We start from the raw sequence: 57,273 nt of genomic DNA, 5'->3' as shown, positions 1-57,273 counted from the left end.
CGCGTCCACGCGGCCGAGATGGAGCGCGGCGTAGCCACGGCCGCCTCCGAGCGCGCCCAGACCGTCGACTACGGCCTGCGGATCGTGGCCCAGGAGCAAGTAGGCCTGGCGTACGCGGGCTGGGACCGCCTCCTGACCCGGGTCGCGCTGCCCGCCTGGCGCATGGGCCGCTGGCCCTCGCGCCTCGACGCCGGCGTAGTCTCCGCCCTCACCGAACTCTCGCGCCGCGACCGCCTGGCAGAGGGCTTCGCCTCCCGCCTGGGCGAGCGCCCGGCCTGCGACCTGCTCGAAGAGCCAGGCACCGTGGACGAGGCCGCCTCGCTCCTCGCGGCCCGCCTCTTCCACGGCGGCCCGGCCGAGCCGGGCCCGGACTGGTCGCCGGTGGACTGGGCCCAGTACCCGGAAGAGGTCGTGGACCGGAAGTGGCGCGCGGACGCCGCCCGCCTGCACCGAGTCCTGGACACCATGGCCGCACGCCGCTCCACGGCCCCCACCCTGACCCGGGTGATGGACCACCTGGCGACGTCAAATCCCACCCCTGAAGGGAACCAGAGCTCAGCGGCCGAGACACTCGCCGCCGCCATCGGGGCAGAGGTCGCCCGTGAGGAGTCCGCCGCTCCGGCGCCCGCGCCGCTAGGGCTCGGTGACGCTGACGGCGATCCCTGGGGACCACTCCCGCTCTTCCCGCTCCAGGCGCCGAGGACCGGCCGTGACCTGCTGGCCGACCATGTCACCGCGATGGTCTGCTGCGCCGCCGTCGACACCGCCGGCGCCGTACCGGGCCTGGACTGGCTCGACGGCCCGGCGCTCCTGATCGACGGCGAGCGCCGCACGGACCTCGGTTCCCACGTCCTGAGCCTCGTGGAGGACGGCGACGCGGCACCCTTGCGCTCCTGGCTGGCCACGGTGGGAGTACGCCCGGAGAAGACAGTCCGTCTGGTCTGAGCGGGACCGGGTGGCCCCCAGCTCCGCCTCGCGAGCCACGGTGCCAGGAGACGCCCCGGCGCGGCACCGGCCCCAGGGCCCCGCCAAAAGGCCCCGGCAAAGGCCCCCGCGCCCCATATCACGACCCCCACGATGCGGAGGCTTACGTTCCGTTCTCGCCAATTCGCGACGAACGGTGACGGAGTGCGTGCGTTATGTGATGTGCTGGGGACCAGTAGCTGACAAGTGGCGCATCACAGTTGTCTCGGGGGCTCGAGGGAGGGAAGCGGCATGGGGGACGAATTCATCCGGCGCTGGGAATCGGGCGCCCTCGCGCATGCCGTGTCGGACCCGTTCGGCCAGGGCCCGCTGCCCTGGCTGCGCGGCAGCGAGACCTACTTCGGCGACAGCGGCCAGGTCATCCCCTGGTACGCCGAGCCCACGGAGGGCGCGGACCACCGCGACCCGGTCACCGGAGCCAGGTTCCCGCGGCCCCGCTCCGCCTCCACCGGCAGCCCCCGCACCGCCGACGACGTACGCCAGCAGATCAAGGGCTTCGCGTCCCCCGGCGCGGCAGCCCCCGGCGAGGCGATCGACTTCCACATCACGGTAGACCCGCCCCAGCAGTTCTCCGTGGACATCTACCGGATCGGCCACTACGGCGGCGACGGCGCGGCGAAGATCACCACCAGCCCCCGCCTGCCCGGCATCGTCCAGCCGGCCCCGCTCACCGCCGACCGCACGGTCTCCTGCCACCACTGGTGGCTGTCCTGGCGCCTGCAGATCCCGGACTTCTGGAACATCGGGGCGTACGTCGCCGTGCTCACCACCGCCGACGGCTACCGCTCCCACATCCCCTTCACAGTCCGCGACAGCCACCCCGCCGACCTGCTCCTCCTCCTGCCGGACATCACCTGGCAGGCGTACAACCTCTACCCGGAGGACGGCCGCACCGGCGCCAGCCTCTACCACGCGTGGGACAGCATGGGCCGCCTCCTGGGCGAAGAAGAGGCAGCCACAACCGTCTCCTTCGACCGCCCGTACGCCGGCGCCGGCCTGCCCCTCCACGTGGGCCACGCCTACGACTTCATCCGCTGGGCCGAGCGCTACGGCTACGACCTCGCCTACGCCGACGCCCGCGACCTGCACGCGGGCCGCATCGACCCGACCCGCTACCGAGGCCTGGTCTTCCCGGGCCACGACGAGTACTGGTCGGCCCCCATGCGCCGCACCACAGAGCTCGCGCGCGAGGCAGGCACATCCCTGGTCTTCCTCTCCGCCAACACGATGTACTGGCAGGTGGAGCTCGCCCCGTCCCCCTCCGGCACGCCCGACCGCCTCCTCACCTGCCGAAAACGCCGAGCCCCCGGCAAGCCCGCCCTCTGGCGCGAGATCGACCGCCCCGAGCAGCAGCTGATGGGCATCCAGTACGCCGGACGGGTCCCGGAGCCGCGCCCCTTGGTCGTACGCAACGCGGACCACTGGCTGTGGGATTCGACCGGCGCGCACGAGAACGACGAGATCGAAGGCATGGTCGCGGGCGAGGCCGACCGCTATTTCCCCCGCACCCAGCTCCCCGAGCACCAGGACCGCATCCTGCTCGCCCACTCCCCGTACGAGGACGGCGAGGGCCACCGCCGCCACCAGGAGACATCCCTCTACCGGGCTCCCAGCGGCGCCCTGGTCTTCGCCTCCGGCACGTTCGCCTGGTCCCCGGCCCTGGACCGACCGGGCCATGTGGACCCCCGCATCCAACGAGCCACGGCCAACCTCCTGGACCGCATCTGCAAACGCGACTGAGGTCACAGGCGGCCCCGCCCCGACACTCAGGCCCCGCATACGGGAGAATCGGAAGCGCTCCTGGATCAACCTACGCGGAGGAACCGTGTCCGGATTCGTAGAAAAGCCCGAGCCGCTTCAGCTGCCGGGCCTGACCCACCTCCACACGGGCAAGGTGCGTGACCTCTACCAGAACGAGGCCGGCGACCTCGTCATGGTCGCCAGCGACCGCATCTCCGCGTACGACTGGGTGCTGCCCACGGAGATCCCCGACAAGGGCCGGGTCCTCACCCAGCTCTCGCTCTGGTGGTTCGACCAGCTCGCGGACCTCGTCCCGAACCACGTGATCTCCACCGACCTGCCCGCCGGCGCCCCGGCCGACTGGGAAGGCCGCACCCTCGTCTGCAAGTCGCTGCGGATGGTGCCGGTCGAGTGCGTGGCCCGCGGCTACCTCACGGGCTCGGGCCTCACCGAGTACAACGAATCCCGTACGGTCTGCGGCCTGGCCCTCCCCGAGGGCCTGACCGACGGCTCCGAACTCCCGGCCCCCATCTTCACGCCGGCGACAAAGGCGGCGGTCGGCGACCACGACGAGAACGTCAGCTACGAGGAAGTAGCCCGCCAGGTCGGCGCTGAGACAGCCGCCCAGCTGCGCCAGATGACCCTCGCCATCTACAGCCGGGCCCGCGACATCGCCCGCGACCGGGGCATCATCCTCGCCGACACGAAGTTCGAATTCGGCTTCGACGGCGACCAGCTGATCATCGCCGACGAGGTGCTGACCCCGGACTCCTCGCGCTTCTGGCCCGCCGCCATCTGGGAGCCGGGCCACGCCCAGCCGTCGTACGACAAGCAGTACGTCCGCGACTGGCTGACCTCGCCCGCCTCCGGCTGGGACCGCAAGGCGGAGCTTCCGCCGCCCCCGCTCCCGCAGGAGATCGTCGACGCGACCCGGGCGAAGTACCTGGAGGCGTACGAGCTCCTCACCGGCCTCAGCTGGTCCTAGCGAGACCCGCCTGAGCCCCACGGCAATTCGTCCGGGGGCCCAGCACGGGCCCCGACCCAGGACAACGCAGAAGGCCCCGGTCGCAATGACCGGGGCCTTCTGACTCTGAGCGGACGACCAGGTTCGAACTGGCGACCTCAACCTTGGCAAGGTTGCGCTCTACCAACTGAGCTACGTCCGCATGCGCTGTGTTGCGATGCCCACTATACCCAACCTCGCTCGCGTGCGAGCCGCACCGCCGTATGACGATTCTCCGCACCCAGTTTCGAGGCGGCCGAAGACAGATAGTTGCGCACCGTCCCCGGCGACAGTGCCGCCCGCTCCGCGATCTCCGCGACGGGCGCCCCGTCCGCCGCCAGCTCCAGCACTTCCGCCTCCCGTAAGGTCAGCGGCGAGTCCCCGGCGGAGATCGCGTCGGCCGCCAACTCCGGGTCCACGTACCGGTTTCCGTCCCGTACGCTCCGGATCAGCTCGGCCAGCTGCTGTGCGCTGACGGTCTTCGGTACGAACGCCCGCACCCCCGCCGCGAGCGCCCGTTTCAGGTGCCCGGGACGCCCGTGGCTGGTCACGATCATGCAGCGGCAGTCGGGCAGCTCGGCCCGCAGGGTTGTGGCCACACTCACACCGTCGGCGCCCGGCATCTGCAGATCCAGTACGGCGATGTCCGGCCGGTGCGCCCGGGCCATCGCGATCGCCTCGGGCCCCGTAGCCGCCTCGGCGACGACGACGAGGTCGTCCTCCAGCCCGAGCAGCGCGGCGAGCGCACCACGGATCAGATGCTCGTCGTCGGCGAGGAGAACCCGCACCGGCCCCTTCACCACCGAACCACTCACCGCAGCACCTCCTGAACCACTGGTTCCACCGGAACCACCTGCCCCATCGGCACCTCGGCAGTCAGCCGGAACGTGCCGTCCCCGCCCGGCCCCGCCCGCAGCGTCCCGCCCACCGCGCTCAGCCGCTCCCGGAGCCCGGCAAGCCCCGACCCTGGAGTGCCGTCGGCGGACACGTCCCCCGCCCCGTCGTTCTCCACGACCAGCACCGCCCTCCCGCCCTCCGCCGTCAGCCGTACCGTGCAGCTGCGCGGGTCCCCGTGCCGCAGCACATTGGTCGTCGCCTCCCGTACGACCCACCCGAGCGCCGACTGCACGCCCGGCGGAAGATCGTCGCCCAGCCGCCCCTGCTCCATCAGGCACTCGATGCCGGCCGCACTCAACACCCCGCGCGCCCCTTCCAGTTCGGTGGCCAGATCCGCCTCCCGATAGCCGCGTACGACCTCACGCACCTCACGCTGCGACTCCCGCGCGATCCGCTGCACCTCGGCCATCTGGTCGGCGGCCTCCGGCCTGCCGCGTCGCGCGAGCTGCACCGCCAGCTCGCTCTTCAGCGCGATGACGGCGAGATTGCGCCCCATGACGTCGTGCATGTCCCGCCCGAAACGCAGCCGCTCTTCGGCGACCGCGAGCCGCGCGGTGGCGTCGCGGTTCCGGTCCAGCTCCCAGATCACCGCCATGAACCAGGCCGAGGACCGCGTGGTCAGCAACGCGAACAGCCCCACGAAGAGCACGACCACCGCCCCGGCCACCGCCAGCCCCGCCTCCGCCCCGGTGGCGGCCAGCGCCCCCGCGACCAGCGCCGCTGCCACCACGGTCCCGAGCATCAGCCGCCGGAGGGTCGACAGCATGAACGTCGACATGGCAGTGGTGAGCAGGGCGTACGGCAGTATCGCCACCATCGCCCTCCCGTCACCGATCCCGCCGGTGGCCTGAAGGGCCACGATCGAACCCACCGAAATCCCGCCCAGCCCGATCGCGACGGCCGCCGAGCGCCACGGCGCCGGGGCCCTGTCGACGTAATGCGCGAGCCCGTGGTGAGTGGTGTGCATCGAGACCGCGCACTGAGCCACGGACAGGACGAGCAGCCCGCGCGCGAGCGCGACGGCGCCGGGTTCGCGGCTCACCTCCTGGGTGAGGGGCGTCAGAGCCCCGGTCGAGATCAGCCACGGCAGCAGATACAGCGTCACCCGCATGTACAGGTCAAGCTTCGCCGCCTGGCTCCGCTTCCGCCAGAAGCCCTTCATCCCCGTCGTCCCCCCGATTCCCCTACCGCTGATTCCCCTACCGCCGCGGCTCCCACCGGAACCACGGCCGCACAGCGAATACAGACAGTACGGTCCAGGCCACCGCCGTAGCGACGGCGCCCAGCGCCTCGTGCGCCCCCAACTGCCCGCTCCAGCCGCCCCGCACGAAGAGCTCGCCGCGCGCCACGGAGAAGGAAACGGACGCATATGACAAATGTCAGTGGCGAACAACAGAACAACGGACACAACGACGAAGGCCCCGGTCGCAATGACCGGGGCCTTCGTACTCATGGAGCGGACGACGAGATTCGAACTCGCGACCCTCACCTTGGCAAGGTGATGCTCTACCAACTGAGCCACGTCCGCATTTGGTGCCACCACTGTACCTGATCCACCGAAGTGGTTGGTAAGCGATGTAGAGCGGGTGACAGGAATTGCACACTGCGCCTTCCCCCTGGAAGGGGGATGTTCTACTACTGAACTACACCCGCACGCTGCTTGAGGTCCGGCCCTGCGGCCTTGCCCCTCGGCGTGTTCCAGACTCTAGCCGATCACCAGGGGTGCATTGCAAGTCGGCGGGCGCCCGGACTCTCAGCAGCTGTCCGCGAAGCCCTACGAGGCCTCGGCGAAGGCTTCGTAGACCTTCTTGGGGATGCGGCCCCGCGCCGGCACGTCCATCTGGTGCGAGCGTGCCCACGCACGCACGGCCGCCGGATCGGGTGCCACGGCGGTGTGGCGGTAGACCTTGCCCGACTTCGAGTGCTTTCGGCCCGCCTCGATGTACGGCTCCAGTGCCATGCGCAGTTTCTTTGCATTGGCGGGATTCAGGTCGATCTCGTACGACTTCCCGTCCAGGCCGAAGCTGACCGTTTCCGCTGCTTCCCCTCCGTCGATGTCGTCGGAGAGCGTGACCACTACGCGCTGAGCCACGGATATCGGTCCTTTCCTGCGGCACTACCGCGTCCGACATGACGCCTGACATGACGTCTGACATGCGGTGATGCCGGCCTTCCGGCTGATTTGGAGCAATGCTGTTTTTCTCGCTATTCCTTTGTACAGCGACAGCCATTGCATTGTGAAGCCCATTTAATTCCGTCCGCGTGTCCTTCCGCAATCGGAGGCGGCCATTTTCCCCGGATTTTCCGCCCGGTTGTCACCCCTGATACCGGAACGTGATCCGCGTAGACCCATATCTACCCGCGTAGAATTTCAAGCCGGGTACGCTGATGGAACCGCCTTCGCACCACACCACCACCGGGAGTGCCAGTGGCACGCGTCGTAGTCGACGTCATGCTCAAGCCCGAGATCCTCGACCCGCAGGGACAGGCGGTGCAGCGTGCACTGCCCCGTCTCGGCTTCGAGGGAATCGCGGACGTCCGTCAGGGAAAGCGTTTCGAGCTCGAGGTCGAGGGGCCGGTCGATGACGCCGCCCTCGCCCGCATCCACAAGATGGCCGAATCGTTCCTCGCCAACACCGTCATCGAGGACTTCACCGTGAAGGTGGAGGAGTCGAAGTGACCGCTCGCATCGGAGTCGTCACCTTTCCGGGAACGCTCGACGACCAGGACAGCCTCCGTGCTGTCCGTACCGCGGGCGCCGAGCCGGTCTCGCTGTGGCACCGCGACAAGGACCTCAAGCAGGTCGACGCGGTCGTGCTCGCGGGTGGCTTCTCGTACGGCGACTACCTGCGCGCCGGCGCGATCGCCCGCTTCTCGCCGGTGATGGAGACGATCATCGAGCAGGCGAAGGCCGGCCTGCCGGTCCTCGGTATCTGCAACGGTTTCCAGATCCTCACCGAGGCCCACCTCCTGCCCGGCGGGATGCTGCAGAACAACCACCTGCACTTCATCTGCCGCGAGCAGAAGCTGCGCGTGGAGACGAGCGAGACGGCCTGGACGGCGGACTACACCGCCGGTCAGGAGATCCAGATCCCGCTCAAGAACATGGACGGCCGTTACGTCGCCGAGGAGCGCGTGCTCGACGAGCTGGAGGCGGAGGGCCGCGTCGCCTTCCGCTACCTGGACGTCAACCCGAACGGCTCGCTCCGCGACATCGCCGGCATCAGCAACGCCGCCGGCAACGTCGTCGGCCTGATGCCGCACCCGGAGCACGCCGTGGAGCCGCTGGTCGGCACGGGACGTACCGACGGCCTCGGATTCTTCACCTCGATCCTGAAGAAGCTGGTCAACGCATGACTCTCGACACTGTCAAGCACGCGGGCGAGACCCCCGACGTCGAGCAGCCCTGGAAGGAGCTCGGCCTCAAGGAGGACGAGTACGCGCGTATCCGCGAAATCCTGGGGCGGCGCCCCACCGGCGCCGAGCTCGCCATGTACAGCGTCATGTGGTCCGAGCACTGCTCCTACAAGAGCAGCAAGGTCCACCTGAAGCAGTTCGGCGAGAAGGTCCCGGTCAACGACGCGATGCTCGTCGGCATCGGCGAGAACGCGGGCGTCGTCGACGTCGGCCAGGGTTACGCCGTGACCTTCAAGGTCGAGTCGCACAACCACCCCTCGTACATCGAGCCCTACCAGGGCGCGGCCACCGGCGTCGGCGGCATCGTCCGCGACATCCTCGCGATGGGCGCCCGCCCGGTCGCGGTCGTCGACCCGCTGCGCTTCGGCGCGGCCGACCATCCCGACACGCGCCGCGTCCTGCCGGGCGTCGTCGCGGGCATCGGCGGCTACGGCAACTGCCTGGGCCTGCCGAACATCGGCGGCGAGGTCGTCTTCGACGAGTGCTACCAGGGCAACCCGCTGGTCAACGCCGGATGCATCGGCGTGATGAAGCACGAGGACATCCACCTCGCGAAGGCGAGCGGTCCCGGAAACAAGGTCATCCTGTACGGCGCCCGTACGGGCGGCGACGGCATCGGCGGCGTATCGGTCCTCGCCTCCGAGACCTTCGAGTCGACCGGTCCCGCGAAGCGTCCGGCCGTCCAGGTCGGCGACCCCTTCCAGGAGAAGCTCCTCATCGAGTGCACCCTGGAGATCTTCCGCGAGGAGCTTGTCGCGGGCATCCAGGACCTGGGTGGCGCGGGCCTGTCCTGCGCGACGTCCGAGCTGGCTTCGGCGGGCTCCGGCGGCATGCGGGTCGAGCTGGACACCGTTCCCCTCCGTGACTCCTCCCTCTCGCCCGAGGAAATCCTCATGAGCGAGTCGCAGGAGCGCATGTGCGCGATCGTGGAGCCGGGGAAGGTCGACCGGTTCATGGAGATCTGCGAGAAGTGGGACGTCATCGCCACCGTCATCGGTGAGGTGACCGACGGCTCGCAGCTGGAGATCTTCTGGCACGGCGAGCAGATCGTCGACGTACCGCCGCGGACGGTTGCCCACGAGGGTCCCGTCTACAACCGGCCGTACGCCCGCCCTGCCTGGCAGGACGCGCTCCAGGCGGACGACGCGAACAAGCTGGCGCGGCCGGCGAACGCGGCGGAGCTGCGGGAGCAGGTGCTGCGGCTCGTCGCTTCCCCGAACCAGGCGTCGAAGTCGTGGATCACGGACCAGTACGACCGGTTCGTGCAGGGCAACACGGTGCTCGCCATGCCCGAGGACGCCGGCATGGTGCGGATCGACGAGAAGACGAACCTCGGTGTCGCGATGGCGACGGACGGCAATGGCCGGTACGCGAAGCTCGACCCGTACACGGGTGCGCAGCTCGCGCTGGCGGAGTCGTACCGCAACGTCGCGGCCTCGGGCGCGAAGCCGCTCGCGATCTCGGACTGCCTGAACTTCGGCTCGCCCGAGGACCCGGACGTCATGTGGCAGTTCGCGGAGGCCACGCGCGGGCTGGCGGACGGCTGCCTGCAGCTGGGCACCCCGGTGACCGGCGGCAACGTCTCGCTCTACAATCAGACCGGCGAGACCGCCATCCACCCGACGCCGGTCGTCGCGGTGCTCGGCGTGATCGACGACGTGACGCGGCGTACGCCGATCGCCTTCGCGGAAGAGGGCCAGCTCCTCTACCTGCTCGGTGACACGCACGAGGAGCTGGGCGGGTCGGCCTGGTCGCAGGTCATCCACGACCACCTGGGCGGCATGCCGCCGAAGGTGGACCTGGACCGCGAGAAGCTGCTGGGCGAGATCCTGATCTCGGCGTCGCGCGACGGCATGATCGACGCGGCGCACGACCTGAGCGACGGCGGCCTGATCCAGGCGGTCACCGAGTCCTGCCTTCGGGGTGGGAAGGGTGCGCGGCTGGTGGTGCCGGACGGGCTCGACGCGTTCGTCTTCCTCTTCTCGGAGTCGGCGGGCCGGGCGGTTGTTTCCGTGCCGCGCAGCGAGGAGCTTCGCTTCAACGACATGTGTGGGGCGCGGGGTCTGCCGGTGTCCCGGATCGGTGTCGTGGACGGCGACGAGATCGAGGTGCAGGGCGAGTTCAGCATCCCGCTGAGCGAGCTGCGTGCGGCGCACGAGGCGACGCTGCCGGCGCTTTTCGCCTGAGTCCCTGAAGCGACAACTTCGGCCCTGGCCAGCTGGTTGGCCAGGGCCGAGTTTTTTGTTCCCCTACCCGCCCCTTCCCGAAACTGGGGGCTGCCCAGGCCCGCTCCTCAAACGCCGGAGGGGCTGGAGGGGGCGGGGTGGCTCACCTCGACCCAGGGGCTGTGCCCCAGCTCGAGGTTGCCGCGTTCCGGGAGCGAGCTGTGCTCGGCGAACGCAGACGTGCCGCGCTTCGCGAAGGTGCCGCGCTCCACGAGCGTGCCGTGCTCTGGGGCTTTCGCTCAGCCGCACCCAGCCCGTCCGGCGTTTGAGGACACGCCCGCAGGCCTCCGGCGGTCTGGGGGCGGAGCTCCAGCCAACTCCCGGCCAATCCAGCCCGTCCGGCGTTTGAGGACCGGGGTCTGGTGCAGCGCCCCAGTTCGGGAAGGGGCGGGGTGGGGAAAGCTCCGCGCAGCGGTTCGGCCGCGCTAATCTCGGGCCATGTCATCCGCTGACCAGAAGCGCCCGCGCCCCCGCCCGCGCCGCTACGACGCCGGTAAGATCCGCGCCGCCGTCCTGGCCCAGTTCGGCAACGTGCAAGACGCCGTGCGCGACCTCACGCCCGCGCAGCTCGCGCTCCCCACCCACCTCGGGGACTGGACCGTCCGCGACCTGGCCGCGCACATCACCCTGGCCGTCGGCGCCGTCAGCCGCTGCCTCGAACAGCCTGCCCCGCCCAAGCAGGAAGTCCCCCTCCAGGAGTGGCCGTTCGCCACCGCCGCCCACGCCGCGCAGATCTCCGACGCCACGAAGTCGATCAGCGAGGCGGCCCCGGATCTCGACGCTCTGTACGCGCTGTACGAGCGGACCCGCACCCGCCTCGCCGAGCTCCTGCCCACCGCCCCCGACGACCGGCTCCTCGCGACCCGCGTCGGCGCCATGCGCCTCGACGACTACCTCGTCACCCGCACCGTCGAACTCATCGTCCACACCGACGACTTGAACCACGCCGCCGGACTCGCCGTCCCGTACGACCGCCAGGCCCTCGCCGCCTGCACCCGTCTCCTCGCCGACGCCCTCGCCGTCAAGGCGCCCGGCGGGTCGGTCGAGGTCCGCGTCCCGCCGTACGCCGTCGTCCAGTGCGTGGAAGGCCCCCGTCACACCCGCGGCACACCGCCGAACGTCGTAGAGACCGACCCGCTCACCTGGATCCGCCTCGCCACGGGGCGTACGGACTGGGACGCGGCCGTCGACGACGCGAAGGTCAGCGCCAGCGGCGAACGGGCCCATCTGGCAGGGCTGTTGCCGATCCTCGGCTAGCGATTAGTTGATCATGTAGTGTTGCCGTCGCCCACGCAGGCAGGCCGTACACACGCACCTAGGAGGTGAGCCCCATTACCGCTGTATCAGGTCGGGTGCTCTCATCTCGCGACCGCGCGGTCCACCAGGCATAGGTGACCGAAGGAGCGCCCATCGGCGTCCCGAAAGGTTTCCCATGCCTCTCTCCCCCTCGTTTTCCCCCTCCGTCATCGTCACCAGGCTTCGGGCCGCCGGCTGCGTATTCGCCGAGGACGAGGCGGACTTGCTCCTCTCCACCGCGCGGAATCCCGCCCACCTCTCCGCCATGGTGGACCGCCGGATCGACGGCCTGCCCCTCGAACACGTCCTCGGCTGGGCCGAGTTCTGCGGCCGTCGCTACACCGTGGACCCCGGGGTCTTCGTCCCCCGCCGCCGCACCGAGTTCCTGGTCCGGCAGGCCGTGGCCCTCGCGCCGTCGCAGGCCGTCGTGGTCGACCTGTGCTGCGGCACGGGAGCACTCGGCGCGGCGCTGGCCGCGTGCCTGGAGCGGGTCGAGTTGTACGCCGCCGACGTGGACCCCGCCGCCGTGCGATGTGCCCGGCGCAACATCACCGCCGTCGGCGGCCAGGTCTACCAGGGGGACCTCTACGCGCCGCTGCCCGCCGCCACGCTGCGCGGACGGGTCGACGTACTGCTGGCCAATGTGCCGTACGTACCGACCGAGGAGATAGACCTGTTGCCCCCGGAGGCCCGCATCCACGAGGCGCGGGTCGCGCTCGACGGCGGGGCTGACGGGCTCGACGTACTGCGGCGGGTGACGGCGGAGGCGGCGCGGTGGCTGGCGCCGGGCGGCCACCTGCTGTTCGAGACGAGCGAGCGCCAGGCGCCGCAGGCCGTCGAAACCGTGGCCCGCGACGGGCTGGTCCCGCGGGTCGTCACGTCCGACGAGCTGTACGCCACCGTCGTCATCGGGACCAGGGGCAGGGGCAGGGGATGAGCGGAGCCTGAGCGAGCCAGTGGAACCAGAAACCCCACTTGTTCCGTCCCATCGCCATGGATACGTCGCGCACCCGCATCTCCGCCCGCCGCCCCCTCACCGGCGCCGTCAGCGTCCTCGCCCTCCTCACCCTGGCCGCCTGCGGCACGGAGCCGGGCCCGGGCACCGGCGGCGACGGCACCGTAAAGCCGGACCTCCAGGTCAGCGGCATCGACTGGACCGTCGACAGCGTGACCGTCGACGGGAAGAAGATGCCGGCACCCGAGAAGGCCACGGTCCGCATCGACGACAAGGGCCGGGCCGAAGGCCACACCGGCTGCAATCGCTTCGGCGCCGATGTGAAGGTCGAGGGCGACACGATCACCGTGGGACCCGGCCAGACCACCGAGATCGGCTGTCCGAAGAACATCGCGAAGTTCGAGCAGCACCTTCAGCGCACCTTCACCGGTGAGCTGAAGGCCAAGGTCGCGGACGACAAGCTGACCCTGACCACGGCTGAGGGCGACACCATCGCCCTGTCCGAGACCAAGCCGGAGCCCGACGCGCAGCTCCTCGGTACCGAGTGGAAGGTGGAGTCGCTGCGTGACGGCGACACCGCGACCTCACTCCCGGGGGACGCGGCGGGCAAGGCGAAGCTGTTCTTCGGCGAGGACGGGACCGTAGGCGGACATCTCGGCTGCAACAACGTCTCGGGCAAGGCGAAGGTCTCCGGATCGACCATCACCTTCTCCAAGATCGCCACGACTCGGAAGATGTGCGCGCCGCCGGTGATGGACGCCGAGAAGGCCCTGCTCAAGGTCCTGGACGGCAAGGCGGCCTACGAGGTCCGCGAGCGCGTCCTGTCCCTCACCGCGGCGGGCGGCAAGGGACTGGAAGCGGTCGCGATCGCCAGGTAGACCGATCGGTCGCTTACGGGCGACGGCGGCGCAGCGTCGCGCATACGACCGCGCCGCCCAGCGCCAGCGCCCCCGCGACGGCCAGCGGCCGGGCGGCCGCGTCGCCGCCGGTCTCGGCCAGGCGCTGCTCGCCTCCCCCGGGGCGTACGCCGGACTCCGGAGCCGCAGGTGCCTCGGCCGCCCGGAGCGCCACGGTCTTGGCCGGTACGGCGGCGGCCGGGCCCCCGGGTGTCTTCGGCGTTTCGGGAGCGGCTGCGGGACCGGAAGCGGGAGGGGAAGCGGGGCCGGGCGCGGGAGCCGGCCCCGCCGCCCCGCCGGCCAGGCTGACGGCGACCGTCGCCTCCGTCTTGCCCGAGGCCACGACCTTCACCCCCACCTTGCGCGCGGTGTCGGTCAGTTCCGTCCCGGCCTTGACCGCGTCCGCGTCCGGCGCCTTGCCGTCACCCGGGGTCGGATCGATGAGCGCCGACCTCGTGTAGTCGTCGGCCAGGACGCGGTGGACGTGGACGCCCTCGATCGCGCCGTCGAGCGAACCCGCCTTCGCCCGCAGCTCGACGACGATCTTGTCCTTGCCGTCGAGTGGGATGCGCAGCGCGTGGACGCCACTGCCCTCGCCGTACAGCGGACGCAGTTTGTACGTACCGGACTCGGTCACGTCGGCGAGTTCGTCGCCCGCCAGCCACTTGTTGTGGATCAGCTCGGGCGACGTCAGCCCGGCCGCCGAACCGCCACCGCCCATGACCGACTTGTCACTCGTGCCGTCCTCCTTGCAGCCGGCGCCCAGGTCCCCGTCCGGGCAGCGCAGCCGCTTGTGGTGGTGGTAACCGAGATTGTGGCCGAACTCATGGACCAGCGCGTCGATCGAGAAGTGCTCGTCCGGCATCCAGGTTTTCCCTCCGCCGACCGTGCCCAGTCCGGCGTACTCGCACTTGGCCTTCTTGTTCGGGAAGACGATCGAGACGTGGTCGTACGCGCTCTCCCCGATGCCCTTCGCGACCAGCGCCTTCTGCGTCTCGTCCGCGATCCGGCCGCTGTCGCAGGCGGCGGCCATGGGGAGCGTGAGCGGCCCGCTCACCTGGTCCGTACCGGCCGGTCCGAAGGTGGTCCTGCCCCGGGTGATCTCGCTGTAGTACGAGGTCAGGGAACCGCTCTTGCCGTAGTAGGCGGACTCCAGGGCCGACTCCAGCTTCGCGGGGTCGCCGTGCGCGCTGTCGCTGAAGTTCACCATCACGATCTGCACGCCGCGCCGGCCGTCGGGCGCCACCTCGGCGGCGTACGCGGCGGGGGCCGCCGCCGAGGCGAGTACGACGCCGCAGGCGAGGGCCGACAGACGCCGTACTCGGGAGGTCGGCTGCATGTGGTGGTTCCTTCCGCCGCAAAACGAAACAGTGGGGGAAGGACATCGTGATCAAGCGCGGCACCCGTTAAACGCGAATACAGTGCGCTAAGTGCGCCTACGTGCAGCGACGTACAATGCGCATGCCAAGTCGCTGGATGGGCGGCGGAACGTAAGCGATTACGGGCCCCATGCACCCATAGCGCCCCGATTCGGAGCCGGCCCCGTCCCCAATTCGGACCAGTGGTCGATCTCGCCTACACTCGGTGGTGTGCCTCGTGGTGATGGACGACTCAACCACGACCTGCTCCCCGGTGAGAAAGGCCCCCAGGACGCTTGCGGCGTCTTCGGTGTCTGGGCTCCCGGCGAAGAGGTCGCCAAGCTCACCTATTTCGGACTGTATGCCCTGCAGCACCGTGGACAGGAGTCCGCGGGCATCGCAGTGAGCAACGGGTCCCAGATCCTCGTCTTCAAGGACATGGGACTGGTCTCGCAAGTCTTCGACGAAACTTCCCTCGGCTCCCTCCAGGGCCACATCGCGGTCGGTCATGCCCGCTACTCCACCACCGGAGCCTCGGTGTGGGAGAACGCACAGCCGACCTTCCGTGCCACCGCGCACGGATCGATCGCCCTGGGACACAACGGCAACCTGGTCAACACGGCGCAGCTCGCCGAGATGGTCGCCGCCCTGCCCAAGGAGAACGGCCGTGCGACCCAGGTCGCCGCGACCAACGACACCGACCTGGTCACAGCTCTGCTGGCCGGCCAGACCGACGACGACGGCAAGCCGCTCACGATCGAGGAAGCCGCCGCAAAGGTCCTCCCCGACGTCATGGGCGCCTTCTCCCTCGTCTTCATGGACGAGGGCACGCTCTACGCCGCCCGCGACCCGCAGGGCATCCGCCCGCTGGTCCTCGGCCGGCTCGAGCGCGGCTGGGTGGTGGCCTCCGAGTCCGCCGCCCTCGACATCTGCGGCGCCGCGTACGTCCGTGAGGTCGAGCCGGGCGAGATGCTCGCCATCGACGAGAACGGCCTGCGCACCTCCCGATTCGCGGAAGCGAAGCCCAAGGGCTGTGTCTTCGAGTACGTCTACCTGGCGCGCCCGGACACCGACATCGCCGGCCGCAATGTCTATCTCTCGCGTGTGGAGATGGGTCGCAAACTGGCCAAGGAAGCCCCGGCCGACGCCGACCTGGTGATAGCTACGCCCGAGTCCGGCACTCCCGCGGCCATCGGCTACGCGGAAGCCAGCGGAATTCCGTACGGCTCGGGCCTCGTCAAGAACGCGTACGTCGGCCGGACCTTCATCCAGCCGTCCCAGACGATCCGCCAGCTCGGCATCCGCCTGAAGCTCAACCCGCTCAAGGAAGTCATCCGCGGCAAGCGCCTGGTGGTCGTCGACGACTCGATCGTCCGCGGCAACACCCAGCGCGCCCTGGTCAAGATGCTCCGCGAGGCCGGCGCCGCCGAGATCCACATCCGGATCTCCTCCCCGCCGGTGAAGTGGCCCTGCTTCTTCGGCATCGACTTCGCGACCCGCGCGGAGCTCATCGCCAACGGCATGACGATCGACGAGATCGGCAAGTCACTGGGCGCCGACTCCCTCTCGTACATCTCCATCGACGGGATGATCGAGTCGACCACCATTCCCAAGGCGAACCTGTGCCGCGCCTGCTTCGACGGCGAGTACCCGATGGAGCTCCCGGACCCCGAGCTGCTCGGTAAGCAGCTCCTGGAGACCGAGTTCGCGGCCGGCCCGGCGAGCGCCGCGGCCGAGGCGCTCCGTCGCCCGTAACGCCCCCGTTCCACGACACGAAAGTTCCCAGCAATGTCTGAGACGACTGGTGCCAGCTACGCGTCCGCGGGCGTCGACATCGAAGCAGGCGACCGCGCCGTAGAGCTCATGAAGGAGTGGGTGAAGAAGACGCAGCGCCCCGAGGTCACAGGCCTCGGCGGCCTCGGCGGCTTCGCCGGCCTCTTCGACGCCTCCGCCCTCAAGCGCTACGAGCGTCCGGTCCTCGCCTCCGCCACCGACGGCGTCGGTACGAAGGTCGACCTCGCCCGCAAGATGGGCGTGTACGACACGATCGGCCACGACCTCGTCGGCATGGTCGTCGACGACCTGGTCGTCTGCGGCGCCGAGCCGCTCTTCATGACCGACTACATCTGTGTCGGCAAGGTGCATCCCGAGCGTGTCGCGGCCATCGTCAAGGGCATCGCCGAGGGCTGTGTCCTCGCGGGCTGCGCCCTCGTCGGCGGCGAGACGGCCGAGCACCCCGGTCTGCTGGGCGAGGACGACTTCGACGTCGCCGGCGCCGGTACGGGCGTGGTGGAGTACGACCGGCTGCTGGGCGCGGACCGTATCCGTAAGGGCGACGCGGTGATCGCCATGGCGTCCTCCGGTCTTCACTCGAACGGGTACTCACTCGTGCGCCACGTGGTCTTCGACCGTGCCGGCTGGTCGCTGGACCGCGAGGTCGAGGAGTTCGGCCGTACGCTCGGCGAGGAGCTCCTGGAGCCCACGAAGATCTACTCACTCGACTGCCTCGCCCTCACCCGCACCGCCGAGGTGCACGCTTTCAGCCACATCACGGGCGGCGGTCTTGCGAACAACCTGGCCCGTGTGATCCCGGACGGCCTGCACGCCACGGTCGACCGCTCCACCTGGACCCCCGGCGCGGTCTTCGATCTCGTCGGCAAGGCCGGGCAGGTCGAGCGCCTGGAACTCGAAAAGACCCTCAACATGGGTGTCGGCATGATGGCCGTCGTCCCCGAGGAGTCGGTGAACGTGACCCTGGAGACTCTCGCCGACCGCGGCGTCGAGGCCTGGGTCGCCGGAGAGATCACCGAGCGCGGCGACCACGCCACGGGCGCGACGCTTACGGGTACGTATTCGAATTAAAAGCGCCGCCAAGTAGTCACCGGTGGCAGCACAGAACCCGGTCCGGGGCCGAAGCCCCAGACCGGGTTACGTGTGTAATGCCTGTTCGAGGTGTACGGACGTCAAGCGCCGCGACGATGGGCCGAAGGGCCGGACTCTTCGGTCGAGTCCTCGTCCTCGTCATCGTTGTACTGAGCCGCGTACTGTGCGTACGGGTCGTCTTCCTCGTCGTCGTCCTCGAACGGCTCGCCATTAGGCGGCTGTTGCGAAGTCGTCGAAGCGCCCAGCTCGTTGGCCAGACGCGACAGGTCAGTCCCGCCGCTGCTGTACTTCAGCTGGCGGGCGACCTTAGTCTGCTTGGCCTTTGCCCGGCCGCGCCCCATGGCTCGACCCCCTCGGTGACGGGGCTCGACGGCCCCAGAGTCTTGACACGCGTTCATGGTTCGGAACGGGCTCCCCTTGGAGAGACCGGTCCGTAGGGCATCAACGGTACCTGCTTCCGCGGCCATACGGTACGCCGCCCGCACGCAACGCCTCGTCGCAGAACCTTCGAGGAGCCCCGTCCTCGCTGGTCAACTGCGATTTTAACCTCTTCCTGAGGGTCGACCCGCCGACGGGGGTGAGTCATGTCTCGTCATGTCCCACCAATGTCACACCGGCGGTCACACCGACGGCGGGCCGGCCCTCCCGCGGGTCAGCTCCGGCGTGCCTCGGCCATCCTCTGCTCGGCGATCCGGTCGGCCGCCGCAGCCGGCGGAATACCGTCCGTCTTCGCACGTGCGAATATCGCCAGCGTGGTGTCGAAGATCTTCGCGGCCTTCACCTTGCACCGGTCGAAGTCGAAGCCGTGCAGCTCGTCGGCGACCTGGATCACGCCGCCGGCGTTCACCACGTAGTCGGGCGCGTAGAGGATCCCGCGGTCCGCGAGGTCCTTCTCGACGCCGGGGTGGGCGAGCTGGTTGTTGGCCGCGCCGCACACCACCTTCGCCGTGAGCACCGGGACGCTGTCGTCGTTGAGCGCGCCGCCGAGCGCGCACGGGGCGTAGATGTCGAGACCCTCGACGCGGATCAGCGCCTCGGTGTCCGCGACGACGGTGACGTTCTGGTGACGGTCGGTGATGCGGCGTACCGACTCCTCCCGTACGTCCGTGATCACTACCTCGGCGCCGTCCTCCAGGAGGTGCTCGACGAGGTGGTGGCCGACCTTGCCGACGCCGGCGACGCCGACCTTGCGGCCGCGCAGGGTCGGGTCGCCCCACAGGTGCTGGGCCGAGGCCCGCATGCCCTGGAAGACGCCGAAGGCGGTCAGTACGGACGAGTCGCCGGCGCCGCCGTTCTCGGGGGAGCGGCCGGTGGCCCAGCGGGTCTCGCGGGCGACGACGTCCATGTCGGCGACGTACGTACCGACGTCGCAGGCGGTCACGTAACGGCCGCCGAGGGAGTCCACGAACCGGCCGTACGCGAGGAGCAGTTCCTCGCTCTTGAGCGTCTCGGGGTCCCCGATGATCACGGCCTTGCCGCCGCCGTGGTCGAGTCCGGCCATGGCGTTCTTGTACGACATGCCGCGCGCGAGGTTCAGCGCGTCGGCGACGGCCTCTTCCTCGCTCGCGTACGGGTAGAAGCGCGTGCCGCCGAGGGCCGGGCCCAGGGCGGTCGAGTGGATGGCGATGACGGCCTTGAGGCCGGAGGCACGGTCCTGGCACAGCACGACTTGCTCGTGGCCGCCCTGTTCCGATCGGAACAGGGTGTGCAGGACGCCGTCGGTTGCGTCGGTCACGGTGGTGACTCCCAAGTACGAGGCGGCTTTGCCCTCCTAGGGGTGGGGAGGGCTGATGAGCAAGAGAGTAAGACCTGGCGGGCCGCGGGCGTGCGGCAGTGCTGAGGATCACCCCCTGGCGGAGTACGCGTGGGACGATTTCTTTCCGGTTTCCTTCCGGTTCTTCAAGGTTCCCTCCGGTACGAGCGAGGAGCAGGCACGTGGCCCAGGAGTCATCGGTGATCGTCCCGTACGTCTCCTATTTGCGGGTGTACGAGCCGCTGGCGGCCTTCCCCGAGCCGGAACGCGACCACTGGACGCAGTACGCGAAGCGCGAGCGGCTGCCCACCGCGCAGGACGAACTGAGGCGTTCCCTGGCGGACTTGCTGCCCACCCCGCCCGTCCCGGTTCCGGTCCACGAGAGTGGCGACGCGTTCGTGACCGAAGTGGACGGAGTGGTGTGCGTTTGTCCCTGGCGGACGCGGCTGCGCGGCTGGCTGGCGCTGGAGGAGCTGCCCGAGCTCTTCCAGCAGCCGCTGCTGGACGCGGCGCTGCCGCCACTGGTGCGCCGGCAGGCGGCCGCGGACTTCGAGCGTTGGCTGGAACGCAACCCGGACGCGCGCCCGTGGATCAGGAGCTCGGTGTGGCACGTGCCGGTGCGCTGGTTCGCGCTCTTCGGGAGCGAGGAGCGGGAGTACGCGAAGGCCGAGGGGGAGGCGGCGGCCGTACTGCGCTACCGGACGCCGATGGCCCAGGCGCGGCGGCGGGTGGCGCGGGCGCTGAAGGCGCTGCGGGAGAACCTCGACGAGGAGGCCGGGCAGCCGCTCGTCGACGGCCTGGTGGATGTGGGGCGCTGGCTGGAGGAGTTCCACCCCCGTTCACTGGTTGAGCTCGATTACGGCGGCCTGGCGCTCGTACTTCCCGAGGAGCATCTGGCCGAGGACCTCTCGGCGGCGGACGTGGCCGAGGGGATCGCGGCGCTGAAGGCCGGCGACGGTGCGGCGGCCGGGGAGGCGTACGGACGGCTCACGGAGCGGTGGCGGGTAGTGCGCGAGCGCCAGTTCGCGAACTGAGGGCGGCCGGGTGATGATCAGCGGCTCCGGCGCGCCGGGACGTAGGTCCTGATCCGGGCCTTTGCCTCAAGCGTGACGGACAGCACTAAGCGGGCTCTTGCGCCCATCGCCCACCCTCATGCCAAAATAGGACAAGGAGTCCGGCGAGGGCTCCTTCTGTCCACCTAAGGGCAGATGGCTCGGTAATGCGCGCTATGAGGGGTCTGGTGGCTCCTGATCGCTCTGTGACTGATCGTCACTGTGACGTGACTGTCCGCTATGGCATGGTCCATCGGCTTCGTCGCTGATGAACACCTGGGAGGGCAATTCCATCGGTTTGGCCGACGTGGCTGGACGGATGGTGTAGTTGTAGTGCCGAGGACAAGCCGTTCGTCCTATAACCGACTCGGCCCGCGTCCGCCATTTCGGGCAACGCGGGTCAAGGTGCAGAATTTAGAGGAAAGAACCGTGATGGTTCGGTTCTCCCGAGGAGGCCGCTCATGACCGCTCGCACCCCTGACGCCGAGCCGCTGCTGACCCCGGCTGAGGTTGCCACGATGTTCCGCGTGGACCCGAAGACGGTCACGCGGTGGGCCAAGGCAGGCAAGCTCACGTCCATCCGCACTCTTGGTGGACACCGGCGTTACCGCGAGGCAGAGGTCCGCGCACTGCTTGCGGGCATTCCGCAGCAGCGCAGCGAGGCCTGAACAACCGCATAACCCCGCTTTACCGGGCATTCCTCCGGGTCCCCCAATCCGGACGCCCACCCGAGCACCACACGACAGGCGTCTGCCCCAACAGGCGCCACATCCATGCATGACGGGTGCGTCGTTGATCGCGCTGGACTCCGCCGGGTCCAGCGCGATCTTTTTTGTGCCCGCGCCGGGGGGCCGCCGACCGCTCTGACCTGCGGTCGGCCGGCTTTTCGGGAGGCTTTGGGTGGCCCCTTCACGGAGGTGCAATTGCACATATTAAATTGAGCGGTTGTAGGGAGGGTGTAAGCGCACCAGTTTCCAAAACTCGTGCGGTGACACCCGTCACAGGGCCCAACTCTTGTGCATTCAGGGCCTATCAGCGATAGAGGATCACGGAGCTGGGCGACTCTTGTCCTCGGCGCCGCCCTGTGCGCCCTCTGCGCCCTCTGCGTTCTCCGCGCTTGTGGGGGGTTCGACTTCCGCGACGGGCTCGCCCGGTTCCGGTTCCATGGCGAGCCGCAGGAGCCGGTGGCAGATGGGGCAGTGCCGAGTGACGTGGCGATAGCCCGTCGAGGCCGCCAGATGGGCGCGTAGCAGTGCGCGCGTCTCGTGCCTGGCAGTGGATGCCGCCATTGCGTCACCTCCCCGGTACGGGCCCCCGATGCCCTGATGTCTGGGTACCGGTGGCAGATGACGCAGTCAAGACGCAAGAAGGCCCGGATCCTTACGGATCCGGGCCTTCTGTACTTCATTCGATGCGGTCCTGACGGGATTTGAACCCGCGGCCTCCACCTTGACAGGGTGGCGAGCACTCCAAACTGCTCCACAGGACCTTGATTCGCTTTGCCGTGTTGCTCGGCGCTGCGAAGACAGACTGTACAGCAGGTCAGGGGGTGCGGGCGAACTCACTCAAGGCGACGGAGGAGTTACGGCGCCGCCGCGTCGATCGCCTTCACGATCCGCTTGTCCGAGACCGGCTGGGGCGTCCCGAGGGCGTGCGCGAAGTAGCTCACCCGCAGCTCCTCGATCATCCAGCGGATGTCCAGGACATTCTGCGGTACGGGCCTGCCCTGCGGCAGCTGCTCCAGCAGCCAGGCGTACTCGTCCTGCATCTCGTGGACCTTCTCCATGCGCGTGGTGTCGCGCTGGACGGCCGTGGGCATCTGCTGGATCCTGCGGTCGACGGCGACGAGATAGCGCATCAGATCGGGCAGCCGGCGCAGCCCCGTCTTCGTGACGAACCCGGCCGGCACCAGGGCCGCCAGCTGGTCGCGTACGTCGGCGACGTTCTTGACCAGGGTCAGGCTGTTCGTGGCCTTCAGGCGGCGCTCGCACGCCTGCCAGGCGGCAAGGATCTGCTGGACCTGGTTCACCGTGCGTACGGTCGCGTCCACGAGGTCGGCTCGGACCTTGTCGTACAGCTTCCGGAACGATTCCTCGTCCCAGGCAGGACCGCCGTGGTCCGCGATCAGCTTGTCGGCGGCAGCGGTCGCGCAGTCCTCGAAGAGGGCCTGGATCGAGCCGTGCGGATTGCGCGAAAGTGCCAGTTTGGCCTGATTGCTGAGCTTGTCGGAGGCGAACTTCGCCGGATTCACCGGGATGTTGAGCAGGATGAGCCGGCGCGTGCCCCGCCACATCGCCTGCTGCTGCTCGGCCTCCGTGTCGAAGAGCCGCACGGCGACGCTCTCGCCCTGGTCGACGAGGGCCGGGTACGCCCGGACCGGCTGCCCGGCCCTCCTCGTCTCGAAGACGCGGCTGAGCGTGCCGATGGTCCAGTCCGTGAGGCCCGTACGTTCGATGGACTCGCCCGAGGGCCCTGCCGTCGCCGCTGCGGCCTTGGAGAGCGCCTGACGGGCCTTGGGGCGCAGCTTCAGCCGCAGCGCCTCCAGGTCCTTGTCCTCGGCGAGGTTCTTGCGGCGCTCGTCGATGATGCGGAACGTGATCTTCAGGTGGTCCGGGACGCGCGAGAGATCGAAGTCGTCCGCCTCGACCGGAACGCCGACCATCCGCTTCAGCTCGCGCGCGAGCGTCAGCGGCAGCGGCTCCTGGAGGGGGACGGCCCGGTCCAGGAACTTGCGGGCGTAATCCGGCGCCGGGACGTAATGCCGGCGGATCGGCTTGGGCAGGGAGCGGATCAGCTCGGTGACCACTTCCTCGCGCAGGCCGGGGATCTGCCAGTCGAAGCCCTCGGAGGTGACCTGGTTGAGCACCTGGAGCGGGATGTGGACGGTCACGCCGTCCGCGTCCGCGCCCGGCTCGAACTGATATGTCACCCGGAACTTGAGCTTCCCCTGCCGCCAGGAGTCCGGATAGTCGTCCTTCGTGACCTGGCCGGCCTTCTCGTTGATGAGCATCTCGCGCTCAAAATCGAGGAGTTCGGGCTCTTCGCGCTTCTTGCGCTTCCACCAGGAGTCGAAGTGCGCGCCCGATACGACGTGTTCGGGGATGCGCTTGTCGTAGAAGTCGAAGAGCGTCTCGTCGTCCACGAGGATGTCGCGGCGGCGGGCGCGGTGCTCAAGCTCCTCGACCTCGGTGAGGAGCTTGCGGTTGTCGGCGTAGAACTTGTGGTGCGTACGCCAGTCACCTTCGACCAGTGCGTTGCGAATGAAAAGGTCGCGGCTCGTCTCCGGGTCGATCCGGCCGTAGTTGACCTTGCGCTGGGCGACGATCGGGACGCCGTACAGCGTGACCCTCTCGTACGCCATGACGGCCGCCTGGTCCTTCTCCCAGTGCGGCTCGCTGTACGTGCGCTTGAGGAGATGCTGGGCGAGCGGCTCGATCCACTCCGGCTCGATCTTCGCGTTGACCCGCGCCCACAGCCGTGACGTTTCGACCAGCTCGGCGGACATGATGAAGCGCGGCTGCTTCTTGAACAGCGCCGAGCCGGGGAAGATCGCGAACTTCGCGCTGCGGGCACCGAGGTACTCGTTCTTCTCGGTGTCCTTCAGCCCGATGTGGGAGAGCAGGCCGGCGAGGAGGGACTGATGCACGGACAGCTCCGGTGCGTCGTCCTCGTTGACGTGTATCCCCATCTGCTTCGCGACGGAGCGCAGCTGGGTGTAGATGTCCTGCCATTCGCGAATGCGCAGGAAGTTCAGGTACTCCTGCTTGCACATCCGGCGGAAGCTGGAGGAGCCGCGCTCCTTCTGCTGCTCGCGGACGTACCGCCAGAGGTTGAGGAAGGCGAGGAAGTCGGACGTCTCGTCCTTGAAGCGGGCGTGCTGCTGGTCGGCCTGCTGCTGCTTCTCGGAGGGCCGCTCGCGCGGGTCCTGGATGGAGAGCGCGGAGGCGATCACCATGACTTCGCGTACGCAGCCGTTCTTGTCGGCCTCCAGGACCATGCGGGCCAGGCGGGGGTCGACGGGGAGCTGGGCGAGCTTGCGGCCCTGCTCGGTGAGCCGCTTCTTGGGATCCTTCTCGGTCGGATCCAGCGCGCCGAGCTCCTGGAGGAGCTGCACGCCGTCGCGGATGTTGCGGTGGTCCGGGGGATCGATGAAGGGGAACTTCTCGATCTCGCCGAGACCGGCGGCGGTCATCTGGAGGATGACGGAGGCGAGGTTCGTACGCAGAATCTCGGCGTCGGTGAACTCGGGCCGGGTGAGGAAGTCGTCCTCGTCGTACAGCCGGATGCAGATGCCGTCGGACGTACGCCCGCAACGGCCCTTGCGCTGGTTGGCGCTGGCCTGGCTGATCCGCTCGATCGGCAGGCGCTGGACCTTGGTGCGGTGGCTGTAGCGGGAGATGCGGGCGGTGCCCGGGTCGATCACGTACTTGATGCCGGGGACCGTGAGCGACGTCTCGGCGACGTTGGTGGCCAGGACGATGCGGCGGCCGGTGTGGCGCTGGAAGACGCGGTGCTGCTCGGCGTGCGACAGGCGGGCGTAGAGGGGCAGGACCTCGGTGTGGCGGAGGTTCTTCTTGTTGAGCGCGTCGGCGGTGTCGCGGATCTCACGCTCGCCGGAGAGGAAGACGAGGATGTCGCCCGGGCCTTCGGCCTGGAGCTCGTCGACGGCGTCGGCGATCGCGGTGATCTGGTCGCGGTCGGAGTCGTCGCTGTCGTCTTCGAGGAGGGGGCGGTAGCGGACCTCGACGGGGTACGTACGGCCGCTGACCTCGACGATCGGCGCGTCGCCGAAGTGGCGGGAGAAGCGCTGCGGGTCGATGGTCGCGGAGGTGATGACGACCTTGAGGTCCGGGCGCTTGGGGAGCAGCTGAGCGAGGTAGCCGAGGAGGAAGTCGATGTTGAGCGACCGCTCGTGGGCCTCGTCGATGATGATCGTGTCGTACGCGCGCAGGTCGCGGTCCGTCTGGATCTCGGCGAGCAGGATGCCGTCCGTCATGAGCTTGACGAAGGTGGCGTCCGGGTTGACCTGATCGGTGAACCGGACCTTCCAGCCGACCGCCTCGCCGAGCGGGGTCTTCAGCTCGTCCGCGATGCGTTCGGCGACGGTGCGGGCGGCGATGCGGCGGGGCTGGGTGTGGCCGATCATGCCCTTCACGCCACGGCCGAGCTCCATGCAGATCTTCGGGATCTGCGTGGTCTTGCCGGAGCCGGTCTCGCCCGCGACGATCACGACCTGGTGGTCGCGTATCGCCTCGGCGATGTCGTCCTTGCGCTGGCTGACCGGCAGCGACTCCGGATACGTGATCTCGGGCATCCGGGCAGCACGCTGCGCCAGGCGGGCGGCGGACTTCTCCGCCTCGGCGGCGATTTCGTCCAGTACGGCCTGGCGGGCGTCGGGCTTGCGGATGCGACGGGCGCCGTCGAGACGGCGGCCGAGCCGGTGGGCGTCGCGGAGCGGCAGCCCTCCGAGCACGGTCTGGAGGTCGGCGAAGGAAGTAGACATACCTGATTCAGGATCTCACCCGCCGCTTGCGGCTGGCGAACCGATTTCCGCGGGGCGGGTGCGGGGGAAGCCTTTACGCTCTACGAGACGCCCCCGGACAGGAGATCCACAGCCAATGCCCCAGGTCAGGCCGCAGGCCGGCCGACGGTGCGGCGGTTCGGCGACCGTGAGTGCGCTGCTGGGGATGGATACGCTCCCGAACCCCTCACGTGGCGGAGCCGCGAAATGACACAGCGGGAAGTGTCGGGTAGGGGACAAATGCCCCGCCCCACCCCGGCCCACTTCCACGTCCCGCATTCCATCCAGGAGTACCGAACACCCATGACCTCCTCCCGTACCCGCTCCAAGGCCGTCGCCATCGGCGCGGCCGTCGCCGCCGCGGCCGTCCTGCTCGGCGTCGTCTCGTACACCGCGACCAAGCCGCCCGGCGAGACCCGCACCGCCGTCTCCACCGACGAGGCCTCCGCCGATCCGCAGACCGGCGTCTACCCCGAGCTGGCGAAGCTCGCCCGGCGCGACGCCAAGGACGCGCTCGCACAGGGCAGGGCGGACGCGCCCGTCGTCCTCATCGAGTACGCCGACTTCAAGTGCGGCTACTGCGGAAAGTTCGCCCGCGACACCGAGCCCGACCTCGTGAAGAAGTACGTCGACAACGGCACCCTGCGCATCGAATGGCGCAACTTCCCGATCTTCGGCGAGGAGTCGGACGCGGCGGCCCGCGGAGCATGGGCGGCCGGGCAGCAGGGCCGCTTCTGGCAGTTCCACGCGGCCGCGTACGCCGACGGCGCCAAGGAGAAGGGCTTCGGCCACGCCCGGCTGAAGGCGCTGGCCGAGGAGGCCGGGGTGAAGGACCTCGCCCGCTTCACCCGGGACACCGGCAGCGAAGCCGCCGTGAAGGCCGTGGAGAAGGACCAGGAGGAGGCGTACCAGCTGGGCGCCACCTCCACACCGTCCTTCCTCGTCAACGGCCGCCCGATCGCCGGCGCCCAGCCCGCTGAGACCTTCACCACGGCCATCGAGGCGGCAGCGGAGGCAGCGAAGGCGGAGAAGGCAGCGAAGGCCGCCAAGTGAGCGCGGACATCGGGTACCTGGCCGCCTTCCTCGGCGGTCTGCTCGCCCTGCTCAGCCCGTGCAGCGCACTCCTCCTCCCCGCCTTCTTCGCGTACTCCATCGACTCGGCGTCACGCCTGATGGCCAGGACCGGCATCTTCTACGCCGGACTGGCCACCACCCTCGTGCCGCTGGGCGCGGCCGGCTCGTACGCCGGGCGGCTCTTCTACGGGCACCGCGACCAGCTCGTCCTCGCCGGCGGCTGGCTGATCATCGCGCTCGGTGTCGCGCAGATCCTCGGCAGAGGATTCGCCTCACGCCGTATCGCCGCCCTGTCCGGGCGGATCCGGCCGACGACGGCGGCGTCGGTGTACGCCCTGGGGGCCGTCTACGGCCTGGCGGGGTTCTGCGCGGGCCCCATCCTCGGCAGCGTCCTCACGGTCGCGGCCGTGAGCGGCAGCCCGGCGTACGGCGGACTGCTGCTGGCCGTCTACGCGCTGGGCATGGCCGTGCCGCTCTTCCTGCTCGCGCTGCTCTGGGAACGGTTCGGGCTGGGGAAGCGGCAGTGGCTGCGGGGGCGCGCGTTCAAGGCCGGGCGCTTCGAGCTGCACACCACGTCGCTGTTGTCCGGGCTGTTCTTCATTGCACTGGGCGCGCTCTTCCTCGTCTTCGACGGGACGACCGCTCTGCCCGGGCTGCTGGACGTGGACGACTCGTTCGCCGTCGAGGAGTGGGTGAGCGGGCTCGGCGAGTCGGTGCCGGACGCGGTGCTGCTGACCGGCGTGGTGGCGGTGGTGGGAGTGGCACTCGCCTTGCGCTCCTGGCGCCGCAAGGCCCCGGCGGAGGAGGGATAACGCGAAAGGCCCCGTCCATTGACGGGGCCTTCGAAGTAAGGGGTGGGGGTACGCAAAGACCCCCGTCCGGTGGGCGGGGGTCTTCGAAGTGGTGGCTGGGGCCGGGATCGAACCGGCGACCTATCGCTTTTCAGGCGATCGCTCGTACCAACTGAGCTACCCAGCCACTCGGATCTCGCGATCCGCAGCGGTCCTGACGGGATTTGAACCCGCGGCCTCCACCTTGACAGGGTGGCGAGCACTCCAAACTGCTCCACAGGACCAAGCGTGGTGCGAGACCAAGTCTCGCACACGGTTGTGCGTGCCCCCAACGGGATTCGAACCCGTGCTACCGCCTTGAAAGGGCGGCGTCCTGGGCCACTAGACGATGAGGGCTAGAGCCCGCCTGGGCGCTTTGCAGCGCGTCGGGGACGTCAGAAGCATATGGGATGGCGGCACCGTTCGCCAAAACGGTTTACGGGGAGGGTGAGGGGGGCGTGGCGGAAGGGGCTGGGGAGGGGGTCGGCGGAGGGGGCGCGCCGGGCCTGTTCTCCTCCGGGAGGTGGCGGCTGACCTCGGCCGTTGTCAGGCCCAGGCCGCCCAGCGTGACCTCGTCCCACGCCTGTAGCCGCTTGGTCGTACGGTCCAGGTAGAGGACTGACGTACGGACCTTCTCCGGCTCTTCGTTCTGCAGCGCCCGCAGCCCGCCGCCGCCCGTCGAGCCTTCGATCTTGAGGCGGGTGCCGTGGTCGAGGACCTCGGTCTTGCGGTTGTGGACGTGTCCGGCCAGGACGAGCGGAACTGTGCCGTCCGTTTCGCGGGCCGCGACCGGGTTGTGCGCCACCGCGATGTCGACGGGCGTGCCGGCGCGCCGCTGGTCGCGCAGGGCCGAGGCGAGGCGGATGCCCGCCATGCGTTCAGCCGGGTCGCCCTGCGCCTCGACCGAGCGGTCCGGGGTGAACTGCGGATCGCCCGTGCCCGCCACCCGCAGCCCCGCGACCGTGACCGCCTTCCCCTCGTCCAGGACGTGTACGCCGTCCCCCATGCCTTCGAGGTAGCGCTGGGTGGCGAGCGAATCGTGGTTGCCGCGGACCCAGACGTACGGGGCGCCGAGGTCCGGGATCGGGTCCAGGAAGCCGTTCTCGGCAGCCGTGCCGTGGTCCATGGTGTCGCCGGAGTCGATGATCACATCGATGTCGTACTGCTCGACGAGCGAGCCGATGATGTGCCACGAGGCCGGGTTCAGGTGGATGTCGGACACGTGGAGGACGCGCATCGTGGCCGGGTCGGGCCGGTAGGCCGGGAGGGTCGAAGTAGCGTCGTACAGCTTCGTCACATTGGTGACCAGGCGCGCCAGCTCCTTCTGGTAGACGTCGAACTCGCTGACGATGCTGCGCGCGTTGCCGACCAGGGAGGGCGCGGAGGACAGGAGCCCGGAGAACTTGGGCTCCAGGACCGACTTCGGGTTCCAGGTGGCGTACGCGCTGATGCCCGACGCCGTCAGCAGGGCGAGCGCGAGGCCGCCCGCCGCCAGGGCGCGGCGTGGGCGCCGGTAGACGGCGAGGCCGAGGGCGGTGGCGCCCGACACCACGGCGACACAGGAACGTACGGCCAGGTCGGTCGTGCCGTCGGCCACGTCCTGGGTGATCTCTTCCTGGAGGCCGGAGAGGCGTTCGGGGTGCTCGACCAGGGCCTGGGAGCGGACCGGGTCCAGCTGGTCGACGTCCACGTCCAGGCGGATGGGGGCGACGTGGGTGTTGAGCTCGAGGGCGCCCAGCGGGGAGACGTTGATCTTCGTGCCGCCGGCGGTGGACGCGCGCAGCGTCATGGTCGTGTCCATCGGGCCGACCGGCGTACGGACGCTGCCGACGATCAGCAGGCCGAGCCAGGCGCCGACGAGGACCACCGCGGCGAGGCCGAGTACCCGTGCGTAGGGGTGCGGGGTGTGTACGAGGGCGCTGGTGGGGTCGAGGTGACGCGAGCGGTAGTGGCGTTGCAGCCGGGTCAGCGGCCGGAGCAGGGGCAGGTTCGGCGGCCAGTTCGGCTTGGCACGGAAAGGGGCGCGGGCCATTGGTCCCGTATGCCCATCCGGGCGGGGCCCCATGCCCACCGGTGCACGGCCCACCCCGTCGCACGGATTTACGTGACAATGGCCGGGTGCTGGAGATGACGCGTGAGGAGTTCGAGGAACTGGTCGCCGAGGCGCTGGACAGGATCCCGCCGGAGCTGACGCGACTGATGGACAACGTCGCGGTGTTCGTGGAGGACGAGCCGGCTACGGACGATCCCGACCACGGTCCCGATCTGCTGGGCCTGTACGAGGGAACCCCGTTGACGGACCGTGGCGAGTGGTACGCCGGCGTGCTGCCGGACCGGATCACGATCTACCGGGGGCCGACGCTGCGGATGTGCGAGTCGCGGGAAGACGTCGTCGCGGAGACGGAGATCACCGTCGTACACGAGGTGGCGCACCACTTCGGGATCGACGACGAGAGGCTGCACGCGCTGGGGTACGGGTGAGTGACGCGGCGACCGGTTCTGGTGGTGGTTCTGGTGGTTCTGGTGGTGTGATCGATCCGGATGTCGATCTCCATGTGGCCGCCCAGCGTGCCGAGACCGCCGGGCGCGGCAAGTGGCGGGTGCTCGCGGCGCTCTCGGCGGGCGGCGTGCTGGGGGCGCTGGCCAGGTACGGGGCGACGGTTCTGTGGCCCGGGAGCGTGTGGACGGTCTTCGGCGTCAATGTGGTGGGGTGCGCCCTGATCGGCGTCCTGATGGTGCTGGTGAGCGAGCAGGGGCGCGGGCATGCGCTGCTGCGGCCGTTCCTCGGGGTCGGCGTGCTGGGTGGCTTCACGACCTTCTCGACGTACGCCGTGGATGTGGCGCGGCTGCTGGAGCGGGGGGACGCGCTCGCCGCGATGGCGTACGCCGCCGGGACGTTGGCGGGGGCGATGGGTGCGGTGTGGCTCGGCGTGGTGGTGACGCGGGCCGCCGTGGCGCGGGCGGGGGCCGCGGGGTGACCTGGCTGCTGGTGGCGGTGGGGGCGGCGGTCGGGGCGCCGCTGCGGTATCTGACGGACCGTGCGGTGCAGGCGCGGCACGACTCGGTGTTCCCGTGGGGGACGTTCGTGGTGAACGCGGGGGCGAGCCTGGTGCTGGGGGTGCTGACGGGGGCGCTGGTGTCCTCGGGGACGTACGCGCTGCTCGGGACCGGGCTGTGCGGGGCCCTTTCGACGTACTCGACCTTCAGCTACGAGACGCTTCGGCTGGCCGAGCGGGGCTGGAGGTTTCTTGCCGTGGCCAATGTGGGTGCTTCGTTGCTGGTGGGGCTCGGCGCGGTCTTTCTGGGGTTCGAACTCGCGCGGGGGCTGGTGGGGTAGGAGGCCCAGGGTGGCGCTTTGGCGTGTCCCTTGTGGGCCAAAGGGAGTTGGGCAGTGAAATCCCGCCCGCCGTGCCCCGGAGGTGCGCCCCGTGCGCCAGTTGCCCCGTCGTGTCCGTTTGGCCCCTGCCAGATTGGCCGTTGCCGTACTCGCGGTCGCGGCGTCCGCGGGCTGCATGAGCGTGAGCGACGACGAGGAGGGCAAGCCGGCCCCGTCCCGGTCGGCGGCCGCCCGGCAAGGGGCAGCGGCGGCGGAGCCCGACGGCGGGACGGCGCAGCGCGGGGCAGGAATCGGACGTACGGGCGGACGCGGGGCAGCGGTCGGCCACGACGGCGGTGACAAGGCGGATGACGGCAAGGCCGGGGACGATGCGTCGGCGAGCCCCGGCGCGTCGCCGGGGGCCTCGGCCGCGCCCTCGAAGAGCGCCGACGTCCCGCCCCGGCGCGGCGGCACCCCGCCGAAGCCACGCCCCGGGGTGCCGACGCCGACGCAGGAGCCGCCCGAGCCGACCCGGCCGCCGGAGCCGCCGGAGCCGCCGCCGGCCACGGAGCCGCCGCCTCCGGAGCCGTCCGAGCCGGAGCCGAGCCCTCCGCCGCCCTCTGCGTCACCGGCGGCGGACACGCAGACGGCGGCGATGGGGACGCGGCGCGAAATGCGGCGGGAGCCGGCGGCATCACCGCAGGTGGGACCCGCTTAGGCGGGGTCGGTTTGCCATAAGGGGGGGAGGGTGCGTATGGTTATAGATCGTTTGAATCCCATTGCCCGGCGCCGTTGAGTTCTCGTAAAGAACGAGGACCTGGAGCGCCCCGTGGCGCGTACTCTCCCTTACCGTGACCTGACCGCACTGAGGCGGTCGACTTTGCGATTGATTTGCGATTTCACGGAGTTTGGGCGCGTGCCGAGACTCCGAGAGGTTTCGCATTTCGTATGTCCATTTCCAGCACTGACCGCACCGCCATGCCCGAGAACGAGAACGAGACGGTCGTAGAGACCGCCGTCGAGGTCATCGAGGCCGCGGAGAGCACCACCGAGCTCGCCGCCGAGATCACTGAGATCGCTGAGATCACCGAGATCACCGAGGTCGGCGACATCGCTGAGCTCGCCGATGACGCGGCCGAGGCCGACGGCGCTGATGACGTCGACGACGCCAACGCCGAGCCCACTGTGACCTTCGCCTCCCTGGGCCTGCCGGACGGCATCGTCCGCAAGCTCGCGCAGAACGGCGTCACCTCCCCCTTCCCGATCCAGGCCGCGACCATCCCGGACGCCCTGGCCGGCAAGGACATCCTCGGCCGTGGCCGCACCGGCTCCGGCAAGACGCTCTCCTTCGGTCTGCCGACGCTGGCCTCGCTGGCCGGCGGTCACACCGAGAAGAAGAAGCCCCGCGCGATCATCCTGACCCCGACGCGTGAGCTCGCGATGCAGGTCGCGGACGCGCTTCAGCCGTACGGCGACGTACTCGGCCTGAAGATGAAGGTCGTCTGCGGCGGTACGTCCATGAGCAACCAGATCTACGCCCTGGAGCGCGGCGTCGACGTCCTCGTCGCCACCCCGGGCCGTCTGCGCGACCTCCTCAACCGAGGCGCCTGCTCGCTCGCCAACGTCCAGGTCGCCGTCCTCGACGAGGCCGACCAGATGTCCGACCTGGGCTTCCTCCCCGAGGTCACCGAGCTGCTCGACCAGATCCCCGGCGGCGGCCAGCGCATGCTCTTCTCCGCCACCATGGAGAACGAGATCAGCACGCTGGTCAAGCGCTACCTGACGAACCCCGTCACGCACGAGGTCGACAGCGCCCAGGGCAACGTCACGACCATGACCCACCACGTCCTCGTCGTGAAGCCGAAGGACAAGGCGCCGGTCACGGCCGCGATCGCCGCCCGCAAGGGCCGCACGATCATCTTCGTCCGCACCCAGCTGGGCGCGGACCGCATCGCCGAGCAGCTCCAGGACTCGGGCGTCAAGGCCGACGCACTGCACGGCGGCATGACGCAGGGCGCCCGTACGCGCGTCCTCGAAGACTTCAAGAAGGGCTACGTCAACGCCCTGGTCGCCACCGACGTCGCCGCTCGCGGTATTCACGTCGACGGCATCGACCTGGTGCTGAACGTGGACCCGGCCGGTGACCACAAGGACTACCTGCACCGCTCGGGCCGTACGGCTCGCGCAGGCAAGTCGGGTGTCGTGGTCTCCCTGTCGCTGCCGCACCAGCGCCGCCAGATCTTCCGCCTGATGGAGGACGCGGGCGTCGACGCCTCGCGCCACATCGTCGGTGGAGCGGGCGCGTTCGAGCCGGAGGTCGCCGAGATCACCGGCGCCCGTTCGCTGACCGAGGTCCAGGCCGACTCCGCGAACAACGCCGCCAAGCAGGCGGAGCGCGAGGCCAAGGAGCTCACCCGCGAGCTGGAGCGCGTCCAGCGCCGTGCGACCGAGCTCCGCGAGGAGGCGACCCGTCTGGTCGCCCGCGCGGCGCGCGAGCGCGGCGAGGACCCGGACGAGGCTGTGGCGGAGATGGCGAAGGCCGCCGAGGCCGAGCTGGCTGCCGCTGAGGCCGCCGCCGCTGTTCCGGCCCCGGCGCCGGAGCGTCGCGACGACCGCGGCAACTTCCAGCGCCGTGACGACCGCGGTGGCGACCGTGGTGGCTTCCGCGGTGGTGACCGCGGTGGTGACCGTGGCGGCTTCCGCCGTGACGACAACCGTGGTGGCGGCGAGCGTGGCGGGTTCCAGCGCCGCGACGACCGTCCGACCGGTGGTGGCGACCGTGGTGGCCGTCCGTTCGAGCGTCGTGACGACAACCGTGGTGGCGGCTTCCGCCGTGACGACAACCGTGGTGGCGGCGAGCGTGGTGGCTTCCAGCGCCGTGACGACCGTCCGACCGGTGGTGGCGACCGTGGTGGCCGTCCGTTCGAGCGTCGTGACGACAACCGTGGTGGCGGCTTCCGCCGTGACGACAACCGTGGTGGCGGCGAGCGTGGTGGCTTCCAGCGCCGCGACGACCGTCCGGCCACCGGTGGCGGCTTCCGCTCCGGCAGCGCCGACCGTCCGATCAACCGCGACCGTCGTGACGACCGTCCGGCCGGCGGCGGCTTCCGCACCGGCGGCCAGGACCGCCCGCAGGGCCGTCGTGACGACCACCGCGGCGCCGGCAGCGCCGGCACCGGCACCGGCACGGCGACCGGCTCGTTCGGCCGCCGCGACGACAAGCCGCGCTGGAAGCGCAGCTGATAGCTGATCAGCTCGGCGGCGTAGGCCGCTGATCTGCGAAAGCGGGCCCGTTCTTCACGAACGGGCCCGCTTTTCTTTTCCTGTCCGCACGCAGATCGCGACCGGCTGGCAGGGCTACATGGGCCTGTTCTAGGCTTCAGTTCAGCTTCGACGGGCCCGGTAACCGATACCCGATCGGCTGCCGGGCTCGCTGCGGCTATGCTCGGGGGTGATCTGTTGAGGGCCGTTAGCTCAATTGGCAGAGCAGCGGACTTTTAATCCGTTGGTTGTGGGTTCGAGTCCCACACGGCCTACCTGGTGCAGGGAGGGGAAACACCCCTCTGACCTGCTACGCAGCGCCCCGATCGGCTTCGGCCGGTTGGGGCGCTGCGTCGTTCGGGGCCTCGTGCGTGAGCGATGCGTGAGCGGACGGTGCAGCAGCAGCCGCTACGGAGGTGGCCTTACGGGCACGAGGTACCAGCTGGGCGGCGGCTTCTGCTGCGGCTTTGTCGACTTCTGGCAGCAGGCTCGTGTACGTGTCCGAGGTCAGCGTGATCGTGGAGTGCCGCAGCGTCTCCTTGATCGTGTGGAGGTCGCCTCCGCCGCCGTGGGTGAGAGTCGCGGAGACGTGCCGCAGGTCCCGGAGGGTGATGGGCGGAAGATCGGTGCGCGCGAGGATACGGCGGAAGATTTCCGAGACCGTCTCGGGATGGAGCCAGGATCCGTCCTCCTGAGTAAACACCTTGCCGGTGTCCTTCCAGGCCGTCCTCCACTTCTCCTTCTCCTGGAGCTGGCGCTTGCGGTGCTCGCGGAGGACGGCCACATTCAGGCTGTCCAGGGCGATGGTGCTGGCGCTGCCGTCGGTCTTCGGCGCGGACTCGTACGGGTCCCAGCCGTCGACCACGATCTCTTTGGCGGGTGTGATCAGCCCAGCGTCCAGGTCGACATCGGTCCAGTCCTGGCCGACTCCTTCGCCACGCCGTAGGCCGCGCGTGCCGGAGAGGTGGAAGAACGCGTACAGTCGCTCGCCCTCGGCCGCGTCGAGGAAGGCGCCGAACTGCTCCGGGGTCCACACCATGACCGCGGAGGGCTTCTCGCCGGTCGTCCGCCAGCGCGCAACCCGCTGCTCGGTCCACAGCAGCGGCTTCGGTCGCTTGCCGGATTCCAGCTCGACGTGAGCGGCAGGGTTGAACGTGATGAACTGCTGACTGATCGCGGCGTTCAGCGCGGCTCGCAGCGTTCGCCGGACGCTCTGCCGGGTGGCGGGTCCAGTCGGCTTCCGGAACGGCTTCATCTCGGCGAGCTGGGCCCGCTCGACGTTCAACCGCGCTCGCTCGGCTGTGACTGGGCGGCCCGGCCTGCTGGGCTTGCACCGAGCGATTTGGTCACGGCGTGCGCGGTTCTCGGCCTCGATCACCTCGTTGGCGTCGGCGATGGCGTCGAACATCTCCACCAGATGGCCGACGTTGAGCCGATCGAGGCGTATATGGCCGATGCGTGGCTTGAGATGGACACGTATGTGAGAGGCGTAGCCGTTGGTCGTCGTCTTCCGTGTCTTCTTCGAGGCGAGCCACTGGTCAAGCCACTCGCCCACTGTGCGACGTCCCGTGAGGTCCAAGCCGGCCCGTAGGCGTCGCCGGGTCTCCTCGATATCGGGCAGGGGAGCCTTCTCGTCGGCGACCTGCTCCAGCAGCGACACGAGACGGGCTACGTCGTCCGGGTCTTCAGTGTCGGGGAGGCCGAGGAGGGAGCGGACGTGGTCGAGGTCGGCCTGGGCGGCCTTGAGGGAGTCGTAACCCGCCCGGTTGAACGAGCGGCGGGTGCCGTCCTCGCGGGGCGGGAGCTCCTGGCGTATGGAGTACGAGCCGTGCTTGCGGCTGGTGAGCTTGGGGCAGGACTTGCCGAGCGGCTTGCCGGTCTTAGGGTCGCGGCAGTAGCAGCGGCGGTGGGTGGAGCCCTTCAAAGGCCGTTCTCCTCGGTAGTGTTCGGGTAGGTGCCGGTTGGGTCGACGTCGGCGAGTTCGGGCGGCAGGAGCGGTGGTGTGCCGCCGTCTTCGCGGATGAAGGCGCGTGCGCTGCGGAGCCGGTATTTGGCCTGTACGGCCCTTTCGGCATAGTCGGCCTGGTCCTCTGCGGCTTCCTCACGTTCAGCGGGGTTGGTCGCCATCTCGACCCTCCAGCGTTCACGCTTCTCGCCTTTCAGGGCGGCCAAGGCGGCGCGCTGGTGGCTGGCGTGGGCACGGAAACTGCGGAGCATGCCGTCTTCGACGCCGAAGCCCTCCATGTCGCCGGTGAACCAGTGCATGGCATTCCGGTTCGGAGTCGCGGAGCGGAAGCCGCTGAACCCTGTCGACGTAGCCGACGGGGTAGAGCAAGCAGATCGGGTAGGTACGCAGGGCTTCGGCCAGGACCATGACCTCGACCAGGGGAAGGTTGGAGCGGCGGCCGGATTCCATGTTGGCGATCACATTGCGCGGCATCGGATAACCGATCTCTTCGCATCTGTCCGCCAGGTCCTGGGCACTCATGCGCAGCTCCTTCCTCCTTCTGCGGACCTCGGCTGCCACGGTGGCCATCACTTGGTCCGCCCACTCAGGGACGTCGTCCTCGTCATATTCAGGATCGAAACCGCGTTGTGTCATAGAGACACATTAGCTTGCTCATCCTAGTTATTGGGCCTGGAGCCGGACGTGATGGACGCGTTCGCCGAGGGCTCAGTCATGGGATGGAGCACCGCATGCGCAACAACGGGACCGTCGAGCAGTCGAAGGGCATGACGCGGGAGGAGTTGCTGGCCTTGCCCGCCGCCGTTGACCTGGACACCGGCAACCGGGCGCTGGGTCTGGGGCGGAGCAAGGGGTACGCGCTGGCCAAGCGTGACGAGTACCCGTGCAAGGTCCAGCGGCTGGGCAAGGCGTATCGGGTGGTGACCGCCGACCTGCTGGACCTGCTGGGTCTTGCCGCATGACCGCGCGTGCGCGTAGCAGACGATTCTGCGCGGAGCTGACACAGAAACGCTGGACTGTTGCCGGACGCGGACGTACTGTCCGTGTTCCCTCGCCCCGGCCAAGGAAGCGAGAGAGCCTCCGGCGGGCCAACGCCGGAGGCTCAGCACACTCCACTGCCCGCATTCCAACGAACGACCTGCGTGACCTGGGACCTGGATGCCCGAGGTCGCCGGATAAGGAGCTGCCCTGTGCAACCTACGACACCCGAGCCCTATTCCGCACCCGCCAAATCCGTATGGCCGACGGCCGCAGTGCCCGGCAAGCCCGACCACCACACACCCGAAGCCTCCCTCACGGCAGACGACAGCGCACCGGACCTGGACGCGGCGGAGCAGCCCGCCGAGGAGGCCGTGCCGGAGCCGACGTACGGCTCCGAGCTGCTGGACGAACTACGTGCCCACATAGCCCAGTTCGTGATCCTGCCCTCCCAGCAGGCGCTGGAGGCGGTCACGCTGTGGGTGGCGGCGACGCATCTGCAGCCCGCGTGGCAGCACGCCCCGCGCCTGGCCGTGGTCGGACCGGCCAAACGATGCGGCAAGTCACGGCTCCTGGACGTGCTCACCGAGACGGTCCACGAGCCGATGCTCACCATCAACACCACACCGGCGGCGGTCTTCCGCTCGATCACCGACGAGCCACCCACCCTGCTGGTGGACGAGGCAGACACTATCTTCGGCACCCCGAAGATGGCGGAGAAGAACGAGGAGATGCGCGGCCTGCTCAACGCCGGTCACCAGCGCAACCGGTACGTCACCCGCGTCGTCGGCAACGACCACACGCCCCACAAGTTCGCCACCTTCGCCATGGCGGCCCTGGCCGGGATCGGCGACCTGCCTGACACGATCATGGACCGGTCGGTGGTCATCCGCATGCGCCGCCGCGCGGAGGGCGAGAGCGTCAAGCCCTTCCGCTCCCGCCGCGACACCCCGGCCCTGCATGACCTGCGCGACCGGATCGCCGCATGGACACGGCCGCTGCTGGATGAGGCAGCCGACCTGGAACCGGTGATGCCGGTGGAGGACCGTGCCGCTGACACCTGGGAGCCCCTGGTGATCGTCGCCGACCTCGCCGCCGGCCCCTGGCCGCGTCTCGCACGCGCGGCCTGCGCGCAGATGGTCGCCGCCGAAGTAGCGGCGGAGGAGGACCACCCCAGCGGAGCACGGATCCTCGCCGACATCCGCCGGGTCTTCGTCGCCCAGCGCGAGGTCGACAGCCTCTCCACCGACGAGCTCCTCCACCACCTGCGCCTGGACCCGGAAAGTCCCTGGGCGGAGTGGGGACGAAGCGGCCTGAGCCCGCGTGAGCTTGGCCGCATGCTTCGGGAGTTCGATATTAGGCCCGGCAACGTCCGCCTGGCCGACGGAACCCAGCGCAAGGGCTACACACGCAACAAGTTCCTCGACGCGTGGCGGCGCTACTGCCCCACCGTCCACCCGGTCGGTGCCATCCCCACGGCCAGCTAACGCCGACCGGCCCGCGTCCCCCGGTTGCCGTCCTTGCCGTCCCTGCCGTAAAAGCGCAGGTCAAACACCATGCGTGCAAGACGGCAACCGGGGCCAAGACGGCAACGCGATCAAGAACTCCGCACCGCCGGTCAGGGCGCCGCCCGCATCCGTCTTGTGCCGTCCCGGACGTCCCCGCCGTATCACCGCAGGTCACAGACCTGCCGACTGGGACGGAAGACGGAACGGCAACGTCCCGGCCCACTGGCCAACAGGTGAGGCGGGCACCGCACCCGGTACGCCCTGATGCCGGTACCCGCAGCAGCCGGACACGCGAGAGCACCGCCAAGACGGCAACCCGACGGGGCTGCCGTACCGGCCCTGACCTGCAGTTGCAACGGCCAAGACGGCCAAGACGGACTACGCCAACACCTCAAGCCACACCACCGCAGGAGCACCACCCGCATGACCGCACCCACCCCGCCCGCCGCACGGTTCGCCCTCTCCCACGACGCCCTGCGGCAGCCTGCCGCAGCCCGCGTCCCACAACCCCTGGCCCACATCCCCGAACGTCGCCTCGGCTCCCCCGAACTCGCCACCGTCCGCAGGGTGACGCAGCGCAGTACGGCGAAGGCGGGTGGGCGATGACCAAGCACGCTGCCGAGCGGTACGCACTTGTCGCCGCAGGGGCCTTCATCGTCGCGCTTACCGCTGGCGGGTTCTGGCTGTCCTACGCCCACCTCGCCGAGGTCGCCGGACAGCACGGGCTGGGCAGCTCCCCCGTCCGGCAGTGGGCCTGGCCGGCCACCTTGGATGCCTTCATCGTCGCGGGCGAGCTGCTGATGCTCCGCGCGGGCCTGCGCCGAGTACCGGACTGGTGGGCCATTGGCCTGACCGCCACCGGATCAGTCGGATCCATCGCGCTCAACGTCGCCGGGGTCAACGGCACGGACAAGGCCACCGAAATCCCTCTCCTTGACTACGTGGTCGCCGCTGTGCCGCCGACCGCAGCGCTGCTGGCCTTTGGAGTCCTGATGCGACAGATCCACCAGCTCGTCGCCGAGCCGCTCACCGCGCCCGCTGGTGCCGACACGGCCAGCGGCGCCGAGGAGGATCCTTCTGCCGCACAGGCCAACCGTGGGTCGGCCTCCGCCCAGGTGGACCAGGGCGCGGGTTCGTCCGAGCCAGATGAGGGGCTGGCGGATCGAGGGCCCCATTCCCCGGAAAACGGCGCCAAGGAGGCAGACTCGAACCCGTCCGACACGGAGGCAACCGAAGGGACCGGAGACAGGCGGAAAGGCCGTCCGCCTGGCGCGACGATGGACCAGCTCCTCGCGGTCGCCCGCCCCGCCGTCGCCGAACAAGGCATCTCACGCGCCGTGGTCAAACGTGCAGTCAAGGACGCGAAACTGCCCCTGGGAAGCACCCGCTTCACCGAGCTCATGCGCCGACTACGTGCCGAGCGGACACAGCCGCAGGCCCGCGAGCATGCGGTCATCGACTGATCTCGCCTGATGCGGTCCGCTACCCGGATAGGAATTGGGCAGAGGGCCGCCCACTTCTGCCGACGTCCCATAAGCATCGGCAGAACTCTCCCTGGCGCTCGGGCCCTCCTCTGTCCACACCTTGTGGACGGAAGAAGACTGCCACCGCGCGGCCCGCAATCCGCCGCCCCCGCTAGGGCTCAGGACTGTATGCACGCCTCGGGCCCGTCGCCCCCACGACCCGTTCGCTGTTCGCCGACACGCCGCCGAACAGCTCGGCTGTCATCCGCCGCATCGCCCGCTCTCATCGGAGACCACCCATGACGCATGGTCAGCTCCACCCCGACGACAACGCCGACGAGACAGAGACTCTGACGAAGTCCCGTAAAGTGATGGGCCGTTTGCGGCGGGCGTTCGGGAAGGCGGCCCCTGGCGGAGCCAGTAGTACCCCGAGTCCGACTCAAGGCCGGATTCGGGGGGTCTCCGCCCCGGGGGTGGCGGAGACGGCCCAGCGCCAGGGGGCGCCGGACCAGGAGGCCGGGGCCGAGGGCGGCTCCGCCCCGGACAATCTCCACACCGTCCAGCAGCAGATCCTCCGCCCCGCACGCGAAGACCAGCCCGCCGCCAGCGAACCCGCCGTGCAGAACGTTCAGCCCACGATCCGCCGATTCACCGGCAACAAGCGCGCCGACCGCGTCGGTCCCCTGCGCTTCACCGATGCCGAGCGTGTCCGCCTCCAGGAGGCCGCTGCCGAGCACGGCTACAAAGGCGAATCCGGTTTCGCCGCCGACATCGTCCTCGCCTTCATCACCGGCCGGTTCACGGCCAACCTCCCCCTGTCCGAGGACCGCCGCAAGACGCATATCTTCCGCGCTCAGGTCCTGCGCCAGCTCAACCGGATTGGCATCAACGTCAACCAGATCGCCCGCGCCCTCAACAGCGACTACACCCCACCTGACATACGCCAGCGCCTCGACGAACTCCACCACCTGCTCACCCTGATCGCCGAAGCCCTGCGCCAACCGACCGACCCGACGGAGGCGTGAGACCACCCCGTGATCGCCGCCATCAAGCCCTCCGGATCCAACACCCGCGGTCTGCTCGCCTACCTCTACGGCCGCGGAACCCACGACGAACATTTCGACCCGCACATCGTGGCTGGCTTCGCCATGCTCGGAATGCCCGACCCCGGCCGGAACGAGAACGCGACCCTCACCGAACTGGGCCGATACCTCGATGAACCTGTCCGCCTGCGAAACGGCGAGTTCGGCAAGCCGGTCACCGACCACGTCTGGCACTGCCCTGTACGCGCCGCCCCCGAGGACCGCTACCTCTCCGACGCCGAGTGGGGCGAGATCGCCCAGCGCATCGTTCAAGCCGCCGGCATCGCCCCCGACGGCGACGACCTGGCCTGCCGCTGGATCGCCGTACGCCACGCCGAGGACCACATTCACATCCTCGCCACCACCGTCCGTGAAGACGGACGCCGCCCCAAACTCCACGACAGCGGCATGCGCGTCGGCGACGAGTGCCGCCAGATCGAGAAGGACTACGGCCTGCGGCAGCTGAAGAAGGGCGACCGCACCGGCACCCGCCGCCCCACCCAGGGCGAGATGCACAAGGCCGAACGCCTCGGCTGGGAACAGACCAGCCGCGAGTGGCTCCACGACCGCATCCGCGCCGCCATCCCGCACGCCACCAGCGCCGAGGAACTCGTCGCGTACCTCGAAGCCGGCGACGTCCAGGTCAAGGCACGCCGCGGCCCTTCCGGAGACCTCCTCGGCTACGCGGTCGGCCGCCCCGGCGACCTCAACAAGGACGGCGAGCAGATCTTCCACCCCGGCGGAAAAATCGCCCCCGACCTGTCACTGCCCAAACTCAAAGCCCGCCTGGAAACCACCGTGCCGGAGGAGCACCCCACCGCCCGCCGCAACCGGCCCACCACCCCCTGGCAGCAGGCCACCGAAGCCCTCGACACCCTCCACACCGAGATCACCGGCACCAGCACCTGCGACAGCGGTGACGCCCGGGCCCAGGCCCACATCACCGCCCTGGGTGAACTGATGGAAGCCACCGCCCAAAAGGCTCCCGCGGACCTGCGCGTGCAGTTGCAAGCGGCCAGCAAGGCATTCGGCCGTGCTCAGCGCTCCCAGATCCGGGCAGAAGACCGCGCCGCCCACGCCCTGCGGACCGCAGCCCGCGACATCGCCAACACCGCCACTGGTCCCGACGGCAGCACCCTCGCAGCCCTCATCGCAGCCATGGTCTGGGCCGCCCTCCTCGCAGGACGCTGGCACGAAGCCAAGGGCCACGCCCACCAGACCGACGCCGCCCGCCAGGCCCTCCAACATCTCCAGACAGCAGCCGATACCGCCCTCACTCCCACGCTCACCGAACTCCAAGCCCGCCGGCCCAAGGAGGAGACCCGTCACACCCTGGCCAGCGACGTACGCGCCGCCGTTCCTGAACACGCTGACCGGATCCTCGCCGACCCCGGCTGGCCCGCCCTCGCCACCGTCCTCGCCGACGCCGAAGCCGGCGGCCACAAGCCCCACCAGCTCCTCAAGGAGGCCGCCGCTCAGCGCGAACTGACCACCGCCCGCCAACCCGCCCGCGTCCTGATCACGCGCATCCAGCACACCAGCCGCAACCCCGCACCCAACCGCCGCGCCGAAGCCGCCCGTCAACGCACCACCATGACCTACAACGCCACCCAGCAGGCCCGAAGCTCACAACCGGCTGTGATACGTCCCGTGGGCATTGACCAGCCCCACCGTCACCGCCAATAGAACCCGCCAAGTAACAGGGCGGCCGAGAGTCCCGAACACCACGCGACCGGGGCGGCGGACGCAGTGTTCGGGGCTACCGAGTTCATCCACACCCGGCTCCGCACCATGACAGGGAGCGAAGCCCGGCAGCGGTGAAACGCACCAGCATCAACGACAGACCGCCCGAGCGGACACGCACTGCCGTCGCGGGGTTGTGCTGGCTGGAGCGGCCGGATGAAGAGGCGTCATCCACCTGTTCAGGCTGGGGCCCGCGTAGGGGGAAGGGCAAACGGTGGGGCCACTGGTTCGAATTCCGGGCAGGGGCAAAGCCTGTCCGGGTTGCCGGGCCGACGTACAGCTCCCTGACCATGCCCGACCCCAACCCGAACCGGGCGCCGGTCAAAGCCGCTCCCGCCCGCCACCCCCAAAAAGCGCCCCAAATTGGGCGCACAAAAGGCACTCGATGTGCACACGGCCTTGCTTGACGACCAATCAGGAGCAACACAACGATGGGAATTAAGTGCCCATCGACCACAGACCAACAGGGCAGCGTCATCAATGAATCTCGGGGAACTCATGCGTACTCTCTTGCGGCGTCGTACCGCCACGGCAGCCACCGTGGCCGCCTTGTGTCTTTTCGGAGCAGCAGCCGTACCGGCCCAGGCCGCGGCGAACCCCAACCCGATCGACTGGAAGGTGTACTCCACTCACTTCGGTCCGGATGGTGAAGACCTCCCGCTCCGCGTTGGGCAGAAGGACGCCGGAAGCATCGACGGGTTTGGCAAGCGTCACATCGAGTCGGGCCACGGGGATGAGATTTCGAGCTGGACCAACATGAAGAAGGACATCGATAAGACGCTGGATCGGGGCAAGTGCGTTCCTAACGGCAGCAAGACGAACTGCACCTTGAAGAGCAACACCTTCTCCAACACCCGAGCCGGTGCGATGAAGGTTGTGTTCACCGAGCGCGTGGACTCCAAGTCCAGGGACCACCGGCCCGTAGGCATCATCACGGCCTACTATTACGACTGTGGATGCTAAGGACAACGTGCCAATGGTCGCCATGTACCAGCAGTACCTCGAAGAGTTCCGCTCCGAGGTAGCCGACAGCCTGCCCTCCGAGCTGGCCCAGCACGGCGCGACGCTGACTGCACTCTCGTTCTTCGACAATGAGGACGGCGTCTGGGTCGCAGCCGAAGTAGAGCTACCGGGCCAGCAAGAGCCTTGGACCCGAAGCCGACTGATCATCCCGGCACAGGGACCGGACAAGGACGCCTGGCTAGCCGGAACCATCTTCTCCTCGGCACTGATCAAGGAACTGGACACACGGTAGAACCATGGGAGGAAGAAGCCCCGGCTTTCCGCGTAGGTGCGGATAGCCGGGGCTTTTCTCCCTGCGAGGACTGCCGGCGTGCTTCCAGACGTCAACCCGGTGAGGGGAGCGGTGATCAAGTGAGTCGAGCCATGCCCCTTTCGTGGCCCGCCAGGAGGCACGGCTAGGGGGCGCGACCCGAAAGGCCCGGGAAGTAACCCGGCCATCCCACACCAGGCACCACCAGCCCACCCCTGCGAACCCATCCGACAGAGGCACCACGACCCGTCGTACAGCCAGCGCAGCCGGCATCCGCGGTGGCACCCCAGACAGCCGAAAGCCCCGAACACCAGGCGGCCGGGCAGGCAACAACGCGGTGTTCGGGGCAGTCAGGGATGCCGCCCGGCCTCCGAGGAGAAAACGTACCGGGCAGGAGTGTGCACTCGGCAAGGTCAACGACGGGCAGCCTGAGGGGGCACGCATGCCCGTGGCGGTTCTGTTCTGGCTGGCCGCCTACTGGGGGGTGCTGGTGGACGCTGGGGTCTTGCCGTCCTTACCGAACCCCGGTGCCTGGCCCAGTGCGACGACCCAGACGTCTTTGCTGCGGGACATCTGGATGTGGGTGCTGAAGGGCTTGCCACGATCATCGATAGCCGTGACGTGAGCACTGGCCACGTCGGGCCCGAAGTCATGCGTTACCTGCACACTCTTCACCTTCAGGTCACGTCCGCCATCGGCCGCGATGATCTCCGAGGCGTCCTTCTTGACCCCTTCGTACCCAGGCTCTCCCAGCTTCGCGAGGGCGTCAGCGTCACGGGCATTGAGCGCCGCCACATACGCCTTGGCGGTGTCGCGCTCTGTCCTGGAGACCTCCGAAGCGTCGTCCGAGGAGCAGCCCGCCAGCAGAGCGCATACGGCTGCCAGGGCACCGATGAGAGAAGCATTCTTCATAGCCTAGTTCCCCTTGCTGGAGATCAGGTGCGGTGTGCGTACCAGGCCGCACGCGGGTACTGCGCCCGGATCGTGCTGAGCTTCTTATTGTGGATGCTCGGGGTGTGGTACGTCATGTAGATCTCGTTGGCCGATCTCTTGGTGACGATCATCGTGTGGTCGATGATCCCGTCCTTTTTCCAGTCCGCTTGGAGGACGTCAGATCGCTGCATCTGCCAGATGTTGTTGAGCACTCGTGTTCTGTCGGAGTGCTTGGCCGCGAACCAGTACCAGTTTTCCGCACCGGCCCAGGTGTAGCTCGTGTTCCAGGTGTGGCTTGCGTAGAACCACTTCCTGTTGTCTCGTCGGCTTGCCACGCTGCCGGAGGTCGCACGCCAGCCGCCGGCTCGCATGGCTTGCGAGATGAAGTTTGTGCAGTCGTTGCCGTAGACGCGGTAGTCGGAGTTGGTGTTCCTCCAGTGCTTGTCCGCGTACGACGCCATCTTTCCGTAGTTGTATCCGGCGGCGGCGAATTCGTCCTTTTTCTCGACCGATGTGTCCAGGGGCTGGACTGTGGAGGCTGCCGGCGGCTTGGGGCCTTCGTCTTCGGAATCAGGTTCCGCCGTCGCGTCGAGCGGCTCGGTGATCTGCGTAGTGGGGGCGGGGCCGGACGTATCGACCTGCGCCTGGTCCTCCGCAAGGAGCCACTGGCCGTCAGGAGCGCGGTTGAACTTGAGCGAGTGAGGCAGCGAGTACTCCTCGTACTCCGGGTCCCCCTCTTGGACGTTCGGGTAATACAGGCGGGTGTCCTCGATGACCTCAAGCGTGGCGGTGTCTCCCTCCACACTGCTCGCCCCCGGCGTCACCTCCACTTCCGCACGCGTGTAACCGCCGTTGACCCCTTGGAGGATGCGCCCCTGCTCTGCCAGAGCCGAGAATTCGTCTTCAAGCTCCCCTGCGAGGGGCGCGGTCATGCCCGCCACTGCGGTACGGAAGCTGCGTTGCGTGCCGGTAGTCGTCACTGCATCGGCGCGCTTCTGAAGGTAGACGTCCGTGATCTTTGTGAGCCCCGCTGTCTCGTCGGACGACAGCGTCGCGGTGCCCTGCTTTGCCTGTGTGACAGGAGCCGAGACACCAACCATGACTAACGCCAGTGAAGCAGTTCCTATGGCGTGGACAGAGAACATGTGTTTTCTGCGCATTGTGCGATTCTCCCCGTAGACGAGCGACTGGTCGCAACGTGTCTACGCGCATCCATGACAGGACTGGGTGCCTTTTGATCGTCTCTGTCTGGTAATGGCGATCAGTTGGCTTGATCACGCGGAAGAATAGATGATTCCGAAACTTCTGAACCCGGTGTGGCAACTTCCTTAGGCTGTGCCCCGGCGCGCAGTTGAATGGGATGCGTGCTTGATTCACTAGGCCCCGGCCATCTCCCACGAGGGGCACAAGGCCGGGGCCAGGGCGAGAAGGGACGGGTTCAGCCGAGCGCGGGCACCGGGTGGTCGAGGGAGCCGAGCCAGGCAGTGTGCTTGCCGTCCGGGGTGACGGTCATGCCGAAGCGTTCCGGGCCGGGACTGCCGACGTGGCTCCACCAGTCGTAGGCCGCTTCCACCTCGCGCCACAGTACGCGCGGGCCGTGCTCCCACACGGTGAACCGTTCATGGGTGTGCCCGTCCCAGTCAACAGCCGCCCACGAAGTGCCATCAGTGGTCGCCAGCCACAGGCGCGAGGCCACCCCGTCCACACCGGGATTGTTGTGCCAGGTCCGCCACACGTCGCGGAGCTGGAGACCGAGGGCGAACTGGGCAGCCCAGTCATCCCCCGTCACCGCCCACGGGGACAGGCGCGTCTGCGACTCGCGCGGCACATGCTCATCGCGGACAACATCCCGGTAGATACGCAGGTCCGTGCGCTGGTTACGCATCAGCATGAACGAAGAGTGCGGATGGAACCGCCCCCAGGCGTTCCTCTCATGGGACACCTCCAGGCGCAGCAGTCCGTAGCAGAACCAGGGGCTTTCCCAGGGCGTGAGGATCACGCCGCCCGGTTCTGTCTGCGCCACCCATGCGGGGGGCACCGAGCGCACGGAGCAGGTGGAAATGATCCGGTCATACGGTGCGCCGGGCGGGTAGCCGGCCGATCCGTCGCCGCTCACCACGTGCGGGTCCAGGCGGACGTTTTTCAGGTTGACCGCCGCTTGCATCGACAGGGCCGGGTCCACCTCCATCGTGGTCACCAGCTCGTTGCCCAGGCCGTGCGCGAGCAGCCCGGCGTTCCACCCGGTCCCCGTGCCGATCTCCAGCACACGATGCTGCGGCAGCAGATTGAGCATGTCGAGCATCCGCAGCACGATCGAGGGAGCCGACGCCGAGCACGAAGGCCAGCGCTCCCCCTTACCGGGGTCCTCACCATCGTTGATCTGCGTCACCACCGGAGCATCCGCGTACGCGGCCCGCAGCCACGTTTCCGGGGCAGTCCCGCGCGAGCACGCCTCCAGGTCATCCCCCAGCCAGATCGTGTCCGGGAGGAACCGGTGGCGGGGGGCCGCCCACATCGCGCGCTCCCACCCACGACCAAGGGCGGTTCCCAGGTCCTCGTTCAACGTGCCGAGGAGACCGCGAAGGGCGATCTCCTCAGCCGCATTCATTGTCGTCATCGCGGTCAGCGCCTTACTTCCCGTGCTTCGGTTCGGGCTTGGGCTTGTCGCTGTCCGGTGACGGCTTGGACGTGCCGGGGTCCTTGCCGCCCGAGTGCTTGCCGTCCCCGCCACTGCCGCCCTTGCCGGTTCCCCATGCCATGGCTGACTCCCTTTTGTCGGTACGGACACGATGGTGGTACAACCCCGCCCGCCTGCTTCCGTCCCCACCGAGGGGCAGACGGACGGGTGTCCAGGGGCCCCGCCTCCCGACAGATCAACGGGAGACGGGGCGGCACCGGGCGCCCGCAGTGCAGTGCGGGTGTGGCTGCGCCTCGGTGCGTCTCGCTGGTGGTTGCCTCCATCAGCGAGGGTTGGTCACCACCCCCACCGAGGGGGCGCGCGCCGCGCAAGCGACGAAGGGGGACCAAGCTTGCACAGCTCATCCCAGCGGGGGCGGTGGTCGTGCCCCGAGACCCGACAGGACGACGGTCGGCGTCACGCCTGCCCACTGCCGGTGGACAGGCTCTGCCGGGTCTCGGGAGTCTCTAGGCCCGGACTTCGCGGGTCGCTGAAAAGGTTCGCCGCAGCGGCTCTTCGGCGTCCGAACCCGACCGGATCGGACCGGCATTGCGATCGCCGTTGCGGACCGGACTGAGCGGCGATCGGTCGTGACCAGTTGATCTTCACGATCGGGTGACCTGCGAAGTACGGGTCTAGGGGTTGGCCCTCAACCACAGGGCCGCGAAGAACGCACCGACCGCGACAGCGGTCAGGAAGACGATGAAGGAGGAGGCAACGCGGTTCGCGCCAAGGACTTCAGGCGGAGCTGGCGGTTCGTCTCCAGGCGCTCGCGTTCCCTCGCAGTCGCCGGACGCAGGTGGTACTTCGACGCCCACCACGTCAGGCCCGAAGGCCGGCACACCTCCACCCGGTCCCCGTCGATGGCGTTGACTTCCCCAACTTGGCACCGAGCACCGTCACTTACTACGTCGCCCACCTGGACGAGTCGAGTGGTCACGGCCGGGCCGCCTCAAGAATGCGAACCAGCTTCCGCGCACTGCCCATCGACACCCAGCCCAAGATCATCATGTGCTGCGGATCGCTGGCCCGCTCGTCCATATCGATATGCAACTCCGGCATGTAGATGCCCGCCCTCGCCAGCGCCTTCACCATGTCGGTGTACGTCTGCGTAGCCTCAGCAAGCGCACGCCGCTGCGCATCCGTGACCCCCGGAATGGGCTGTTCCTGCGCCTCTTGCTCAGGTTCCGGTTTCGCCTCTGCGTTGATGCTCTGCGTCTCCATTGGCACCCCTTGCTGCCCTCGACCGCCTAGGTGTTGCTGACAACCTCAAGGGAACCGGCATAAGACGAAGCGCTCCACGGCATCCATGCGGCAGTCTTGATGCACATCCGATGCACCGGGTGCACCGTCCGCGTACTTGCGGGCGCTGCGGAGGAGGGAGCCGCGCGTGAGACTTGCTGAGCGGCGCAAAGTCCTGGGCTACAGTCAAGAAACCTTCGCCCAGGCACTCGGCGTCGATCGCACCACGGTCGGCCGTTGGGAGAGCGGTAAGAATGCGCCTCAGCCGCCGTTACGACCCAAGCTTGCTGAGGTCCTGCAAGTAGACCTTGCCGAACTGGACGCCCTGGTTGCGCAGCCACAAACCCCAGCCCAGGAGTCCGCGGGTACGCCGCCCAGCAACAACTACGGCTCGGGGGACACCGAGGAAATGATCCGACGCGAATTCCTGCGGGCTATAGCGGTAACCGGAGCACTCGCGACCCTGCCCGCCGATGACACCGAAGCCCTTGACGACGCCGCCCGTCGAGGCACTGCCTCCGACTTTCTACGCATGAACGGTCACCTCTGGCAGGTGTACCAGCTCGCACGCTCCAAGCGTTCCATGCGCCCCATCGTGGGGGAGCAACTATCCGCCTTGAACAGAACGTTGACCGGCCGGTCCGACGCCGAGGTGCAGCCGCTGTGCAGCGCTGCCGGCGACCTCTTCCAGCTCGCGGGGGAACTCGCCTTCGACAGCAACCGCTACACGGACGCCGCCGCCTCATATGCCCTCGCAGCGTCGGCAAGCAAGGAAGCTGGAGCGTTCGACCTTTGGGCTTGCGCTCTCGTGCGGCATGCATACGTCGACGTGTACGAGCACCGCTTCAAAGAGGCCGCAGATCTGCTGTCGGCAGCCGAGAGGGTCGCCAGGCGGGGGGACAGCTCATTGGCCACGCGGCATTGGGTCGCATCCGTTCAGGCCGAAGCCCATGCAGGCTTGGGTGACCTGGTTGCCTGCGAGCGTGCGCTTGATCAGGCAGAGAAGGTCACGCATCTTGCGGGGCCCGGCCACAACGGCGGATGGCTCCGTTTCGACGGCTCGCGACTGGCTGAGGAGCGCGGCGCCCGATACGTACAGCTCGGCCGTCTCGACCTCGCTGAACGGGCCCTGAAAGCAGCGCTGAGTCAGGGCGCATTGGCCCAGGGGCAATCGTTCCGCCGCCGAGGAGTCGTCTTAGCGGACCTGGCCGCCATCGGAGCCAAGCGGCGCGATCCTGACCAAGTCATCATTTTCGGCCGCGAGGCCCTGGAACTCGCGCGGGAATCCTCCTCCGGATACGTCGCCCGTAGACTCCAGACGCTACGAGCTGAGTTCGGCACCCTGGCCCGAGATAGCCGCGTGGCCGAGCTCGCGGCAGACATCGGTGCATTGAGCAAGACGTGACGAGAGGGGTAGGCATGTCGCAGATCGAGGGCGCACGGGTGTTCCGAGAGGCGTGGATCGCGGGTGTGCTGAAGCACTTCCCTGGCGAACCGAAGCCCAGCTACATCACCCCCTGGGAAGAAACTCCCGAGTGGGAACGTGAGGCCGCTGGTTCTGTCTACGAGCAGGTGCGCCAGTTCCTCGATTTGAGCAGTGGCCATGCGTCGCGGCTGTCACGGGAGCAGAAGGGCCGCTTCGTCGCAACGTGCTGGACGGCCCAGATGTTCAAGCACTTCGAGGACCCCAAGCCAGGGTACGTCGCGGACTGGCCGGATCTGCCGGACTGGCAGAGGGAGACAGACGCGGACATCTTCGGGGCGATCGAGAAGTCTCTTAACTGAAGCGAGCGTGAATGGACCCATGGTGGACCAATCAGCCATGCGTAGACGCTCGCAGTGCCGAAGATACAGGTCAAGCCACACAAGGCGGACTGAGACACAACCCTCTTGAGAGCCGCTCCCCTTCTCCCTTGCCTGGATCGTCCGCTGGGTGTTTATGGGAGTGGTCTGAAGAGTCCAGGTGTGCCGGGCGCATCGGGCCGATCGCGTGCACGGCGGCGCGATTACCCGCTGAAACGGGCCCGACGTCGTGGGACTCCTGCGCAGGAGGGTGCTGCACGTGTGACGTTCACGTTCGCTGACGCGACCTGCGGAACCGTACTGCGGGACGTAGAAGGCAGTGCGGTCTACGGTTACGCGTCCAGGCGGCGAAGTCGTAATCGGCATGCACCAGCCAACGACACAAGAAGGTTGTCAGACCCGTCGGTTACGGTGAGGTTCGTGTACGCAATTAGGCAACGGGGTGGCGGGTATGCGTGCTGAGGCGTTGGCGCTGCGGCTGACGGAGCTGGCGGGGACGGGGGTGGGGGATCTTCGGTCGCTGGTGGGTGAGTTCCGGCGCAGTGAGGTCCTGGTGTCGGTGGTGGAGGGGTCGTTGCTGTCGGTGGCGACGGGGCCGGTTCGCTGGCTGTTTGCTTTCACGAGTGTGGAGGCGCTGGAGGTGTTCGCCGGGCAGCGAGCCGAGGCTGTTGATGAGTGGGTGCCGGTGTTCGGGGCCCGGCTCCTGGACCAGGTGATTCCGGATATCGGTGGGCCGGTGGGTGTCGCGGTGGATGTCGGAAGTCCGGCGGGGATGGTGCTGCCGCCGGTGGCCGGGATCGTGCCGGATGCGGTGGCGCTCGGCGTGGAGGGGGCTGCGGTATGAGCGACGGGGGCGGGTACCGGGCGGATACCGAGTCACTGGGTGAGATCACCAGGGGTATCAATCTGGCGATGGATGAGCTGAAGGAGCTCGGGTTCGACATCGATGCGAATCTGGGGCGCGGCTTCGACGACTTGGAGCTTGCCGGCTTGGAGTTGGGCGACAAGCCCCTGCAGGAGGTCTTCGCGGAGTTCTGCGACCGGTGGGGCTGGGGTGTACGCACTCTGATGCAGGACGCCAGTAATTTCGCGGTCGGGCTCGGACTGAACGCAGGGCTGTACCACGAGCAGGAACGGTACGCCGCGAACACGCTCAAGACAGTATGGAACCAGGTCGCCGGCAACCCGTACGCCACTCAAGAGGAGATCGAGAAGACGTCCGTGAAGGACACGATACTCAAGGGGAACGTGGTCGGCCATGTGATGGACGCGGACTACAGCGTGGAGTCCTTCGTGGAGGCCGAGAAGGAGAAGGGCGCGGCCAACGAGCAGTTGGTGGAGGACGTCGAAACCTCGCCGTGGACTCCGTGGCAGGAGGACACCGAATGGCAGTGGGACGGGCCGCCCGAAGCCGAGCAGAGCCCTGCCGAGGGTTCTGCGGGGGGTGAGCGCTGATGGGGATCGATCTGCCGGGGATAGGCGGCGCGATCAAGAGCGGTGTCGACAACATCGGCGCTAGAGCCGAGGGCGCCCTGGATTCCGCGGTGGAGAGCGTCGGCGAGGCCACCAACCGGGTCGCGGACAAGGTGGCCGACGGGCTGTCCTCGGTGGGCGCCGACCGGATCGCCGAGGGCGTGCGGGACTACGGCGAAGGTATGAGCAACCGCCTGGGGGGCGACGTCCCCGAGCGGCAGCTGGGCGAGAGCGAGGACCCCAAGGAACTCATCCACGGCAGCGCGCCTGCGATCGAGGCGCGGGCGTCCCACTTGGCTGACTTCGGCAAGGCGTTCGAGACGGTCGGCCAGGGGCTGCGTGGTCTGGACAGTGGTGCCTGGCAGGGCAAGGCGGGTGACGCGTTCCGGGAGAAGTTCGGGATGCAGCCGCCGGCGTGGTTGAAGGCGGCCGACTCGTGTGAGGAGGCCGGCAAGGCCCTGAAGGCGTACGGGGAAGCGGTGAGCTGGGCCCAGGGGCAGGCGCTGGCCGCGATCGAGGCGTACAAGAGTGCCCAGCGAGCCAGTGAGAGCGCGGCGAAGGCGTACGACGCGCAGGTCGCCCAGTACAACCAGGCGGCCACCCAGTACAACAAGGTTGCCGCGACGGGCGGTGATCCCGGTCCCAAGCCGACCGAGCCGGGCGACTTCCAGGACCCGGGCGTGGCGGCCCGCGAGCGGGCGCAGGAGATCCTCACCGAGGCCCGCCGCCAGCGCACCGAGGCGGCACGCGACGCGTATGTGCGCGTCAAGCAGGCGTTGGAGCAGGCCCCGCAAAAGCCGGGACTCAGCGACCGGCTCGGCGCCGAAGCCAAAGACTCCGTGCTCAGCTCGGGCATGAACCTCGCGCACGTGGTCGGCGGATTCGTCAAGGGCGCGAGCGAGACGGTGGCGCTGGCGCGCACACTCAACCCGTTGGATCCCTACAACCTCACCCACCCCGCTGAGTGGGGCAAGCAGCAGCACCTGCTGGCGACAAACCTGCTTGGCACGGTGGCCCATCCGGAGCGCATCCCAAAGGGGATCATCGGCTCCGGATGGTCCAGCGACCCCGGAGACACCGGCGGTGGTTTCCTGTTCAACCTGATCGGCAGCAAAGGGGTCGGCGGGGTCGTCAGGGGCGGGCTGAAGAGAGTTCCGGGAAAGGGCAGAGAGCAAGCCGACGGGGGGCCGGACAAGAGCCAGGACCCGGAAAAATGCCGCTGCGAGGGTGACCCGGTCGACGTGGCATCAGGGCGGATGCTGCTGCCGCAGACGGACATCTCCCTGCCCGGCACGCTGCCCCTGGCCTTCTCCCGCAACTTCAAGTCGTCCTACCGCAACGGGCACTGGTTCGGCCCCGCTTGGGCCTCCACAGCGGATGAACATCTGGAGATCGACGCCCAGGGCATCGTCCTCCTCCGCCACGACGGCGCACTGCTGACCTATCCCCACCCCGCTCCCGGCATCTCGGTCATGCCTGACGCGGGCGACCCGCACCCGCTGACCGTCGATCTGCATGGCAACTACACGATCACTGACCCGGTGGTCGGTCGGGCCCGGCACTTCACAACTCCGGGAGGTGAGGGCAACGGCATCGCCCTCCTCTACGAAATAACCGACAGGTCGGGCCAGTACGTCACCTTCGACTACGACGCCGATGGCACCCCGACCAGCATCGTGCACTCCGCCGGCTACCACCTGAAGATCACCACCGAGGGTGAGCGCATCACCGCCCTGCACCTGGCCGGCGCAGCCCCAGGAGGCGGGGATCAGGAACTGGTCCGGTTCGGCTACGACACACACGGCCACCTCGCCACCGTGACCCGCTCCTCCGGCATCCCTACCCGGTTCAACAACGACGAGCAGGGCCGCATCACCGCGTGGACGGACACCAACAACTCGTCGTACAGCTACGTCTACGACGACCAACACCGCTGCACCTACCAGTCCGGGCAGGCCGGACACCTACGTAACACGTTCATCTACGACGACACCGACCCGGCCACCGGCCACAAGATCACTACCGTCACCAACTCACTCGGCCACACCACACGCTTCCTGGTCAACAGCCGCCTCCAAGTCGTCACCGAGACAGGCCCGGACGGCGCCACGACCCACCGCACGTACGATGAGCATGACCGCCCTCTGACCATCACCGACCCACTGGGCCGCACTACCAGCTACGGCTACGACGCCGCAGGCCGGATGGTGATGGAAGTCCGCCCGGACGGGGCGTACACCAGCGTCGGCTACAACGACCTGGGACTGCCCGTTTCGATCGGAGGTCCGGACGGATCGCGCCGCTGCCAGGAGTTTGACGACTTCGGCAACCGGACGTCGATGACGGATTCCTCGGGTGCGACGACGCGGTTCGCGTATGACCAGTGGGGCCATTTGGCAGGAGCCACGGATGCCCTGGGCGCGACGACAACGGTTGGCTGCAACGCGGTCGGCCTCCCACTGGAAGTCACGAATCCCCTGGGCGCTGTGACGCGGTATGAGCGGGATGGTTTCGGTCGCCCCGTTACAGTCACCGACCCAACGGGCGCGACGACGCGGCTGGAGTGGACAGTCGAAGGCAAGCTGGCCCGGCGCACCGCTCCGGACGGGAGTACGGAGTCGTGGACGTACGACGGCGAGGGCAACTGCACGTCACATACCGACGCGATGGGCGCCGTCTCGTCCTTCGAGTACACGCACTTCGATCTGATGTCGGTTCGCACGGGCCCGGACGGGGTGCGCTACGAGTTCGATCACGACACGGAGCTCCAGCTCCGGAAGGTCACCAACCCCCAGGGTTTGACCTGGAGTTATGAGTACGATCCAGCCGGCCGCCTGATAGCCGAGACGGACTTCGACGACCGTTCGCTGTCGTACCGCCATGACGCGGCGGGCCAACTGGCCTCTCGAATGACGGCCTCCGGTTCGGTGATCCGCTTCGAGCGGGATGTGCTGGGCCGCACGGTGGTGAAAGACGTGGCTGGGGCGGTGACGACGTACGCGTACGAGGTGACAGGCGGGCTGGCCCGGGCGACCGGACCGGACGCGGTCCTGACCCTGGAACGGGACGATGCAGGCCGCCTGCTGGCGGAGACGGTCAACGGCCGCGCGGTCACGTACACCTACGATGCGCTCGGTCGCCGCACCGGCCGTACCACCCCCATGGGTGCAGTCAGTACCTGGAGGTACGACGCGGCGGGCAACCGCACCGAACTAACCACCTCCGGCCGGACCTTGATCTTCGAGCACGACGAGGCAGGCCGAGAACTCTCCCGCCACCTCAGCGGAGCTCTGTCCGTCACCAGCGCGTTCGACGACCTCGGCCGCCTGACCAAACAGGAGCTGTTCGGCCCGGCCAAGCAGCGCATCCAGCAGCGCGCGTACGCGTACCGCGCGGACGGCAACCTGGTCGGCGTCGACGACCAGCTCAACGGATCCAGCCGCTTTGGCCTGGACGCGGCAGGCCGGGTCACCGCGGTCCACGCGGCGGGCTGGACGGAGACATACGCATACGACGAGGCGGGCAACCAGAGCTCGGCATCCTGGCCTGCCCCCATGCCCGGCCAGGAAGCGGTGGGCCCGCGCACCTACACCGGGACACACATCCGGACGGCGGGCGCAGTCCGCTACGAACACGACACGGCGGGCCGCATCACACTGCGCCAGAAGCCGCGTCTGTCCCGCAAGCCGGACACCTGGCGCTACACGTGGGACGCGGAGGACCGCCTGGTCTCGGTCCTCACGCCGGACAGCACGACCTGGCGCTACCAGTACGACCCGCTGGGCCGCCGCATTGCGAAACAGTGCTTCGCGGCAGACGGTTCCGAGACGGTCGTGGAGCAGGTCGACTTCACCTGGGACGGCACGACACTGTGCGAACAGACGGCTCACACGCCGGGCACGTCATCGGGCGGGCTGACCCTCACCTGGGACCATGACGGCCTACGCCCCCTGACCCAAACGGAACGCAAGACTTCGGCGGCCGGCACCTCCCAGGAGCAAATCGACGCCCGCTTCTACGCCATCGTCACTGACCTCGTCGGCACCCCTAAAGAACTCGTCGACGATCAGGGCGATATCGCATGGCGGACGCGCAGCACGCTATGGGGGACGACAGCGTGGAACCGGACAGCGACGGCTTACACGCCACTGCGTTTCCCCGGGCAGTACTTCGATCCGGAAACTTCCCTCCACTACAACTACTTCCGCCACTACGACCCCGAAACCGCCCGTTATCTTACCCCCGACCCTCTTGGCCTCACACCTGCTCCCAATCCCACCGCTTACGTCCGCAACCCGCATTTATGGACAGATCCGTTGGGGCTGGCGGCTTGCGGGGGACGCGAGAATCACGTGCCGCTGGATGCGGCGCGCGGAGATGTCCACTACCCCTCCCACGATGAAGCACTGCGCGAAGCAATGCGGCGGTACGATATAGAGGATCCGTCGATGCTGGAGAGGACGCCCGCGTACGGGAAGAATCCAAACCTCACCGGCCCGAATGGGGAGCCCTGGGAAATCATTACGGCTATTGATTCCAGAGGGCGTATCGTCGAGTTTCACCACCACGCCAATGGTCACTACTTCAAAGATAAGGAGGAGTGGGCGCTACCTCATTATCACGGCCCCAGCGGTGAACACGTCTATTATGGGTGACTGTTTTGGATGGTCG

49 protein-coding genes, 8 tRNA genes and 2 pseudogenes (1 of these 59 only partly in view) are annotated in these 57,273 nt (G+C 68.6%); 34 read left to right on the top strand and 25 right to left on the bottom strand.

The window, feature by feature from the left end:
- The 3 genes from J7E96_RS27385 to J7E96_RS27375 all read left to right on the top strand — a co-directional run.
- A protein-coding gene (locus tag J7E96_RS27385; RefSeq protein ID WP_215134872.1) for a hypothetical protein crosses the window boundary here: on the top strand, positions 1 to 945 show its 3' portion. Its footprint begins 708 nt before the window's first position; the window shows 945 of its 1,653 coding nt (coding positions 709-1,653); its start codon lies off the left edge, out of view; the stop codon is at positions 943 to 945.
- Between the two features lie 270 nt (positions 946 to 1,215).
- The gene (locus J7E96_RS27380) at positions 1,216 to 2,724 is read left to right on the top strand and encodes a N,N-dimethylformamidase beta subunit family domain-containing protein (protein ID WP_215134870.1); all 1,509 of its coding nucleotides are present in this window, start codon (positions 1,216 to 1,218) and stop codon (positions 2,722 to 2,724) included.
- 85 nt (positions 2,725 to 2,809) lie between these two features.
- Complete coding sequence (locus J7E96_RS27375) at positions 2,810 to 3,709, top strand: phosphoribosylaminoimidazolesuccinocarboxamide synthase (RefSeq protein ID WP_215134868.1); 900 nt, start codon at positions 2,810 to 2,812, stop codon at positions 3,707 to 3,709.
- 108 nt (positions 3,710 to 3,817) lie between these two features.
- Here the strand turns inward: J7E96_RS27375 and J7E96_RS27370 are convergent.
- The 7 genes and pseudogenes from J7E96_RS27370 to J7E96_RS27345 form a co-directional block, all read right to left on the bottom strand.
- A tRNA-Gly gene (locus tag J7E96_RS27370) sits at positions 3,818 to 3,890 on the bottom strand.
- 22 nt (positions 3,891 to 3,912) lie between these two features.
- A complete protein-coding gene (locus J7E96_RS27365; protein WP_215134885.1) occupies positions 3,913 to 4,527 on the bottom strand; it encodes a response regulator transcription factor in 615 nt (204 codons plus the stop codon).
- An 11-nt stretch (positions 4,528 to 4,538) separates the two neighbouring features.
- Positions 4,539 to 5,786: a sensor histidine kinase gene (locus tag J7E96_RS27360; RefSeq protein ID WP_215134866.1), complete on the bottom strand. Its 1,248-nt coding sequence runs from the start codon at positions 5,784 to 5,786 to the stop codon at positions 4,539 to 4,541.
- Positions 5,787 to 5,823: 37 nt separating this feature from the next.
- A pseudogene (locus tag J7E96_RS37765) lies at positions 5,824 to 5,952 on the bottom strand (ABC transporter permease); the annotation flags it as partial.
- A gap of 124 nt (positions 5,953 to 6,076) precedes the next feature.
- Positions 6,077 to 6,152: transfer RNA gene (locus tag J7E96_RS27355), tRNA-Gly, on the bottom strand.
- A gap of 53 nt (positions 6,153 to 6,205) precedes the next feature.
- A tRNA-Gly gene (locus J7E96_RS27350) sits at positions 6,206 to 6,277 on the bottom strand.
- A gap of 121 nt (positions 6,278 to 6,398) precedes the next feature.
- Positions 6,399 to 6,716, bottom strand: a complete 318-nt coding sequence (locus tag J7E96_RS27345) for an Lsr2 family protein (RefSeq protein ID WP_215134864.1) — start codon at positions 6,714 to 6,716, stop codon at positions 6,399 to 6,401.
- 330 nt (positions 6,717 to 7,046) lie between these two features.
- Here J7E96_RS27345 and purS point away from each other — a divergent pair, with 330 nt between their 5' ends.
- The 3 genes from purS to purL are packed head-to-tail and all read left to right on the top strand — an operon-like array spanning position 7,047 to position 10,227.
- The gene (gene purS, locus J7E96_RS27335) at positions 7,047 to 7,304 is read left to right on the top strand and encodes a phosphoribosylformylglycinamidine synthase subunit PurS (RefSeq protein WP_374196723.1); all 258 of its coding nucleotides are present in this window, start codon (positions 7,047 to 7,049) and stop codon (positions 7,302 to 7,304) included.
- Positions 7,301 to 7,981: a phosphoribosylformylglycinamidine synthase subunit PurQ gene (gene purQ / locus J7E96_RS27330; protein ID WP_215134858.1), complete on the top strand. Its 681-nt coding sequence runs from the start codon at positions 7,301 to 7,303 to the stop codon at positions 7,979 to 7,981. Before purS ends, purQ begins: the two co-directional genes overlap by 4 nt.
- Positions 7,978 to 10,227: a phosphoribosylformylglycinamidine synthase subunit PurL gene (gene purL / locus J7E96_RS27325; protein WP_215134856.1), complete on the top strand. Its 2,250-nt coding sequence runs from the start codon at positions 7,978 to 7,980 to the stop codon at positions 10,225 to 10,227. The genes purQ and purL overlap by 4 nt, the downstream gene beginning before the upstream one ends.
- A 107-nt stretch (positions 10,228 to 10,334) precedes the next feature.
- Here purL and J7E96_RS27320 read toward each other — a convergent pair whose 3' ends face one another.
- Entirely contained in the window at positions 10,335 to 10,478 is a 144-nt protein-coding gene (locus J7E96_RS27320) for a hypothetical protein (protein WP_215134854.1), read from the bottom strand.
- A 226-nt stretch (positions 10,479 to 10,704) separates the two neighbouring features.
- On the opposite strand from J7E96_RS27320, the gene J7E96_RS27315 reads away from it, so the two are divergent.
- The 3 genes from J7E96_RS27315 to J7E96_RS27305 all read left to right on the top strand — a co-directional run bounded on the left by J7E96_RS27315 (position 10,705) and on the right by J7E96_RS27305 (position 13,395).
- Positions 10,705 to 11,523, top strand: coding sequence for a maleylpyruvate isomerase family mycothiol-dependent enzyme (locus J7E96_RS27315; protein WP_215134852.1), 819 nt, complete (start codon positions 10,705 to 10,707; stop codon positions 11,521 to 11,523).
- Between the two features lie 175 nt (positions 11,524 to 11,698).
- Complete coding sequence (locus tag J7E96_RS27310; protein ID WP_215134850.1) at positions 11,699 to 12,499, top strand: putative protein N(5)-glutamine methyltransferase; 801 nt, start codon at positions 11,699 to 11,701, stop codon at positions 12,497 to 12,499.
- Positions 12,500 to 12,537: 38 nt separating this feature from the next.
- Positions 12,538 to 13,395: an META domain-containing protein gene (locus tag J7E96_RS27305; RefSeq protein WP_308296160.1), complete on the top strand. Its 858-nt coding sequence runs from the start codon at positions 12,538 to 12,540 to the stop codon at positions 13,393 to 13,395.
- Positions 13,396 to 13,408: 13 nt separating this feature from the next.
- On the opposite strand, the gene J7E96_RS38290 is transcribed toward J7E96_RS27305, so the two are convergent.
- A complete protein-coding gene (locus tag J7E96_RS38290; protein ID WP_215134848.1) occupies positions 13,409 to 14,752 on the bottom strand; it encodes a hypothetical protein in 1,344 nt (447 codons plus the stop codon).
- A gap of 250 nt (positions 14,753 to 15,002) precedes the next feature.
- On the opposite strand from J7E96_RS38290, the gene purF reads away from it, so the two are divergent.
- Together purF and purM are read left to right on the top strand one after the other, a co-directional pair.
- Positions 15,003 to 16,526 (top strand): amidophosphoribosyltransferase, encoded by a 1,524-nt coding sequence (purF, locus tag J7E96_RS27295; RefSeq protein WP_215134846.1) that lies wholly within the window; start codon positions 15,003 to 15,005, stop codon positions 16,524 to 16,526.
- 33 nt (positions 16,527 to 16,559) lie between these two features.
- Complete coding sequence (purM, locus tag J7E96_RS27290; protein ID WP_215134843.1) at positions 16,560 to 17,633, top strand: phosphoribosylformylglycinamidine cyclo-ligase; 1,074 nt, start codon at positions 16,560 to 16,562, stop codon at positions 17,631 to 17,633.
- Positions 17,634 to 17,734: 101 nt separating this feature from the next.
- Here purM and J7E96_RS27285 read toward each other — a convergent pair whose 3' ends face one another.
- The gene (locus tag J7E96_RS27285; protein WP_069928096.1) at positions 17,735 to 17,995 is read right to left on the bottom strand and encodes a DUF3073 domain-containing protein; all 261 of its coding nucleotides are present in this window, start codon (positions 17,993 to 17,995) and stop codon (positions 17,735 to 17,737) included.
- Positions 17,996 to 18,306: 311 nt separating this feature from the next.
- Positions 18,307 to 19,389, bottom strand: a complete 1,083-nt coding sequence (locus J7E96_RS27280) for a Glu/Leu/Phe/Val dehydrogenase dimerization domain-containing protein (RefSeq protein ID WP_215134841.1) — start codon at positions 19,387 to 19,389, stop codon at positions 18,307 to 18,309.
- A gap of 200 nt (positions 19,390 to 19,589) precedes the next feature.
- On the opposite strand from J7E96_RS27280, the gene J7E96_RS27275 reads away from it, so the two are divergent.
- Positions 19,590 to 20,441, top strand: a complete 852-nt coding sequence (locus J7E96_RS27275) for a hypothetical protein (protein WP_215134840.1) — start codon at positions 19,590 to 19,592, stop codon at positions 20,439 to 20,441.
- Between the two features lie 479 nt (positions 20,442 to 20,920).
- Positions 20,921 to 21,127: a developmental transcriptional regulator BldC gene (gene bldC / locus J7E96_RS27270; RefSeq protein ID WP_003949541.1), complete on the top strand. Its 207-nt coding sequence runs from the start codon at positions 20,921 to 20,923 to the stop codon at positions 21,125 to 21,127.
- 378 nt (positions 21,128 to 21,505) lie between these two features.
- On the opposite strand, the gene J7E96_RS27265 is transcribed toward bldC, so the two are convergent.
- The 3 genes from J7E96_RS27265 to hrpA form a co-directional block, all read right to left on the bottom strand.
- Positions 21,506 to 21,748, bottom strand: coding sequence for a DUF6274 family protein (locus tag J7E96_RS27265; protein ID WP_215134887.1), 243 nt, complete (start codon positions 21,746 to 21,748; stop codon positions 21,506 to 21,508).
- Between the two features lie 125 nt (positions 21,749 to 21,873).
- Positions 21,874 to 21,948: transfer RNA gene (locus tag J7E96_RS27260), tRNA-Asp, on the bottom strand.
- A 93-nt stretch (positions 21,949 to 22,041) separates the two neighbouring features.
- The gene (gene hrpA, locus J7E96_RS27255) at positions 22,042 to 25,962 is read right to left on the bottom strand and encodes an ATP-dependent RNA helicase HrpA (protein WP_215134838.1); all 3,921 of its coding nucleotides are present in this window, start codon (positions 25,960 to 25,962) and stop codon (positions 22,042 to 22,044) included.
- A 321-nt stretch (positions 25,963 to 26,283) separates the two neighbouring features.
- Between hrpA and J7E96_RS27250 the strand changes: the two genes are divergently transcribed.
- Complete coding sequence (locus J7E96_RS27250) at positions 26,284 to 27,033, top strand: thioredoxin domain-containing protein (protein ID WP_215134836.1); 750 nt, start codon at positions 26,284 to 26,286, stop codon at positions 27,031 to 27,033.
- Positions 27,030 to 27,866: a cytochrome c biogenesis CcdA family protein gene (locus J7E96_RS27245; protein ID WP_215134834.1), complete on the top strand. Its 837-nt coding sequence runs from the start codon at positions 27,030 to 27,032 to the stop codon at positions 27,864 to 27,866. Before J7E96_RS27250 ends, J7E96_RS27245 begins: the two co-directional genes overlap by 4 nt.
- A gap of 89 nt (positions 27,867 to 27,955) precedes the next feature.
- Here the strand turns inward: J7E96_RS27245 and J7E96_RS27240 are convergent.
- The 4 genes from J7E96_RS27240 to J7E96_RS27225 all read right to left on the bottom strand — a co-directional run bounded on the left by J7E96_RS27240 (position 27,956) and on the right by J7E96_RS27225 (position 29,916).
- Positions 27,956 to 28,032, bottom strand: a tRNA-Phe gene (locus J7E96_RS27240).
- 22 nt (positions 28,033 to 28,054) lie between these two features.
- Positions 28,055 to 28,129, bottom strand: a tRNA-Asp gene (locus tag J7E96_RS27235).
- 39 nt (positions 28,130 to 28,168) lie between these two features.
- A tRNA-Glu gene (locus J7E96_RS27230) sits at positions 28,169 to 28,241 on the bottom strand.
- 79 nt (positions 28,242 to 28,320) lie between these two features.
- Positions 28,321 to 29,916, bottom strand: coding sequence for a metallophosphoesterase (locus J7E96_RS27225; RefSeq protein ID WP_251070508.1), 1,596 nt, complete (start codon positions 29,914 to 29,916; stop codon positions 28,321 to 28,323).
- Positions 29,917 to 30,002: 86 nt separating this feature from the next.
- On the opposite strand from J7E96_RS27225, the gene J7E96_RS27220 reads away from it, so the two are divergent.
- The 6 genes from J7E96_RS27220 (at position 30,003) to J7E96_RS27195 (ending at position 34,736) form a co-directional block, all read left to right on the top strand.
- Entirely contained in the window at positions 30,003 to 30,365 is a 363-nt protein-coding gene (locus J7E96_RS27220; protein WP_028815096.1) for a metallopeptidase family protein, read from the top strand.
- 47 nt (positions 30,366 to 30,412) lie between these two features.
- Positions 30,413 to 30,862 carry a CrcB family protein gene (locus J7E96_RS27215; protein WP_374196722.1) on the top strand — a complete coding sequence of 150 codons (450 nt, stop codon included), beginning with the start codon at positions 30,413 to 30,415 and terminating at the stop codon, positions 30,860 to 30,862.
- Complete coding sequence (locus J7E96_RS27210) at positions 30,859 to 31,221, top strand: CrcB family protein (RefSeq protein ID WP_215134830.1); 363 nt, start codon at positions 30,859 to 30,861, stop codon at positions 31,219 to 31,221. The genes J7E96_RS27215 and J7E96_RS27210 overlap by 4 nt, the downstream gene beginning before the upstream one ends.
- Positions 31,222 to 31,354: 133 nt before the next feature.
- On the top strand, positions 31,355 to 31,918 hold the full coding sequence (locus J7E96_RS27205; protein WP_251070507.1) for a hypothetical protein: 564 nt from the start codon (positions 31,355 to 31,357) through the stop codon (positions 31,916 to 31,918).
- A gap of 230 nt (positions 31,919 to 32,148) precedes the next feature.
- Positions 32,149 to 34,443 (top strand): DEAD/DEAH box helicase, encoded by a 2,295-nt coding sequence (locus J7E96_RS27200; RefSeq protein ID WP_215134828.1) that lies wholly within the window; start codon positions 32,149 to 32,151, stop codon positions 34,441 to 34,443.
- A 220-nt stretch (positions 34,444 to 34,663) separates the two neighbouring features.
- A tRNA-Lys gene (locus J7E96_RS27195) sits at positions 34,664 to 34,736 on the top strand.
- Between the two features lie 35 nt (positions 34,737 to 34,771).
- On the opposite strand, the gene xerC is transcribed toward J7E96_RS27195, so the two are convergent.
- Positions 34,772 to 36,385, bottom strand: coding sequence for a tyrosine recombinase XerC (gene xerC, locus J7E96_RS27190; protein ID WP_215134826.1), 1,614 nt, complete (start codon positions 36,383 to 36,385; stop codon positions 34,772 to 34,774).
- Positions 36,382 to 37,063, bottom strand: a pseudogene (locus tag J7E96_RS27185) (helix-turn-helix domain-containing protein). The gene xerC and the pseudogene J7E96_RS27185 overlap by 4 nt, the downstream one beginning before the upstream one ends.
- A gap of 95 nt (positions 37,064 to 37,158) precedes the next feature.
- Here J7E96_RS27185 and J7E96_RS27180 point away from each other — a divergent pair.
- The 8 genes from J7E96_RS27180 (at position 37,159) to J7E96_RS27145 (ending at position 44,456) form a co-directional block, all read left to right on the top strand.
- The gene (locus J7E96_RS27180) at positions 37,159 to 37,389 is read left to right on the top strand and encodes a hypothetical protein (protein WP_215134824.1); all 231 of its coding nucleotides are present in this window, start codon (positions 37,159 to 37,161) and stop codon (positions 37,387 to 37,389) included.
- Positions 37,390 to 37,617: 228 nt separating this feature from the next.
- Positions 37,618 to 38,892 carry a DUF3631 domain-containing protein gene (locus J7E96_RS27175; RefSeq protein WP_215134821.1) on the top strand — a complete coding sequence of 425 codons (1,275 nt, stop codon included), beginning with the start codon at positions 37,618 to 37,620 and terminating at the stop codon, positions 38,890 to 38,892.
- Positions 38,893 to 39,336: 444 nt separating this feature from the next.
- Entirely contained in the window at positions 39,337 to 39,519 is a 183-nt protein-coding gene (locus J7E96_RS27170) for a hypothetical protein (RefSeq protein ID WP_215134819.1), read from the top strand.
- Complete coding sequence (locus J7E96_RS27165) at positions 39,516 to 40,376, top strand: DUF2637 domain-containing protein (protein WP_215134817.1); 861 nt, start codon at positions 39,516 to 39,518, stop codon at positions 40,374 to 40,376. The genes J7E96_RS27170 and J7E96_RS27165 overlap by 4 nt, the downstream gene beginning before the upstream one ends.
- Positions 40,377 to 40,849: 473 nt before the next feature.
- Positions 40,850 to 41,401, top strand: coding sequence for a MobC family plasmid mobilization relaxosome protein (locus tag J7E96_RS27160; protein ID WP_215134815.1), 552 nt, complete (start codon positions 40,850 to 40,852; stop codon positions 41,399 to 41,401).
- 9 nt (positions 41,402 to 41,410) lie between these two features.
- Positions 41,411 to 43,144, top strand: coding sequence for a relaxase/mobilization nuclease domain-containing protein (locus J7E96_RS27155; RefSeq protein WP_215134813.1), 1,734 nt, complete (start codon positions 41,411 to 41,413; stop codon positions 43,142 to 43,144).
- 555 nt (positions 43,145 to 43,699) lie between these two features.
- Positions 43,700 to 44,164 carry a hypothetical protein gene (locus J7E96_RS27150; protein ID WP_251061734.1) on the top strand — a complete coding sequence of 155 codons (465 nt, stop codon included), beginning with the start codon at positions 43,700 to 43,702 and terminating at the stop codon, positions 44,162 to 44,164.
- Between the two features lie 13 nt (positions 44,165 to 44,177).
- Entirely contained in the window at positions 44,178 to 44,456 is a 279-nt protein-coding gene (locus J7E96_RS27145) for a hypothetical protein (RefSeq protein WP_215134812.1), read from the top strand.
- A 492-nt stretch (positions 44,457 to 44,948) separates the two neighbouring features.
- On the opposite strand, the gene J7E96_RS27140 is transcribed toward J7E96_RS27145, so the two are convergent.
- The 5 genes from J7E96_RS27140 to J7E96_RS27125 all read right to left on the bottom strand — a co-directional run bounded on the left by J7E96_RS27140 (position 44,949) and on the right by J7E96_RS27125 (position 49,308).
- A complete protein-coding gene (locus tag J7E96_RS27140; RefSeq protein WP_215134811.1) occupies positions 44,949 to 45,386 on the bottom strand; it encodes a hypothetical protein in 438 nt (145 codons plus the stop codon).
- A 23-nt stretch (positions 45,387 to 45,409) separates the two neighbouring features.
- Entirely contained in the window at positions 45,410 to 46,507 is a 1,098-nt protein-coding gene (locus tag J7E96_RS27135; RefSeq protein ID WP_215134810.1) for an amidase domain-containing protein, read from the bottom strand.
- A gap of 338 nt (positions 46,508 to 46,845) precedes the next feature.
- Positions 46,846 to 48,024: a methyltransferase gene (locus J7E96_RS27130; protein WP_215134809.1), complete on the bottom strand. Its 1,179-nt coding sequence runs from the start codon at positions 48,022 to 48,024 to the stop codon at positions 46,846 to 46,848.
- A 13-nt stretch (positions 48,025 to 48,037) separates the two neighbouring features.
- The gene (locus J7E96_RS38285; protein WP_285439523.1) at positions 48,038 to 48,166 is read right to left on the bottom strand and encodes a hypothetical protein; all 129 of its coding nucleotides are present in this window, start codon (positions 48,164 to 48,166) and stop codon (positions 48,038 to 48,040) included.
- Positions 48,167 to 49,020: 854 nt separating this feature from the next.
- Positions 49,021 to 49,308 carry a hypothetical protein gene (locus tag J7E96_RS27125; protein ID WP_215134808.1) on the bottom strand — a complete coding sequence of 96 codons (288 nt, stop codon included), beginning with the start codon at positions 49,306 to 49,308 and terminating at the stop codon, positions 49,021 to 49,023.
- Positions 49,309 to 49,474: 166 nt separating this feature from the next.
- On the opposite strand from J7E96_RS27125, the gene J7E96_RS27120 reads away from it, so the two are divergent.
- The 5 genes from J7E96_RS27120 (at position 49,475) to J7E96_RS27100 (ending at position 57,257) form a co-directional block, all read left to right on the top strand.
- Positions 49,475 to 50,731, top strand: a complete 1,257-nt coding sequence (locus tag J7E96_RS27120) for a helix-turn-helix transcriptional regulator (RefSeq protein WP_308296158.1) — start codon at positions 49,475 to 49,477, stop codon at positions 50,729 to 50,731.
- A 14-nt stretch (positions 50,732 to 50,745) separates the two neighbouring features.
- The gene (locus J7E96_RS27115) at positions 50,746 to 51,111 is read left to right on the top strand and encodes a hypothetical protein (protein WP_215134807.1); all 366 of its coding nucleotides are present in this window, start codon (positions 50,746 to 50,748) and stop codon (positions 51,109 to 51,111) included.
- A 469-nt stretch (positions 51,112 to 51,580) separates the two neighbouring features.
- A complete protein-coding gene (locus J7E96_RS27110) occupies positions 51,581 to 51,973 on the top strand; it encodes an SseB family protein (protein ID WP_215134805.1) in 393 nt (130 codons plus the stop codon).
- Between the two features lie 68 nt (positions 51,974 to 52,041).
- On the top strand, positions 52,042 to 52,584 hold the full coding sequence (locus J7E96_RS27105; protein WP_215134803.1) for a hypothetical protein: 543 nt from the start codon (positions 52,042 to 52,044) through the stop codon (positions 52,582 to 52,584).
- Positions 52,584 to 57,257, top strand: a complete 4,674-nt coding sequence (locus J7E96_RS27100; RefSeq protein WP_215134801.1) for a putative T7SS-secreted protein — start codon at positions 52,584 to 52,586, stop codon at positions 57,255 to 57,257. Before J7E96_RS27105 ends, J7E96_RS27100 begins: the two co-directional genes overlap by 1 nt.
- The last annotated feature ends 16 nt before the right edge of the window (positions 57,258 to 57,273 follow it).

It is taken from the genome of Streptomyces sp. ISL-96 (assembly GCF_018614035.1).
Lineage (GTDB): Bacteria > Actinomycetota > Actinomycetes > Streptomycetales > Streptomycetaceae > Streptomyces.
The sequence above is the reverse complement of the archived record's forward strand: the minus strand, read 5'-3'. Positions and strand labels throughout refer to the sequence as shown.

Coding starts and splice junctions, on each gene's coding strand:
- J7E96_RS27380 (WP_215134870.1), top strand. CDS start 1,216: ATGGGGGACGAATTCATCCGGCGCTGGGAATCGGGCGCCCTCGCGCAT.
- bldC (WP_003949541.1), top strand. CDS start 20,921: ATGACCGCTCGCACCCCTGACGCCGAGCCGCTGCTGACCCCGGCTGAG.
- J7E96_RS27285 (WP_069928096.1), bottom strand. CDS start 17,995: ATGGGGCGCGGCCGGGCAAAGGCCAAGCAGACTAAGGTCGCCCGCCAG.
- J7E96_RS27100 (WP_215134801.1), top strand. CDS start 52,584: ATGGGGATCGATCTGCCGGGGATAGGCGGCGCGATCAAGAGCGGTGTC.
- purM (WP_215134843.1), top strand. CDS start 16,560: ATGTCTGAGACGACTGGTGCCAGCTACGCGTCCGCGGGCGTCGACATC.
- J7E96_RS27170 (WP_215134819.1), top strand. CDS start 39,337: ATGACCGCACCCACCCCGCCCGCCGCACGGTTCGCCCTCTCCCACGAC.
- J7E96_RS27200 (WP_215134828.1), top strand. CDS start 32,149: ATGTCCATTTCCAGCACTGACCGCACCGCCATGCCCGAGAACGAGAAC.
- J7E96_RS27130 (WP_215134809.1), bottom strand. CDS start 48,024: ATGACGACAATGAATGCGGCTGAGGAGATCGCCCTTCGCGGTCTCCTC.
- hrpA (WP_215134838.1), bottom strand. CDS start 25,962: ATGTCTACTTCCTTCGCCGACCTCCAGACCGTGCTCGGAGGGCTGCCG.
- J7E96_RS27135 (WP_215134810.1), bottom strand. CDS start 46,507: ATGGTTGGTGTCTCGGCTCCTGTCACACAGGCAAAGCAGGGCACCGCG.
- J7E96_RS27165 (WP_215134817.1), top strand. CDS start 39,516: ATGACCAAGCACGCTGCCGAGCGGTACGCACTTGTCGCCGCAGGGGCC.
- purL (WP_215134856.1), top strand. CDS start 7,978: ATGACTCTCGACACTGTCAAGCACGCGGGCGAGACCCCCGACGTCGAG.
- J7E96_RS27225 (WP_251070508.1), bottom strand. CDS start 29,916: ATGGCCCGCGCCCCTTTCCGTGCCAAGCCGAACTGGCCGCCGAACCTG.
- J7E96_RS27180 (WP_215134824.1), top strand. CDS start 37,159: ATGCGCAACAACGGGACCGTCGAGCAGTCGAAGGGCATGACGCGGGAG.
- J7E96_RS27250 (WP_215134836.1), top strand. CDS start 26,284: ATGACCTCCTCCCGTACCCGCTCCAAGGCCGTCGCCATCGGCGCGGCC.
- J7E96_RS27125 (WP_215134808.1), bottom strand. CDS start 49,308: ATGGAGACGCAGAGCATCAACGCAGAGGCGAAACCGGAACCTGAGCAA.
- J7E96_RS27105 (WP_215134803.1), top strand. CDS start 52,042: ATGGATGAGCTGAAGGAGCTCGGGTTCGACATCGATGCGAATCTGGGG.
- J7E96_RS38285 (WP_285439523.1), bottom strand. CDS start 48,166: ATGGCATGGGGAACCGGCAAGGGCGGCAGTGGCGGGGACGGCAAGCAC.
- J7E96_RS27110 (WP_215134805.1), top strand. CDS start 51,581: ATGCGTGCTGAGGCGTTGGCGCTGCGGCTGACGGAGCTGGCGGGGACG.
- J7E96_RS38290 (WP_215134848.1), bottom strand. CDS start 14,752: ATGCAGCCGACCTCCCGAGTACGGCGTCTGTCGGCCCTCGCCTGCGGC.
- J7E96_RS27360 (WP_215134866.1), bottom strand. CDS start 5,786: ATGAAGGGCTTCTGGCGGAAGCGGAGCCAGGCGGCGAAGCTTGACCTG.
- J7E96_RS27310 (WP_215134850.1), top strand. CDS start 11,699: ATGCCTCTCTCCCCCTCGTTTTCCCCCTCCGTCATCGTCACCAGGCTT.
- J7E96_RS27315 (WP_215134852.1), top strand. CDS start 10,705: ATGTCATCCGCTGACCAGAAGCGCCCGCGCCCCCGCCCGCGCCGCTAC.
- J7E96_RS27145 (WP_215134812.1), top strand. CDS start 44,178: ATGGTCGCCATGTACCAGCAGTACCTCGAAGAGTTCCGCTCCGAGGTA.
- J7E96_RS27265 (WP_215134887.1), bottom strand. CDS start 21,748: ATGGCGGCATCCACTGCCAGGCACGAGACGCGCGCACTGCTACGCGCC.
- J7E96_RS27140 (WP_215134811.1), bottom strand. CDS start 45,386: ATGAAGAATGCTTCTCTCATCGGTGCCCTGGCAGCCGTATGCGCTCTG.
- J7E96_RS27115 (WP_215134807.1), top strand. CDS start 50,746: ATGTCGCAGATCGAGGGCGCACGGGTGTTCCGAGAGGCGTGGATCGCG.
- J7E96_RS27150 (WP_251061734.1), top strand. CDS start 43,700: ATGCGTACTCTCTTGCGGCGTCGTACCGCCACGGCAGCCACCGTGGCC.